Consider the following 57,671-nt stretch of genomic DNA (forward strand, 5'->3'; position numbering starts at 1 on the left):
CACCTGCGCGATGTGCTGCGGCTTTCCGAAGATCCGAAGCGGCCCGAGCGAAAAATCCAGTTCTATATCGCCGTTTACCAGCATCTGCGTGAACGTATCCGTCAGGATATTATCCGCACCGATGATCCAGTTGAAGCCATTGAGCAGATGGAGATCGAGCTTAACCGTCTGACGGAAGAGCTGACGGCGCGTGAGCAGATGCTGGCCATCAGTTCTCGCAGCGTGGCAAACATCATTCGTAAAACGATCCAGCGCGAGCAGAACCGCATTCGGATGCTGAACCAGGGGCTGCAAGCGGTCGCATTTGGTCAGGTGAAGAGCGTTCGCCTCAACGTCAACGTGCGCGAAGCGCATACCACGCTGCTCAACGTGTTGTCCGAACAGCAGGAAATGCATCAGGATCTGTTTAACAGCAACCGTCTGACCTTCTCGGAAGCGTTGGCAAAACTGTATCAGCGCCTGAATCCTGAAATTGACATGGGGCAGCGCACGCCGCAAACCATCGGTGAAGAGCTGCTGGATTACCGAAACTACCTTGAAATGGAAGTTGAAGTTAACCGTGGCGCGGATGGTTGGCTAAGGGCGGAAAGTGGGGCGCTGTCGACTGGGGAAGCCATCGGTACTGGGATGTCGATTCTGGTTATGGTGGTACAGAGCTGGGAGGAAGAGTCTAAGCGTTTACGCGGTAAAGATATTATTCCATGTCGTCTGCTCTTCCTCGATGAGGCGGCGCGTCTGGATGCCAAATCGATCGCGACGCTGTTCGAGCTCTGCGATCGGCTGGAAATGCAGTTGGTCATCGCGGCACCGGAAAACATCAGCCCCGAGAAGGGAACCACCTATAAGCTGGTGCGTAAAGTCTACCAGAACAACGAGCACGTCCATGTGGTCGGGCTGCGCGGTTTCGGAACGGAAGCGCCAGAGACGCAAGAGCAAGCCTCATAGTGGGGAAGCGGTAAAGGTGATCGTTGTAAACCTTGCCGCTATGTTCTTCTATAATGATAAAGCCGCTTTTTAAGCGGCTTTATTTTTTTCGTAAAGTGTTGCGTAAAGGGAATGTTGAATGCGAATAGCTTCATCAAACGCGTAAGATAATAACCAGAAGAAGAAGCAAAAATATTTTTCTCTTTATATACTGACGATAAAACGATGCAGACCGTAGAAGGATTTGCGGTTTTATGTTGCAAGGTGGCGTACCGTAATAACGGGCGCGATATAAAAATGATCCTATTTCATTCTTTCTCGTTTTCTACACAAAAAAACTAAAGAATGTGCTTAAGCCAGTATGACCGTATACGAGCGAATTCGGTTTGTTATTTCCATATCCAACGTGGATTGTCGTGAAAGCATAGTGATTAATGAGTACAGGGGATAAATGGATGTTGTTGTTACATAAACGAAAAATGGTCAGGCTGCTGTTACGCGTGGGTTGTATTTGGGTCGGAAGCCTGTCTCCTTCGTTTTCGGTGCTGGCAGCATCTCCGACGGTGGTATCCGGCTTATCGCAACGCGCGGGCGTGGTGTCTGTAGAAAAGGGTCGTGCAGGGCTTCTAGCCGCGCTGCCGCACGGTATGACGTTACATTATCTCTCTGATTTATCATCGCTTTATGCTCAACATCAGATGCAACCCATGTGGGCAGATAACCGTGCGGTTCAACAGTTTCAACAACAGTTGGCCGAATTGGCGATAGCGGGCGTACAGCCGCAGTTCACCACGTGGGTAACCTGGCTGACCGATCCGCAATTGACTGGATTTGCGCGCGATGCCGTGCTCTCGGATGCGATGCTGGGCTATTTGCAGTTCGTCTCGGGTGTAGAACGCAGCGGTAATGACTGGTTGTACAGCAGCGTGCCTTACCGTCTGCAATCGCCGGCGCTCAATATCGTTGTGCAATGGCAACAGGCCGTGAAATCCGGCACTAGCGCGGCTTATGTCGTTTCGCTGGCACCCCAGCATTCGCAATACGCCAAAATGCATGCAGCGCTGAAGACGATGCTGACGGACAATCGCCCGTGGCCGAACCTGAATCTGGCGGAGTCTCTGCGCCCGGAACAGCAGAGTCGGGAACTGGCGGTACTGCGTGAAATTCTGCAACGTACTGGCATGCTGTCTTCAACGGAGAGCATTACGCTATTTAACGAAAATACCGCCGCGACGACAGTGTCGACAGGGCAGGCTCCGCTGGTCGAGGGCGGTGCTATTGACGATCGTTATACGGGCGAACTGGTTGACGCGGTTAAACGTTTCCAACATTGGCAAGGGCTGGAGGATGACGGCGTTATTGGTAAACGTACCCGCGACTGGCTCAATGTGTCCCCGCAAATGCGCGCGACGCTGCTGGCGCTGAATATCCAGCGTCTGCGCCTGTTACCAGACAATGTTCACACTGGTATCATGGTGAACATCCCCAATTATTCATTGATCTATTATCAGGATGGCGCTGAACGCTTATCATCGCGCGTCATTGTGGGGCAGCCTAAACGCAAAACGCCATTGATGAGCAGTTCACTGTATAACGTCGTGGTTAATCCGCCGTGGAATGTTCCGACGACCCTTATTCGACAGGATATCATTCCTAAAGTCGTGCGTGACCCCGGTTATCTAGAGCGTCATGGCTACACGGTGTTGTCCGGTTGGAGTCAGGATGCTGAAGCGATCGATCCTTCTGTGATCGATTGGCCGATGGTTTCAGCAGAACGCTTCCCCTATCGCCTGCGTCAGGCCCCAGGTGCGAATAACTCGCTAGGACGCTATAAATTTAATATGCCGAATTCAGAAGCGATTTATCTGCACGACACGCCTAATCACAACCTGTTCCAGCGCGATATTCGAGCGCTGAGCTCCGGCTGCGTGCGGGTTAATAAGGCATCGGAACTGGCTAGCATGTTATTGCAGGATGCGGGCTGGAATAATAGTCGTATTTCTTCCACGCTGGATCAGGGCAATACCACCTTTGTGTCAATGAAACATCGGATTCCGGTCAACCTTTATTATCTGACCGCATGGGTGGCTGAAGATGGTAGACCGCAGTTCCGAACAGATATTTACAATTATGATGACACCGCTCGCGCTGGGGCGAAAGTACTGCCAAGAGCAGGACTGTTGCTTCAGTAAGTATTGAAATTACGGGCATTAGCGGCATGGATATTTTATCGTTTTTGCGGGGGATCGATGCGATCTCCCGCAAACCCGTAAGCAAAGCGGGTTGACTCACTTTTCTCTGGCAGTTAAGGTTCAAGGCGGCACGTTTTGTGCCTCCTTTTATACCGTTCTTTAGCCAGGGTACTTGTTCTATGGATCACATTGACAATCATCGCCGTAAGTGGCTTGCACTGGGTGGTGCCGCGTTGGGTATCGCACTGCTTCCCGGTCAGGCATTTGCAACGTTATCGACACCCCGACCACGAATTTTGACGCTGAACAATCTGAATACCGGAGAGCTGCTGAAAACGGAATTCTTTGATGGCAAACGGTATAACAAGTCAGAACTTTCCCGCCTGAATCACTTTTTCCGCGACTATCGCGCCAATAAAGTCAAAACGATTGATCCTCAACTTTTCGATCAGCTCTATCGCTTACAGGTGATGTTGGGCACCAACAAGCCCATACAGCTGATTTCTGGTTATCGCGCGATAGATACGAATAACGAATTACGTGCGCATAGCCGAGGTGTAGCAAAGCAGAGCTACCACACGAAAGGGCAGGCGATGGATTTCCATATTGAAGGCGTTCAACTGGCTAACATTCGCAAAGCCGCGATGAAAATGCGAGCCGGCGGCGTTGGCTACTACCCACGCAGCGATTTTGTTCACATCGATACCGGCCCCGTTCGCACTTGGTAATTCGCTACCGCAGCCAACGCACATGCAACTTGAAGTATGACGGTATATATTTTCTGATACGGTTCGCGAATGCGGAACGAACCGCTCAGTTTATTCAACATGGAGTGATATGAAATATCAAATTGTCCCGGTGACGGCATTTAGCCAGAACTGCACGTTGTTATGGTGCGAAAAAACCAATGAAGCGGCGATTGTCGACCCCGGTGGTGATGCAGAAAAAATCAAACGCGCCGTTGCGGATGCAGGGATTTCGGTTAAACAGATTCTGTTAACGCACGGTCATCTTGATCATGTGGGGGCGGCTGCCGAGTTGGCCGAGCACTATCAGGTCGCAATTATTGGCCCGCAGATTGAAGATGCCTTCTGGCTGGAAGGGCTGCCAGCACAGAGCCGGATGTTTGGTCTGGAAGAATGCGCGCCGCTGACGCCATCACGTTGGTTACAGGAAGGTGATGAGGTTAGTGTGGGTGAGACGACGCTGGCGGTTTTCCACTGCCCAGGCCATACTCCGGGCCACATTGTTTTTTTTGATGCGGAATCGCGGCTGGCACAGGTAGGCGATGTGATTTTCAACGGTGGCGTAGGGCGTACCGATTTCCCACAGGGCGATCATCAGGCGTTGATCGCGTCCATCAAAAACAAGCTGCTGCCGCTGGGTGACGATGTGACGTTTATTCCGGGACACGGCCCGATGTCGACCTTAGGGCATGAACGCAAGACCAACCCTTTCCTGCGTGAAGATGCCGCGATTTGGTAGTTTCTGTTCTTTTTATCAGTAAAGGGCAGACATTTATCAATAAAAGACAGAAATGAAAAAGCCGACACAGGGTGTCGGCTTTTTTAATTGCAGAACGATCAGAGTACGGCAACAATCGCTTCGCAGAGCGGTGCCATATTTTCTGGCGTCATTCCTGCAACGTTGATACGGCCGGAATTCACCGCGTAAACGCCGAATTCGTCACGCAGACGCAGAACCTGCTCTTTGGTCAAGCCGCTGAATGAGAACATCCCATTCTGGTCGATGATGAAGGAGAAATCCTGCTGCGCGCCTTTTTCCTGCAAGGTATTCACGAACAACTGACGCATACGTTGAATGCGCTCACGCATCGCCGTCAATTCCTGCTCCCAAATGGCCTTCAGCGCATCGTTGCCTAGAATGGTCGCAACAACGGTCGCGCCGTGTGACGGTGGGTTAGAGTAGTTTGCGCGAATAGCGGCTTTCACCTGGCTGAATGCGGTGTCTGCCGTGGCGGCATCGGCGGCAACCAGCGTACAGGCACCGACGCGCTCATTGTACAAACCGAAGTTTTTAGAGTACGAGCTGCATACGATCAGTTCATCATGCTTCGCGGCGAAGAGTCGCAGGCCTTCCGCATCTTCTTCGAGCCCACGAGCAAAGCCCTGATAGGCGAAGTCAAACAGTGGCAGCCAGCCTTTTGCTACTGACAGCTCGGCCAACGTAGCCCACTGCTCGGCGGTAGGATCGATACCGGTTGGGTTGTGGCAACAGCCGTGGAACAGCACCACGTCACCCGCTTGTGCGGCATTCAGGCTGTTCAGCAGGCCATCAAAATCCAGCGCGTGGTTTGCAGCATCGTAGTAGTCGTACTGGCACACTTCCAAACCGACAGCAGAGAAGACGTTATTGTGATTTGGCCAGGTTGGGTTGCTGATCCAAATGCGTTTCGCAGACGTTTGATTGGCAATGAAATCAGCGGCTACACGCAACGCACCGGTTCCGCCTGGCGTTTGCGCCGTACGGGCACGTTTGCCGGCAATGATGGCATTCTGCTTGCCAAACAACAGCTCCTGCGTGCACTGACCGAATGCTGGCAGACCGTCAATGCCCAGATAGTTTTTGGTGGTTTCATTTTCCAGCAGATAGTGTTCTGCTTTTTTTACGCTGGTCAGAACCGGGGTTTTACCGGTTTCATCTTTATAGACACCAATACCCAGATTGATTTTATTCGCGCGGTCATCGGCGCGGAAAAGATCGGTCAGCCCGAGAATAGGATCGGCCGGTGCGGCAGAGATATTTTCAAACATTGCCAGAATGTTCCATAACTGAGATGAAATAAGAATTCTCAGAGTACCGTCAGTAAAAGGCTTTGCCAACCGTTGATGTCAAAAAGAAAGGGAAATAACAGGGAGAAGGAGAGAGACGAAATAAAAGACTGGTTAGACGAGAATAATTGGCGCAGCGTGGCGTAAAACAGAAACAAAAAAATACGGGGAGCATTTTTCAACGTGGCTGGCGACGGCTCGTAAAAGTGGGGAGCTATCGCTACCCAGCACGCAATAAAAAAGACAGAGCTGAGGCTCTGTCTTTTTGTGCAATACGAACGATTAACTCGTTACGTTATGCGATGCCAACTTAGAACTGGTAGATTACACCGACGTCTACACGGTCGCTGTTTTCGAGACTATAAGCGTTGTCTTTGTTCAGCAGACTGATGTCGTACTCAACATAGGTAGAGAAGTTTTTGTTGAATGCGTAATTTGCACCGATGCTGGCGTATTTAACTGCGTAATCATTTTTAGCAGTTGCTGCAGTGGTATCAATTTTGTCTTTACGAGAAACGTAAGCCAGAGTCGGAGTCAGGCCAAAATCGAAGTTGTATTGTGCAACTACTTCAAAGATTTTGCTTTCATCTGCAATCGCAGAAGCTGCTGTGGAACCCGTGTTGTAGAAATTGCGTGCTTCACCGTAGGTAGCTGCAACATAGATGTTGTTCGCGTCATATTTCAGACCGGTTGCCCATACGTCAGCTCTTGCACCTTGAGCGCTTGAAGCACGTTGGTTCGCAGTACGCTCGTAAGCACCGTAAGACGCTACCACACCTACGCCGAAATCAGTGTCATAAGACAGTGAGGTCGCCCATGCATCACCGTGGTTACGTTCGACATTCTTGCCAGTCAGTACTGCTGGTGTGCCGCTGGTAGGTTCATTGGATGATTTATCATCTTTAGCAACGTATTGCAGACCGAAGCCTAAATTATCAACCAGACCGAAGAAATTGGTGGTGTTAAAGGTTGCGGCGTTGCCGATACGACCAGTCAGGGTATCAGTGACGCTGCTGTCACCGCCGTTTTCTGGCAGAACGTCGGTATAAGCCATACCGTTGTAAGCTACACCTACGTTACGACCGTAGTCAAAAGAACCGAAGTCAGCAAATTTCAGACCCGCAAACGCTTTACGGGTTTTCCCAGCAGTTGCGTTGTTGTCTTCGGCTTTATTAGCATCAAACTGGTATTCAAATGTGCCGTATCCAGTCAGATCGCTAGTGATCTGCGTCTGGCCTTTAAAGCCCAGACGTGCATTAGTGTTGTCTTCATTTTCGGCGCTTTGGTTTTGGAATGCATAGCCTGCGTGTACACGACCAGTCAGATCCAGCTTGTTCGCATCTTTATTATAGATTTCTGCTGCGTTGGCTGCGCCTGCGACTAACAGAGCTGGGATTACTACTGCAAGAATGTTGCGTTTCATCATTATTACCCTCATTGGTGTTATTTGGACACCTGCCACTGCCATAAATAATTCTTTACGGAACTATTCCTGAAAGTTTGGTGTCTTCCTGTGTCTGAACGCAGTTTTCCATTCACTCGCCAGTTAATCCACCCTAAAGATGCTACAAAGTTCGCAATCGGGTAACAAATGGAAATTATGTATGTCTAAATGTAAAATTCAGGGAACTTTATGAGACAGAATAAAAAATAAAAAAAAAGAGCCGGAAAACCCGACTCTTCTTTTCTACCTATTTGTTTTACTTATATTAAATTTTTATTTAGAAACTGGCGTTCCGTGGTGTGCGTGGGAAAGGAATAACATCGCGCACATTTTGTACACCGGTCACATAAGCAATCAATCGTTCAAAACCTAAACCAAAACCGGAATGGGGAATGGTGCCGTAGCGACGCAAATCACGATACCACCAGTAGTCTTCTTTATTCAGTCCCATCTCTTCCAGACGGCTATCCAGTTGAGCCAGACGCTCTTCACGCTGAGAACCACCGATGATTTCACCGATTCCTGGTGCCAGAACATCCATCGCGGCAACGGTTTTACCGTCTTCATTCATACGCATGTAGAAGGCTTTGATGTCTTTCGGGTAGTTTTTAACGACAACCGGTGCTTTGAAGTGCTGCTCCGCCAGATAACGCTCGTGCTCGGAGGAGAGGTCAACGCCCCAGTAAACCGGGTTCTCGAACTGCTTCCCGCAGTTCAGCAGGATCTCGACGGCATCGGTGTAATCTACCTGTGCAAAATCAGAGCTGACGAATTTTTCCAGTCGAGTGATGGCTTCTTTATCTACACGTTCAGCGAAGAACGCCATATCATCGGCACGTTCGTTCAGTACGGCCTGGAAAACATATTTCAGCAGGTTTTCAGCCAGACCGGCTACGTCATCCAACGTGGCGAAAGCGACTTCCGGTTCGATCATCCAAAACTCGGCCAGATGGCGGCTGGTGTTGGAGTTTTCCGCGCGGAAGGTTGGGCCAAAGGTATAGACGTTGGACAGTGCACAGGCGTAAGTTTCGCCATTCAACTGACCAGATACGGTCAGGAACGCTTCTTTACCGAAGAAATCTTCACTGAAATCCACTTTACCTTGTTCGGTACGCGGCAGGTTTTCCAGATCGAGAGTAGAAACGCGGAACATTTCACCCGCGCCTTCGGTATCGGATGCGGTAATCAGCGGGGTAGATACCCAGAAGTAGCCGTTCTCATGGAAGAAACGGTGAATGGCCTGTGCCAGCGTATGGCGAACACGCGCCACGGCACCGATCAGATTGGTACGCGGACGCAAATGCGCCACTTCACGCAGGTATTCGATGCTGTGGCGCTTTGCCGCCATCGGGTAGGTATCGGGATCGTCAACCCAGCCGACAACATTGACGTTGGTGGCTTGCAACTCGAAGCTCTGGCCTTCACCCGGAGAAGCGACGACATTACCGGTGATTTCTACGGAACAGCCGGTAGTCAGGCGCAGCACGTCATCCTGATAATTGGAGAGATTATTATTAACGACAGCCTGTAATGGATTAAAGCAGGAGCCGTCATAAACGGCGATAAAGGAGATACCGGCTTTAGAATCTCTCCGGGTACGTACCCAGCCGCGCACGGTGACTTCGCTGTCAACGGCGACACGGCCTTGCAGTACATCGACTACAGGCACTACGCTCATAAAATTCTCTCTTTAATTAATCGTGTTTAAGAAATATATCGTGGTTAAAACGTCAAATGGCCCAATCCGAGCCATTTGCTATGTTACTTGCGATGCAACAGGACACAAGCAGAAATCACCGGAATGGCGCGAAGTTTTCGCTCATTCTGGTGAATCTGCTGCAAAGTTGGTCAACATCTATAGGGGAAAGCCTCAACTGGCCTTTTTCACGCGGGGTAAGTCAAACGCTTTGCGCAACTCACACACGAAGTTCTGATCCTGACAGATGGTTTTACCTGGACTATCGGAGAGCTTTGCCACCGGCTTGCCGTTGCATTCCACCAGCTTGATGACGATATTCAGCGGTTTCACGCCGGGGATATCACACGTCAGGCGCGTGCCGATACCAAATACCAGATTCACGCGTTGCCAGAAGTGACGATACAGCGTCAGCGCTTTATCCAGATTCAGATTGTCGGAGAAGACCAGCGTTTTGCTCATTGGGTCGATGTTCAGGCGCTGATAATGTGCAATGGCTTTCTCTCCCCAATCGACCGGATCGCCAGAGTCGTGACGCAGCCCCTGATAGGCTTCGGCAAACGGCAAATCGAAATCGCGCAGGAAGGCATCCATAGTGATGCAATCGGTCAACGCAATGCCCAAATGTGTGGGATATTCACACAACCACATTTGTAGCGCGGCGCGCTGGCTGTTTGCCAGCGTCGGACTAATTTGCTGATGGGCCTGAAACCACTCGTGCGCCTGCGTACCGACAGGCGTGATAGCCAAACGGCGCGCCAGATCGTAATTGCTGGTGCCGATGAGGTAAGGGAAATCGGCTCGCAGCGTCGTCACAATAGTCTGCTGGACATCACGAGAGAAACGCCGACGCGTGCCGAAATCCATTAACTTGAACCGACTGAGATCCACATCCGCGCTGTTCTGGCGGAAGCTCTCCAGTGAGGCCGACAGTTGGACGAGCGCCTGCTCCGTCGTGATGTGAGGTGAACGATCGCGATGCACGACTTCACTGATCACGGCCAGCAAGGGAACTTCCCACAAAATCACTTCACGCCATGGCCCGGTGATGCGGATATCCAGCTTGCCAGCATGATTCTTGATCGACACCTGCTGCGGATTAAAACGGAAATCTCGCAGCCAGTGGAGATAATCCTGCTTAAAGAACGGCAGAGAAGAAAGATAGGTGAACTCATCGTCACTCAATGACAAGAAACGCATCAGATCGACCTGATGGGCTATTTCGTCGGCGTAAACGCCTAATAACTCATCACCGCGACAGCGAAATTCAGCCGCAACGTCGACATCATAATAGTGATGATACACCGCCTGTTGCATGTGCAGCTTGTAGGCATCGGTATCCAGCAATGAGTGCAGAATCGGGGAAGTGTGCAAAGTCATAATGCGTTACAGCATCCTTGTAAGATGCCTATCCACCATCGGGACAATTAGCAATGTTCGGTCAGTATACCTTGATTATCCGTTTATTACATTACGACAACATAGCGAGACGTGCGGGAATGAACCGCGGTACGATGATTATCCTCATTATTTTGTCGTGGTAACATTAAGATAACAGGCTTAGACTTGATCTTTGATGCTTATGACGAGGTGGAAAATTTATATGAATCAACAGCCGCAAATAAAATATCGCCATGACTACCGTGCACCGGATTACACCATTACCGACATTGCACTGGATTTCGATCTCCATGCTGAAAAAACTCACGTAAAAGCCGTTAGTCAGGTGGTGTTGCAGGGGGACGCTGGCGCGCCGTTGAAGCTGAATGGAGAAGGGCTGAAACTGATTAGCCTGAGTGTTGATGGCCAGCCGTGGACACATTACCAGCAGCAGGACGATGGCCTGATTCTGACGCAATTACCCGCGCGTTTCACGCTCAGCATCGAAACGGAAATCAATCCTGCCGCCAATAGCGCGCTGGAAGGGCTATACCTCTCTGGCGATGCGCTCTGTACACAGTGTGAGGCCGAAGGATTCCGCCACATTACCTATTATCTCGACCGACCAGATGTGCTGGCGAAATTCACGACGCGCATCACAGCCGATAAAGCTCGCTATCCTTATTTACTCTCGAACGGTAATCGTATCGCACAAGGAGAGCTGGAGGGCGGTCGCCACTGGATTGAATGGCAGGATCCGTTCCCTAAACCGGCTTATCTGTTCGCGCTGGTTGCCGGCGATTTTGATGTGCTTCAGGATCGCTTTACGACACGTTCTGGCCGCGATGTTGCGTTGGAGTTGTACGTTGACCGTGGCAACCTCGATCGTGCTGGCTGGGCGATGACCTCGCTGAAGAATTCGATGAAGTGGGACGAAGAGCGTTTCGGTCTGGAATACGATCTCGACATCTATATGATCGTCGCCGTTGATTTCTTCAACATGGGGGCGATGGAAAACAAAGGGCTGAACGTATTCAACTCTAAATACGTGCTGGCCAAGGCAGAAACCGCGACGGATAAAGACTATCTGAATATTGAAGCGGTGATCGGCCATGAATATTTCCACAACTGGACGGGCAACCGCGTCACCTGTCGCGACTGGTTCCAGCTTAGCCTGAAAGAAGGGCTGACGGTGTTTCGCGATCAGGAGTTCAGCTCCGATCTGGGGTCGCGTCCGGTGAACCGTATTGATAACGTGCGTGTGATGCGCGGTGCCCAGTTTGCCGAAGATGCCAGCCCGATGTCGCATCCTATTCGTCCCGATCAGGTGATCGAGATGAATAACTTCTACACGCTGACGGTCTATGAAAAGGGATCGGAAGTGATCCGCATGATGCACACCTTATTAGGTGAGGAAAAATTCCAAGCCGGTATTCGTTTGTATTTTGAGCGTCACGACGGCAGCGCAGCGACCTGTGATGATTTCGTACTGGCGATGGAAGATGCCTCCGGTGTCGATCTCACACAGTTCCGCCGCTGGTATAGCCAGTCAGGCACGCCAGTGCTGACCGTACGTGATGATTACGATCCACAGACGCAACAATATCTGCTGAGCGTGAGCCAAAAGACGCCGATCGGTGCCGACAAGCAGCCTAAGTTGCCGCTGCATATTCCGTTGGATATCGAACTGTACGACCCACAAGGGCAGGTCATTCCGCTACAGAAAGACGGTCAACTGCTGGCGTCGGTGCTTAATGTGACCGAATCCGAACAGACGTTCATTTTCGATCAGGTGCCTTGCCGTCCGATTCCTTCTTTATTACGTGAGTTCTCCGCGCCGGTAAAACTGAACTATGCCTGGAGCGATGAACAGCTGACGTTCCTGATGCGCCACGCGAGCAATGCTTTTTCGCGTTGGGATGCGGCACAGAGCCTGCTGGCTAACTATATCCGTCTGAACGTTTCTCGCTATCAGCAGAAACAACCGCTTTCTGTACCGATGCATGTTGTCGATGCTTTCCGTGGCGTGTTGCTGGATGAGAAACTGGATCCGATGCTGGCTTCTCAGATTCTGACATTGCCGAGCGAAAACGAGATTGCCGAGTTGTTTGACATCATCGATCCTACGGCTATCGCTGCCGTACGTGAAAGCATGACGCGTACGATGGCAAAAGAGATGGCGGATGAGTGGCTGGCGGTATACCACGCGAATCACGCGCCGCAATATCGTATCGAACATGCGGATATGGGCAAACGCGCGCTGCGCAACGTCTGCCTGCATTATCTGGCATTCAGCGATGCGGATCAGGCGGATAAATTGGTGCAGGCGCAGTTCCGTCAAGCGGATAACATGACGGATTCTCTGGCGGCGCTGTCGGCGGCGGTCGAGGCTCAGTTGCCCGTTCGTGATGAGCTGCTGACGCAGTTTGATAACCGCTGGCATCAGGATGGCTTGGTCATGGATAAATGGTTTGTGCTGCAAGCGACCAGCCCGGCAGCCGATGTGCTGACACGCGTGCGTGAGCTGCTGCAACACCGTTCATTCAGCCTGAACAACCCTAATCGCCTGCGTTCACTGGTGGGGGCATTTGCCGCGTCAAACCCGTCGGCTTTCCATGCTGAAGACGGGAGCGGCTATCGTTTCCTGACGGAGATTCTGACCGATCTGAATACCCGCAATCCTCAGGTCGCGGCACGGGTGATCGAACCGTTGATCCGCCTGAAACGTTATGATGCTAAACGTCAGTCGCAAATGCGTCAGGCGCTGGAACAGTTGAAGACGTTGGAAAATCTGTCTGGCGATCTGTTCGAGAAGATCAGCAAGGCACTGCAAGACTAATCCTGCCACAGTGATTCTTCTGTCACACGCGGTAGCTTGCCGCGTGTGACATTCTCCCTCGCGCTAATTTCTTACTTCCGCAAACGTTTTACTTTCCGCAGAGATGGCACTACCATCACCGACCGTGAATTCATAATCTTAGATTGTGACGATTATTTTTTGCGGAATGATAACGGTGGTAGGGGATAGAAGAGTAAAGCGTCCGCGCCAGGGACAAAAGCGTCAGGAACGCTTTTGAACGTCGCTAGCGACGGCCCTGAAAGGGTGAATCTCAGGGATGAGATTCATATCTGCGCGGCTCGAGCTTACAGGGATGTACTTGCAGCGTCTTTACGATCTATCCCTTACCACAGCGTGACTGACGTTATTATCAAGCGCTAATCCACTATTGCTTACTTCCAGCGTAGGCAAGATACCTTTGCGATAGGGATCTCAGGAGACAATATGTTCTATCCCGTTATCAAAAAAGCCCTGTTTCAGCTCGATCCAGAGCGTGCACATGAGCTGACCTTCCAACAATTACGCCGTATTACCAACACGCCTTTTGAATTTCTCGTCCGCCAATCTGTTCCTACTAAACCGGTTACCTGCATGGGGTTATCTTTTAAAAACCCACTTGGTCTAGCGGCGGGATTAGATAAAGACGGCGAATGTATCGATGCGTTAGGCGCAATGGGATTTGGTTTTATTGAAGTGGGGACGGTAACGCCGCGTCCACAATCCGGTAATGATAAACCGAGATTATTCCGTGTAGTGGAAGCGGAAGGATTGATCAACCGGATGGGTTTCAATAATAAAGGCGTGGATTATCTGGTCGAGAATGTAAAGAAAACACGCTTTGGCGGCGTATTAGGGATCAACATCGGCAAGAATAAAGATACGCCGGTTGAGCAAGGTAAAGACGATTATTTGATCTGCATTGATAAGGTTTATCCTCATGCAGGCTATATCGCTATCAACATTTCGTCACCCAATACGCCGGGATTACGCAGCCTGCAATATGGTGAAGCGCTGGACGATCTTTTGCTGGCGATAAAGAACAAGCAGACGGAATTAAAAGATAAGCATCAGAAATATGTTCCCGTGGCGGTGAAGATCGCGCCGGATCTTTCTGAAGAAGAATTGATCCAAATTGCCGACAGTTTGGTTCGCCATAACATCGACGGGGTGATTGCCACCAATACGACGCTCGACAGAAAACTGATTCAGGGATTAAACCACTGCGGGCAAACCGGAGGATTAAGTGGGCGTCCTTTGCAGACAAGCAGCACGGAAATTATCCGCCGTTTGTCACAGGAATTAGCAGGGCGTTTACCAATTATTGGCGTTGGCGGAATTGATTCTTTGGTTGCCGCACGCGAAAAAATGGCGGCTGGTGCGTCGCTGGTACAGATATATTCAGGCTTTATTTTCCACGGTCCTCGCTTGATTAAAGATATCGTTACACATATTTAATCCGAAATGCCTTTCATTTTTAGCTGGGGGTTTATTTATCCCCCCAGCTAGTCTATATTTTATCCGTTTGCGTAAATAATCTATCAACCGATGTCTGATCGTCTTACCGCAACGTTTATGACGATGAACGATTATTGCAATGTGAGAAAACACAATCAGCCATTTCTGATATTTCTACTGTGAAGGCGAAGGGTAAATAATATGAAGTTAAAACCTGACGATAACTGGCGCTGGTATTTTGATACCGAACACGATCGCCTGATGTTGGATTTGGCTAACGGCATGTTATTTCGTTCTCGTTTTCCGTCTAAAATGCTAACCTCGGATGCATTCAATGAATGTGCATTCTGTGTTGACGATGCCGCGTTATTTTTTACCTATAACGATAAATGTCAGAAAGCGGCACTGCATCGAGACCTCCAAGGCGAATTAGTTTTGAATGCGTTGGTCGCAAGCCGGTTCCTAAAACCGCTTATGCCAAAAAGCTGGCACTTCATCCAACAGCCGGATGCCGTAACGTATTCGCCGCAGGCGGGGGATGTTGTACAGGTACAGCTCACGGAAACCCATGAAACGGCCTGTTTTCTGGTGGCGGAAGCAGGGGATAAAGCCTGCCTTTGCTTGCTGGCGCAAGAACAGCTGTCATTAAATGGAAAAAACATGGGGCTGGGCGATGCCATAAAAATCATGCACGACAGACTCATGCCTGCCGTCGTGCAGAATAGGGCTGAGTGGGAAACCTCGTTGGGCGAAGGCACGTCAGCATTTGAATATGCCAAGGTGGTCTAAACCCTCGGCTATACTCGTAAGACTTCAAACTGCATGTACGCTGGCTTTTCTTCGACTATTGCAGATGCTTTTTTATTGCAGATGAACGTCACTCTGCGGGATGCAGCTACAGGTAAGAATCTCGCCGTTTTCTCTAATGGCACTTTGCTTCAGTGCGGAAACCTCTCCGCTGACTAACGTCAACTTACAGCACCCGCACAATCCTGCCCGACAAGAATAGGGGATTCGAATACCCTGTTGCTCCAACTGTTCCAGTAAAATCTGCTGATTGTTCCCTTGTAATGATTGTCCCTGATAGTGGATGGTGACGGCCTGTTCGCTTTTTTCGGGAACGACAAGGCTTTCGACCGCCTGACCAGAACCATAAGGTCGCGGCGGCTTGGTCGCTAAGACTTCTAGCGTATCACCCACGCGAATGATGCCCGTATTTCTGGCGATCAGGTTTTGCCCGAAATCCACGTCGCCGTTCTCGGCAGTACGGAAAGATTGCAGCGTTGCCAGCGGTTCTCCTGACGGATGCTTACGGCCACGTTCGATGCTAACGGTGGTGAAAATGCAGCGGCTACAGGGTTTGACGACGTCAAAAATAACTTCGCCAATCCGAATGGTCTTCCAACTGTCTTCGGCAAAGGCTTCCGCGCCCGTCACGACCAAATTGGGGCGAAACTGTTCGATTTTAATGCCAGCGGAACAGCGCTGGCGTAGCGCCTGAAATGAGGCATCATTAATTAACAGAAACGGATATCCGTCGGCAAACGCCAGAGGAACGTCAGGATGATGCTTCACTCGCCGCGATGGCGCATTGCCCGCCCAGCGAAGCTGGACGGTACGCTGAAAATAGTGGCTTAACCAGACATTGATAGCATCGGGGGCGACGAGCGCCGTAAAGTGCGTTCCCCAGACTTCTGTCGGCTGAGGTGCTTCGGTGAAGTCGGCAAAACGTATCGTGGCCGTTTGACCATCCGGCGCGGCAATAAACAGTCCATCGGGTAACAAGGCGGGGGTAAATAACACCATTTGCGGATACTGGCGGGCAGTAATAAAAGTGCCATCCGATTCGGTAATCATGAAGGCACGATCGTTCGCCAAACCGCTGACAGACGCCATTGCGTGGGACAGCTGTAGCCCCCGCATCGATTTTACCGGATGAATATAAAGCCGCGTTACGCCAATCACTGACCTGTTCCTTGCCAAAGTAAAACGGCAACTTTATGACAAGCGTCTGGGATTAGCTATAATGCGCCTCAATTTCTTTTTCTATACCCGTCATACTTCAAGCTGCTTGTGCGTTGACCGCCCTTACTCACCCCAGTCACTTACTTATGTAAGCTCCTGGGGATTCATGCGGTTGTCGCCTTCACGCAACGTGAATTATTTAGGGTATAGTTCGTTTTTTTACATTTTTTGGTGATAGTGACGACATGAATGCTTTGTTTGCCAGTACGGCGCGGGGATTGGAAGAGTTATTAAAAAGCGAACTCGAATCATTGGGTGCGCAGTCCTGTGCGGTTGTGCAGGGCGGTGTCCATTTTGAGGGTGACAATCGCCTGCTGTACCAGAGCCTGCTGTGGAGCCGTCTGGCATCGCGCATTCTGCTGCCGCTGAATGAATTCAAGGTGCACAGCGATCTGGATTTGTATCTGGGCGTGCAGGCGATTGACTGGTCAACGATCTTCAGCATCGATAAAACCTTTGCCGTGCATTTTACCGGTACCAATGAAGATATCCGCAACAGCCAGTACGGTGCGTTAAAAGTCAAAGATGCGATTGTGGATAGCTTCACACGCAAAACCGGGCAGCGCCCAGACGTAGCGAAACAGCAGCCGGATATTCGCGTTAACGTCTTTTTACAGCGTGATATGGCCAGCGTGTCGCTGGATTTAAGCGGCGATGGTTTACATCAGCGTGGCTACCGCGATCTGGCCGGACTGGCGCCGCTAAAAGAGAATCTGGCGGCGGCGATTGTGTTGCGTTCCGGCTGGCAGAGCGGCACGCCGCTGGTCGATCCGATGTGTGGTTCCGGTACCTTGCTGATCGAAGCGGCGATGATCGCGTCCGATCGCGCGCCCGGCTTGCATCGTACGCACTGGGGATTTAACGCCTGGTTAAAGCACGATGCCGAACTATGGCGCGAAGTGACCGCAGAAGCTCAGGTGCGTGCTCGTCAGGGTTTGCAGGCGACAACGTCGCGCTTCTTCGGATCGGATAACGACCGTCGAGTTATTGAGATCGCCAAAGCTAATGCGCGTCGTGCAGGCGTTGCCGAACTGATTTCTTTCGACGTGAGGGATGCCGCACAGCTAAAAAATCCACTGCCGGAAGGCCCGAAAGGTACGGTTGTCAGCAACCCGCCTTACGGTGAGCGTCTGGAAAGTGAGCCCGCGTTGATCGCCCTGCATAATATGCTGGGCCGTAAGATGAAAAGCGACTTTGGTGGCTGGCAACTCTCGCTGTTCAGCGCATCGCCAGAACTGCTGAGCTGTCTGCAACTGCGTGCTGAGCGCCAATTCAAGGCGAAAAACGGCCCGCTGGACTGCGTACAGAAAAATTATCAACTGGCGGATACACCGAGTGGATCTGCGGGGCAAATCGCAGAAGACTTTGCCAACCGTCTACGCAAGAACCTGCGCAAGCTGGAAAAATGGGCGAAGCAGCAGGGGGTTGAGTGCTATCGCCTCTACGATGCCGATCTGCCTGAATATAATGTGGCGGTTGACCGCTACGGCAGTTGGGTCGTCGTACAAGAGTATGCGCCGCCGAAAACTATTGATGCGCAAAAGGCTCGTCAGCGCCTGTTTGATGTGATCAACGCGACGCTGAGCGTGCTGGAATTACCGTCGAACCGTTTGGTGCTGAAAACGCGTGAACGTCAGAAAGGTAAAAACCAGTACGAGAAACTGGCGCAGAAAGGTGACTTCCTGTTGATGGAAGAGTTTGGCGCCAAGCTGTGGGTCAACCTGACCGACTACCTCGATACTGGCCTATTCCTCGACCACCGTATCGCCCGCAAAATGCTGGGTGAGATGAGCCGTGGCAAAGATTTTCTTAACCTGTTTGCCTACACCGGCACGGCGAGTGTGCATGCCGGACTGGGCGGCGCGCGTTCAACGACTACCGTCGATATGTCACGTACCTATCTGGAATGGGCCGAGAAAAACCTGCGGGTGAATGGCCTGACTGGGCGTCAGCATCGTCTGATCCAGGCAGATTGCCTGTCATGGTTACATAACGGCCATGAGCAGTTTGATGTGATCTTCATTGACCCGCCGACCTTCTCTAACTCAAAACGTATGGAAGAGTCGTTTGATGTCCAGCGCGATCATCTGGCGCTGATGAAAGATCTCAAACGCCTGTTACGCCGTGGCGGCACCATCATGTTCTCGAACAATAAACGCGGCTTCCAGATGGATACCGTTGGTCTGACTGCGCTGGGGCTGAACGCCAAAGAAATTACCGCACAGACTCAATCGCAGGATTTTGCTCGTAATCGTCAAATTCATAACTGCTGGCTGCTGACGCATGCCGGTGAGGAAAAGTAACCGATGTCTTTAATCAGTGTTTCAGGTGCGTGGCTGTCGTTCAGCGACGCGCCGCTGTTGGATAACACCGAACTCCATATCGAAGAGAATGAGCGTGTGTGTCTGGTTGGCCGCAACGGTGCGGGTAAATCGACCCTGCTGAAAATTCTGGCCAAAGAGATCCCGCTGGATGATGGTCGTATCACCTATGAGCAGGATCTGATTGTCGCGCGCCTGCAACAGGATCCTCCGCGTGATGTGGCTGGTAGCGTATTTGATTTTGTTGCTGAAGGGGTTGCCGCACAGGCGGATCACCTGAAAAACTATCACGCCATGCTGCGTCTGGTAGAAAGCGATCCGAGTGAAAAGAACCTGAATCAACTGGCTAAGTTGCAGGACGTTTTGGAGCATCAGGGCCTGTGGCAACTGGAAAGCCGCATTCATGAAGTGCTGGAACAGCTTGGCCTGTCTGCCGATGCGCCGCTGGCGTCACTCTCCGGTGGTTGGCTGCGTAAAGCCGCGCTCGGCAGAGCGCTGGTGAGTTCGCCTCGTGTGCTGCTGCTGGATGAACCGACTAATCACTTGGATATCGAAACAATTGACTGGCTGGAAACTTTCCTGAAAACGTTCCAGGGCAGCATTATCTTTATCTCCCATGATCGCTCGTTTATTCGCAATATGGCGACCCGCATTGTCGACCTCGATCGCGGAAAGCTGGTTTCCTGGCCGGGTAACTACGAAAAATATCTGGAAGGGAAAGAAGAAGCACTGCGGGTGGAAGATCTGCAAAATGCAGAGTTCGATCGCAAGCTGGCGCAGGAAGAAGTGTGGATCCGTCAGGGCATTAAAGCGCGTCGTACCCGTAATGAAGGGCGCGTACGAGCGCTGAAAGCCATGCGTCAGGATCGCGCGCAGCGCCGTGAAGTGATGGGCTCGGCGAAAATGCAGGTTGAAGAAGCCGCCCGCTCCGGCAAGATTGTGTTTGAGCTGGAAGACGTGAACTATCTGGTTGATCAGGGCCCTCAGGGTGAAAGGAAAGTCTTGGCGCGCAATTTCTCTGCTCAGGTACAGCGCGGCGACAAGATTGCGCTGGTGGGGCCGAATGGCTGCGGTAAAACCACGCTGCTAAAATTGATGCTGGGTGACTTGGAACCGATCAGCGGTCGTGTGCACTGTGGCACGAAGCTGGAAGTGGCCTATTTCGATCAGCACCGCGCTGAACTCGATCCAGAACGCACGGTGATGGACAACCTAGCGGAAGGCAAGCAGGAAGTGATGGTCAACGGTCGCTCACGCCATGTGCTGGGCTACTTGCAGGACTTCCTGTTCCATCCGAAACGTGCCATGACGCCGGTAAAAGCGCTATCGGGCGGGGAACGTAACCGCCTGCTGTTGGCGCGTTTGTTCCTCAAACCCAGTAACCTGTTGATTCTCGATGAACCGACCAACGATCTGGATGTGGAAACGCTGGAATTGCTGGAAGAGTTAATCGAAAGTTATCAGGGAACGGTTCTGCTGGTCAGCCACGATCGTCAGTTCGTTGATAATTCGGTTACCGAATGCTGGATCTTTGAAGGCGAGGGCCAGATTTCTCGCTTTGTCGGCGGGTATTTTGATGCGCAACAGCAGCGCGCAACGGCCACGCCACTGCGAACGACGGCTGCGCCAGCTGTAACTGCACCAGCGCCAACTGCGAGCACCGCACCGTCCGCTAAACGAAGCGCGGGGAAATTGAGTTATAACCAGCAACGCGAATTAGACCAATTGCCGCTGCGTCTTGAGCAACTGGAGCAGGAAATTGCGTCGCTGCAAGCACAGATGAATGACGCCAGTTTCTTTAACCGCCCACGCGAAGAGACGCAGCAGGTCTTAAGTGCTCTGGCGGAGGCGGAAAGCGCGTTGGAAACCTGTTTCGAACGTTGGGAAGAGCTGGAAGCACAGAAAAACGGCTAATTCACGTAGTTGTATGACGCCATCAATATGGGGGTAATATCCCGTATTGATGGGGTTTTCAGTCAGAAGCTGACGAATTTTGAAGGAGAGAACGTGTGTGTTCCCATCACGATCGGCATGACTGTAATCTTCAACACGAGCATCGCCATGATGACTATATGCTTTGCCCGCAGTGCGACTTGCTGGTTGAGTTACCTGAGTTGTCACGCGGCCAGAAAGCGACCTGCCCACGCTGTAAAACCACGCTAACCAACCACCAGACTGAACCGCGTAAACGGCCAGTTGGCTACGCGGTGAGTGCACTGTTCATGCTATTGCTGGCAAACCTCTTCCCCTTCGTTTCTATGCGCGTGGCGGGTATCACCAGCGAAATTACCCTGATACAAATTCCCAAAGTGATGGTGGCGGAAAACTACGCCAGCGTCGCGACGCTGTTTATGCTTTTTGTCCAACTGGTTCCGGCTTTCAGTATGGCGACCCTCATTCTGCTTTGCCTGCACGCCTCTTTGCCGCTGGCGTTGAAAAAAAGCCTGGGCAAGATGCTGTTTCATCTCAAAAGCTGGGGGATGGCGGAGATTTTCCTGGCCGGTGTGCTGGTCAGCTTTGTCAAACTGATGGCCTATGGTGATATCGGCATCGGCACCAGCTTTATGCCTTTTGTCCTGTTCTGTCTGTTACAACTACTGGCCTTCCAAAGCCTCGATCGCCGCTGGTTGTGGAATGACATCGTGCCGCCTCCCGCGCTGCCTGCGCCACCGGTTCTGGGACAAAGCGGGTTATCGCAAGGGCTGCGTTCATGCACATGCTGCACCGCCATTCTGCCCGCTAGCCAGTTAATCTGCCCGCGCTGCCACTCACGCGGACATGCCCGTAAGAAGCACAGCCTGCAATGGACATTGGCCCTACTGATGACCTCCATCATGCTCTATATCCCTTCGAATTTGATGCCGATCATGATCACCGAAGCCTTCGGTGATCGCATGGGTTCGACAATCATGTCGGGCGTCATCCTGTTGTGGGGGATGGGGTCTTATCCTGTCGCGCTGGTGATTTTTGTCGCCAGCGTCATGGTGCCATCGCTAAAAATGCTGGCGTTAGGCTGGCTTTGCTGGCAGGCCAATCGCAAAACCAAGAAAACGGAAGATAGCGAGCGAATGCATGTCATCTATGAGATGGTTGAGTTTGTTGGGCGCTGGTCGATGATTGATGTGTTCGTGATTGCCGTCCTATCGGCGATGGTGCGTATCGGTCGCTTGATGAGTATTTATCCCGCCGTTGGGGCGGTGTTGTTCGCGGCGGTGGTGATTCTGACCATGTTTGCCGCGATGATGTTTGATCCCCGCTTGTTGTGGGATCGTCGCGATGATGTTCTTCATAAGGAGCCTGCCGTTGGCGAAAGATAACCCTGCCATTGCGGATGTAGAAACGATTAAACGCTGGTCGCCGGTCTGGATTGTACCGATTGTCACGGTGCTGATCGGTGCCTGGATACTATTTTACCATTTCAGCCATCAAGGGCCGCAAATTACGCTGATTACCAGCAACGCAGAAGGGATTGAAGCGGGAAAAACGGCCATCAAAAGCCGTAGCGTAGACGTTGGAGTGATAGAGAGCGTCGTACTGAGTGACGATCTCCATCGAGTGGAGATCAAAGCACGCCTGCATGACGGTATGGAGAAACTCCTAAAGCAGGACTCCGCTTTCTGGGTGGTGAAGCCGCAAATTGGTCGCGAAGGCGTTTCCGGTCTGGGGACGCTCTTATCCGGTGCTTACATTGAGCTACAGCCCGGAGCCAGTAAAGAGGGTAAAAGCGAGTTTACCCTGCTGGATGCGCCGCCGCTGGCCTCACCGGATGCGAAAGGCATCAGGGTAATACTGGACAGTGAGCAATCCGGGCAGTTGAATGCGGGCGATCCGGTCCTGTTCCGCGGCTATCGGGTGGGGTCGGTGGAAACCAGCGAGTTCGACCCGAAAGCACGCAAGATGCGCTATCAGCTGTTTATTTCTGCGCCGTATGACGGTCTGGTCACCAGCAATGTTCGTTTCTGGAAAGATAGCGGCGTGGCGTTCGATATGTCGGCGCAGGGTATGCGTGTCGAAATGGGCTCGTTGACGACGTTATTCAGCGGTGGCGTCAGCTTTGATGTTCCCGCTGGATGGGAGCTGGGCGATGCGGCCAAGACCATGGCGCAGTATCGACTGTTTGATAGCCAGCGCAGCATTCAGGACTCGCTATACACTGAATATAAAGAGTACCTGCTGTTTTTCAGCGAATCGATCCGTGGCCTACAGGCGGGCGCGCCGGTTGAGTTCCGCGGCATTCGACTGGGCACGGTTGCCGAAGCGCCATTTTTCCCAAAAAATATGAAGCAGGATCTGGATGATGATTATCGCATTCCGGTGCTTATCCGTATTGAACCCGATCGGTTCGAGAAGAAGATTGGTGGCTCGTTCGACTTTGAACAGCATCTGAAGCAAGCCCAGTCGCTGGGGCTGCGTGCGTCGATGAAGTCGGCTAACCTCCTGACGGGCGCGCTCTATATCGATCTCGATTTTTATCCAAAAGAGAAAGTGGATAAACAGCTGTTCGTTCTGGACGGCTACCCAGTCCTGCCAACTATTGACGGTGGCCTGTCACAGATTCAGCAGAAGCTGATGGCCGTGCTGGATAAGGTCAATAACCTGCCGCTGAATCCGATGGTCAATGAAGCAACGAAGACGCTGACGGAAAGTCAGGCAACGCTGCGCGAAATGCAAAAAACGCTGGCGACGTTGAACAAGCTGACATCCAGCAAAGCGATGCAGGATCTGCCAGAAGACATGCAAAAAACGCTGCTTGAGCTGAATCGCAGTATGAAAGGTTTCCAGCCCGGCTCACCGGCGTATAACAAGATGGTGGCGGATATGCAGCGGTTGGATCAGGTATTGAGGGAGCTACAGCCTGTGCTGCGTACCCTGAATGAGAAAAGTAATGCGTTGGTGTTTGAGGCGTCGGGTAGTGAGGATCCTCAGCCGAAGAGGGCAAAATAATGATGAAAGCATGGACACTGGTTCTGGCGCTGCTATTGAGCGCGTGCAGCAGCAGTAATACGCAGAAAACGTACTATCAGTTGCCGACAATCGCGGATGCCACTACGACGCAGGCTGCGGTGACTCAGGGGTATCCGCTATGGGTTGAACATGTCAGCGTGGCGGATTACCTCGTCAATGCTGGCTTGGTTTATCAAACTAGCGATGTGCAGTATGTCATTGCCAGCAACAACCTGTGGGCCAGTCCGTTGGATCAGCAATTACAGCAAGCGCTGGTGACTAATCTGGGGAATAAACTGCCCGGTTGGGTCGTGACCACGCAGCCACAGGGAAGTGAACCGGCTGTGCTGAACGTGGCGGTTACGGGTTTTCACGGCCGCTATGATGGCAATGTTATCGTCCGTGGCGAATGGATGCTGACCTATCAGGGAAAAGTGATTAAACGCCCCTTTAGCGTGGTGCTGCCACAAACGGAAGATGGCTATGACGCGCTGGTAAGAACACTGGCGCAAGGCTGGCAGCAGGTTTCCCAGTCGATTGCCCAGCAGGCGGGGACGCTGAAATAACGGTTACGGGTGCTCGGTATTATCCGATCACGTTTTGACATAACTAACGTTCTAAAAAAATCAGGCCTCTAGAGATGTAATGCTATGATTGCATTGCGTTTTTATGGTTTTTTATTGTTTTCAATCAGTTAGGTTTTTCGATTCTTTAACGGGGAAAATTCCTATTTTGGATCACAAATATGACACTGGCGTGAATTTTGCGCCTTGACCTTTGGCGACAGAATCGGTATTGATAGTCTGTGATTGCTTACAAAGTAATCATTGTTTTCTTTCCACCAGATAAATGATGAGGGAAATAAGGCATGAAGAGACAGAAACGCGATCGCCTAGAACGGGCTCATTCACGTGGTTATCAAGCAGGTATTGTCGGTAGACCAAAGGAATTTTGTCCTTATCAATCAATTAATGCCCGGTCTTACTGGTTGGGAGGCTGGCGAAAAGCCATGGAGGACAGGGCTGTTACCGCTTAGCGCGCCTTGTCATTAGAGGGAACGCCTCCGCTTCTGCGGAGGCTTTTGTTTTTTAGGGGCTAAATACCCTGGTTCTGCATCTCTCTCTGTTCAATCGACACAGAGTTCAACCAACAGACACGAACGATACATTCAATCGATACACGTCCTTAACAAATAGATGGCCTCGCACAGCGATCCAGAGCGTTGTTACTTCTGTAACGTTATTTACCTATTAGTTTCGATTTCGATCATTTTAGTCATTTTTTATTCGTTATTGTTCGATATTGACTTAAAATTGAGTGATTTAGGTGATTGGTCATTATTTTTTTGTTAAAAAATCTATCGTTACTACCTGAATGGTATGGCTCAAGGCGGCAATGTAGTGTAGTTTTTTGTTCAGAATTTTCTTAAAAGCGTTGAGAGAGAAGAATATCGTGAAATTGCGAACCAGAATTGCACTGCTGTGCAGTACGACTTTGTTAGGGATGTTAATTTTATCTGCGGTGGCGCTGAATACGCTCTATAACACGATGATGAGCGAACGCACTGGCCAACTTTCTACGCTGGTTCAACTGGCTCACGCCGCGGCACAAAAGGCATATGACCTTGAGAAAAGCGGTCAGCTGTCACGTGAGGATGCAGAGAAAGAGGCCAAACGGGCAATTAGCAGTTTCCATAAGGACGATCGTTATTTCTTCGTACGCGGTTATACGAATGATGTGAACTACGTTCACCCGAATCCTAAGCGTATTGGCATTGTCGATGCCAATGGCGGTAAAGAGGCGGGAGAACGCTACCGTGCGTCGCTTCAAGGCAATACGATTGGCACGGTGATCGCAGAAGGGACGCGTCCAGGTCAGCAGAATAAGGTTGAGAAGCTTTATGCTGTCATTAAATTCGAGCCTTGGGACTGGACGATTGGCTACGGTGACTACATTGACGATATCCAACAAACGTTCTGGCACAACGCGCTGATCCTGCTGTCTTTAGGGTTGGTTCTGCTGTTAATCATTTCTACATTTGCATGGAATATGTTGCGTACGCTGATGCGCCAGCTTGGCGGTGAGCCGCAATATGCGGTGGAGGTTGTGCGCGAAATTGCGGAAGGCAATTTGCGTGTTGATGTTGAAACGAAGCCTGGCGATCAAACCAGTATTCTCTATGCTATTCGCGCGATGCGCGACAACCTGTCGCATCTGGTTAATCAGGTTCGTAGCAGCACCAACTCGATTGCTACCGCTTCAACGCAGATAGCATCGGGTAACGGTGATTTGTCTGCTCGTACCGAATCGCAGGCCAGCGCTCTAGAACAAACGGCTGCGGCAATGGAACAGTTGACCGCGACGGTGACACAGAATGCAGATAACGCGCGCTACGCGAATGAACTTGCGGTGTCGGCATCGGATGTCGCGGTGCGCGGTGGGGATGTTGTCAGCCGAGTCGTGGTGACGATGGACTCCATCAGTACATCATCGCGTAAGATTGTGGATATCATCGGCGTTATTGACAGCATCGCTTTCCAGACGAATATTCTGGCGCTGAATGCGGCGGTAGAAGCGGCACGGGCCGGTGAACAAGGCCGTGGCTTCGCTGTGGTCGCAAGTGAAGTCCGCACGCTGGCGCAGCGCTCTGCATCCGCCGCGCGGGAAATTAAAGGCTTGATTGATGATTCTGTTGCCAAGGTGGGGGAAGGCACAGATTTCGTGAAGCAGGCGGGCGATACCATGAGTGAAGTGGTTGAAAGCGTACACCGCGTCACGTCCATGATGGGCGAGATTAGCGCGGCGAGTGCAGAGCAGCGTTCCGGTATTGAACAGGTCAATCTCGCGATATCGCAGATGGATCAGAGTACCGAACAGAATGCGGCGTTGGTTGAAGAAGCATTGGCTGCGGCACACTCGCTGAGCGAGCAGGCACAAGAGCTGTCACGCACCGTTGAACAATTCCGCGTTGATGAATCTGCGGGCAGCTATCTGGCGCTGGGGGCAAGATAGCTACAACGAAACGGCAGCGTTCAGGTAGTATCGAACTTTGCCGACGTTTTTATCCGTCATGACATCAGATTGAACCCGACACATACGTGTCGGGTTGTTCGTAAAACCAGCAAGCAGCTTAAGCGTTTCACTCGTTGCCGGAGGGGAAATCTTCAGAAAGACTCCCAGTCTTCTTTATTATTCGCTGGCGGCAGTGCTACGGGTTTCAGCCTGCCAGATAATTGTGTGCCGGATGATGAACGATGTTGCGTCGTGGACTCTGTTCCCAGCTTGAATACCGAGACCAGTTGTGACAACTGATCGGCCTGTTGCTCCAGGGAAGACGCCGCAGAAGAGGATTCCTGCACGAGAGCGGCATTCTGCTGAGTGGTGGAATCCAGTTCTGTTACCGCTTTACCTATTTGATCAATACCTCGACTCTGCTCTTCAGATGCATTCGAAATTTCATTCATGATCCCACTGACATTGGTGACTGAAGAAATGATCTGTTCCATTGTGCCCCCCGCTTTATTCGCCATTTCTGACCCAGCGTGCACGCGTTGGACGGATTCTTGTATGAGACTCTCTATTTCTTTAGCTGCCTGCGCACTACGTTGTGCAAGGTTTCTTACCTCACCGGCGACGACAGCGAAGCCCCGACCTTGTTCACCGGCCCGTGCCGCTTCTACCGCCGCATTCAGCGCCAGAATATTCGTCTGGAATGAGATACCATTAATCACGCTGATTATTTCAGTAATTTTCTTTGAACTTTCAGTGATCACACCCATAGTATCGATCACATCCCAAACAATTTTGCCACCTGAACGGGCGTGGTTTGCGGCCACTTCAGCAAGATGACTGGCTTCACGGGCATTATCTGCATTACGTTTTACGGTTGAGGTTAATTCTTCCATGCTGGCTGCGGTTTCCACAACGGCGGATGATTGCTCCTCAGTGCGTGATGCTAGATCTGTGTTACCTGCAGAAATTTCTGATGATGCCGTAGCGACATGCATGACAGATTCTTTTATCTGAGAAATCATATCGCGTAGCCGCTGATTCATTGTCGCTAGAGCGGTAGTCAGGCGACCCAATTCGTCGGAGGACTGGGGTTCAATTACGGCAGTCAAGTCACCACTGGCAATATACTCGGCAAGGGTCAAACTATTCCTTATTTGGCGAGTCATCTGGTGCGTGATTAACCATGCGACCAATAGGCCGACTACCACTGCGCACACTGCAACCAGTGCTGTTATTGTGATCACTTGCTGCGTGATATCCAGGTTTTTTTGAGTTTGTAATGTCACCAAATTTTGTATCGTGTTAGCGATTTTTTCGGCAAAGCCCGTTAATGTGTTGGCGACATCTCGTGACTGCTGAAGTGCCGCTGAATAGTTATTGACATTGCTTTTAAGCGTATTAAGGAATAGTTGTACAGTCTTTTTATCTGCATCGGTTAGCTGTAGGCCTTCTGCCGCTAACAGATTCAGAGCAGAACGGTAATCGGTCTCAAAAACATCCTGTCCGTTTTTTCCGTCAGATGACTGGATCTGAAGCACGTCGATCCACAAACGATTGAGTACATTCAGTAGTATCAGGTCCTGCTTTGTGGATTGTTCATGAGTGACTAACATCTGATTCAATTTGTCCAGTACAGACTTCTGTTCTGGTGCCGTCAACGATTTAGATGCATCCACTGATTGGCGTTCAAATTTGACGAAATTATCCCGTGCATCGGCATAGGCAGGGATGGTATTCCTTAAGTCATTAAATAATACGCGAGCCTCCGATCCCCAAACGAAACTTTCCCCTTGCACCACCTTGCTATACATTTTATCAATAGCAACCTTATTTGCCTGAATAGCACTTTCATCGTGATTAATTTGATAGGCAAGACGGTTTCGCCGTGCGATGTTTAATTCATCATTGATTTCACCGACCAACGCACCCTTTAGCGCATAGTCTCGGATGCTAGCTGACTGCTGTATACTAAAAATTGATGAGATAATTATTATTATTATCAATATAGCAAATCCGCCGAACAGCTTTGTTCCAACAGAACGGTTTCTGAACCATGAAAAAAGGTATGTCATAGAGGTATCCTCAAAAATATTTTCAATTTAAAACATGCCAATGACTCGAATTGTTAACCACTTACGTAATTTGTTGGTTTTTTGTGCGTGTAACCCGACTGTCAGGTTCATTGTTCATTATTGCGATGCATGAGATAAAATAGATATTTTATTATATTTTCGGATACATAAAACTAATCTTTAGTGCTCGTTTTAAATAAATTTAATGTTTAATTAAATGGCTGATTGTGTATTTCTAATGAATGGATTTTCATCATGATTCAATAAAACCATGATGTGGTATTTTAATTTAAAGATATAAGAAGCTCGATGGTTAATTTATTTTTGTTAATGTAATGTTACTTTGCTTGCAATAGAAATATTGATTCCTGATGTTGGCGTAATGTGATCATAGTATGGGAACGATATTCTATCCACTTGATACCTATAATTTATTTTTAATTGATAATTTATCCTTTTTATTCAATGGTATAACGCATATCTCAAAACTGAATAAGAAATACTCTCTTATTTATAAAAATACTTAAAGCAAGGCGCGAAGTATGCATCACTGAATAGTGAGGATTTCAGGAAGATAACTTTACTTGGTAAAATGGAGGTGGGACTAAGTAAAATTCTGACTTCAACAGTTCCTGGCGGGATGCCCCAGTGGTATTATGTTAAGAAAATTTGAATTGCTGTTTGGTTTATGAATTATAGTGTTATAACTTATAAAGGCTGAGTTCGCAGGCGCAGGTATCAGAAAACGTCTTGTAGGAACTTAGGTGAATGCTGTTTATGGGGTTTCCATGATGGTATTTATACTTATTTTCAGCATTCGTTGTGCACATCTTATCCCAGAGTTATTTATTGCTATGTTAACAATGGTTTCTTTTCCTGGTTTATACTCGTCAGTTAGTTAATGAAGGCAGGAAAAAACCCGCTTAATGAGAGGTATGTAGGGGGATTGACTCGTAGCCTCCCGCCGTTGGCGGTTCAAAACGCAATCCTATCGTTTTTTCGAACGCTGCCAACACTTCTCATCCGTTCCAACGATACAAAAGAAAACGTAAGAGAAATAATACCCCTGCGTTTCCTCCGTGTTAATTTCAGTGCCATCCCTCTACACTTTCTGTTTACCCATGAGTCGTTGTGTGATGAGCGCGTGGCTCTCTTCACTTGAACAGAGTGGTATTAGGGAGACAGGATGCAGCAAACACCGTTATTCAATAATCACTATTTTCACCAGTTGCCGGGGTTCTACACCGCGCTACAGCCTACGCCGCTGCATGGTGCTCGCCTGCTTTATCATAGCGAGGGATTGGCCGCGGAGCTTGGGCTGTCTTCCGACTGGTTTACGCCAGAACAGAATGCCGTCTGGAGCGGCGAACGTTTGCTGCCGGGAATGGCGCCGCTGGCGCAGGTTTATAGCGGCCATCAGTTTGGCATGTGGGCTGGTCAACTGGGGGACGGGCGCGGCATCCTGCTGGGAGAACAACAGCTGCCGGATGGCCGCAGTATGGACTGGCACCTGAAAGGTGCGGGGCTGACGCCGTATTCACGTATGGGAGACGGTCGCGCGGTGCTGCGCTCGGCGATACGCGAATTTCTGGCCTCGGAAGCGATGCATCATCTGGGGATTCCCACCACGCGGGCGCTGACGATTGTCACCAGCACACATCCGGTGCAGCGTGAGCAGGAAGAAAAGGGCGCAATGCTGCTGCGCGTGGCGGAAAGCCATGTGCGCTTCGGTCATTTTGAGCACTTCTACTATCGCCGTGAGCCAGAAAAGGTGCGTCAACTGGTGGAGTATGTGATCGCCCGCCACTGGCCGCAGTGGGAAAACGACGAGCGGCGTTATGAGTTATGGTTCGGTGATGTGGTAGAGCGTACTGCCCGTCTGATTACACATTGGCAGGCCGTCGGTTTTGCGCACGGCGTAATGAATACGGACAACATGTCGATTTTAGGGCTGACCATCGACTACGGCCCTTATGGCTTTTTAGATGCCTATCAGCCCGGTTTCATTTGCAATCACTCCGACCATCGCGGGCGCTACGCGTTTGACAATCAGCCCGCTGTGGGGTTGTGGAATTTGCATCGGCTGGCGCAGGCGCTGTCGGGGTTGATGGACACTGAAACGTTGGAACGTGCGCTTGCACGCTACGAACCGGCACTGATGCAGCACTATGGCACGCTGATGCGCGCTAAGCTGGGCTTATTTACCGCGAGTCCCGAGGATAATGACGTGCTGGTCGGGCTGTTGCGTTTGATGCAGCAAGAAGGCAGCGATTACACCCGCACGTTCCGCCTGCTGGCAGACAGCGAAAAGCAGGCATCACGCTCGCCGCTCCGTGATGAATTTATCGATAGGGCCGCGTTCGATAGCTGGTTTGCGACCTACCGCCAGAGGCTGAGGCAGGAAGAACAGGGCGATGAGGAACGTCGCCGCCTGATGAATGCGACGAACCCGAAATATATTCTGCGTAATTATCTGGCGCAAATGGCGATTGAACGGGCGGAAAACGGCGACATCAGCGTGTTGGCGCGTCTGCATCAGGCGCTGTGCCAACCGTTTGATGAACAGCCGGAGAAGAACGATTTAGCGGCGTTACCGCCAGAATGGGGTAAGCATCTGGAGATTTCCTGCTCCAGTTGAACCGGAGCAGGGGGGACTTGGCTATTGCCGCAGATAAACCTGCGGAATGGTGTAGTCAGGGTGTGAACCGACGCTGAGATCGGCGCGATACCAGTGGGTCAACGTCTCGGCCTGTAGCACTTGCGCAGGCGTGCCTTGTGCGACCAGCTTCCCTTCATGCAGCAGCAGAATGCGGTCGGCATACAGCGCGGCCAGATTCAGATCGTGCAGGACGCAGCATACGGATAACGGCTGTTCGCGTGTAAGCTGCTTGAGCAGCCGTAAGAGGTGCTGCTGGTGGTAGAGATCCAGCGCCGAAGTCGGTTCATCGAGAAATAACCAACCCAGCGTTGGTTCTGGATGCCACAGCTGCGCCAGCACGCGAGCCAGTTGCACGCGCTGCTGTTCCCCACCGGAAAGCTGACGATAGTCGCGCGTAGCCAGTTCCAGACAGCCCGTTTGCGCCATGACCTGCTGAATCACATCATCATTTTTCGGGTAGCGCCCATGCGGGGATCGCCCCATCGCAACGACATCCCGCACGCTAAACGCAAACGCCATGCCGCTATGCTGGCGCATCACCGCCCGCGTTTTGGCGAGCGCGCTGGGCTGCCAGTGTGAGAAAGGTTGCCCGGCTAACAGGCACTCGCCTTCATCTGGCGTCAAATAACCGGTCAGTAAACGGAGCAGGGTAGATTTCCCCGCACCGTTGGGGCCGATGATTGCGACGATTTCCCCACTGTGAAGCTCCAGAGAAACGTCGTCCGTCAGATAACGGCCGTTGGCCTGAAAGCGCAGATGGCGTGCGACTAACGTCCGGTCGAGCGCTGAATTAGTCATTTCCCCGTCCTTTATGCTGAACGATCAGCCATAAGAAATACGGCCCGCCAATCAGGCTGCTTAATAACCCAACGGGCATTTCTGCCGGAGAAAGCAGCGTGCGTGCCAACGTATCGGCAAACAGCAGCAGACAGGCACCGCCGAGGATAGAGCCGGGAAGGAGCCAGCGATGGTCGGCACCCAGATGCATGCGCATCAGGTGTGGAATGATAAGCCCGATAAACCCGATCACGCCGCTGACCGCCACTGCTACGCCAACCAACAGCGAACTCAGCAGCAGTAGCGTGTACTTGGTGTGTTTCACATTAACGCCCAGGTAGTGCGCCTCTTCGTCACCTAATTGCAACACGTTCAGACGGTGCGCGTAGTATAACGTGGCGATCGTGGCAGGGATGACCAACGTGCTGGCAACCAGCAGCATGGGCCACTGTGCCTGTCCAAGGCTCCCCATTCCCCACAGTGAGAACTGGCGCAGTTGCTGATCGGTGCTGATGTAGGTCAACACGCCGATGAGGGCAAGGCACAGTGCATTGAGCGCGATGCCTGCCAGCAATAATCGCGTTAATCCACCCTGTTCGGAGCGGCTGAGGATGAAAATAATCGCCGTAATTGCCAGACTACCCGCGAAAGCGGCAAACATCGGGCCGTAAAGCGCCAGCAGCGGGGGAAGGCCAAGCGGCAGCACAATGGTTAGCGCGACGCAGAGTGCGGCACCGCTGCTGATACCCAGCAGGCCAGGATCGGCGAGCGGATTGCGAAATAACCCCTGCATAATCGCGCCAGAGCAAGCCAACGCGCCGCCGACGAGGATCGCCAGCAGCACACGGGGTACGCGGATATTCAACCAGATATGCCAGATTGGATCGTCAAGCTGCGTTTGCCATAACATCTTGAGCGATAGGGTCAGCGCGCCCATGTTGGCGGCACCGACCATCAGTGCCACCATCAGTAACAGCAGTGCGATCAACCACGTGCGCGGGTGAAAGCGTGACGTCATTTGATCGCTTCAGCTGTCTGACGCAGCGTCGCCATCAGCGCTGGCGTTTCGAGCGTGAAGCCCAGCATTGCCATGTCATCGACCACTAACAGGCGCTTGTTCTTACCCGCAGGCGTCAATTTCAGGCCAGGTAATGTCCAGACCTGTGCTTCACCCCCCAACGTTTTCAGCCCTTGACTGGAGATCAGAATCAGATCCGGCGCACTGGCGATCACACCTTCCTGCGACAATGGCTGGTAGCGCTCAACGTTTTGCATGGCATTTTTTAATCCGGCGCTGCGGATAATGGTGTCTGGCGGGCTATTTTTGCCCGCAGCCAGCGCGGTCATGCCGCCGTGGCTGAGAATGAACAGCACATTAACCGGCAGCGGCGACGTTTTTACTGCCGCCAGCTGTTGCTGATAAGTTTCCGTCAGTTTTTTACCTTCTGCGTCCTTTCCTAGCGTTTGAGCGATGGCACCGATTTTCTTCGGTACCGCATCCAGTGATGGCTCGGCGGTTACATGAACCACTTTTGTGCCGCTGTCCGCCACTTGCTGCAGGATGAGCGATGGCTGAGACAGATCGCTGGCGAGAACCAGAGACGGTTTCATTGCCAGAATCCCTTCCGCATTGAGGTGACGCATGTAGCCTACATCAGGCAGTTTTTTCACCGCTTCCGGGTGCAGACTGGTGCTGTCGCGTGCAACCAGATCTTTCTCCGCGCCCAGCGCATAGATGATTTCCGTGACGTCGCCGCCGATAGAAACGATACGTTCGGCAGCAGACACCCCCAGCGGGAGTGTCAATAGCAGGGGGAATAGCCAGTTTTTCATGCGGCGAGATCCTTGTACGGTTTCAGGGCATTGATCTGGTCGCGCCACTGCTGTTGTTCCGGCGTGCCTTCGGTACGCTGCCCAAAGAGTTGTGCAATTTGAGAGCCGTCTGCGGCATAGAGTTCGAGGCTGGTCACAATGCCGTCGGCCGTCGGTTTACGCGTGATCCAGCTTTCAGCGATCGCGCCTTCGATCAGGTGCAGGGTGAAATCTTTATTAAAGATGTTAATCCACTCCGCATGTTGCTCCATACGCTCTACACGCTCAAGCGTACCGGTGAAGATTTGCACACAGCCACGGTTACCGACAAATACCATGATCTCGTTCTGATCTTCACGCGCGGCAAATAGAATCTGCGACAGCGCATCGTTTTCTACGCGGTAGGCCAGATCGTCGGCGACCGAGTTAAACGCCTGCTGACGCGTCAGGTTATGGCGCTTGAGCAGAATGAAGAAATCATGCACGTCCGTCATCGCACGCCATTCCGCTTCAAGCTGAGGATTATGGGCAACGATCGGCTCGGCGGCTGCGCTGTTTGCTGGACGAACTGCCAAGGCTGGATTTTCGCTGCTGGTAAATTTCTCAACCAATAATTGCCAAGCGGCCATATCCGTAGTGTCGGTCGTGTAGACTTTCAGGATGGCATCACCCTGATGATCGAAAAATTGAATGCTCTGGCGCTCACCGCGTGCGGTATTTTCACGCAGCGCAAAGGCGGAAGCCCATTGAGAAAGAAACAAACGCAGATCCAGCTCGCGCGGGTTGAGGATAAGACCGGCATGCCCATCAAGCGTCTGGTTTTGATAGTAGCCGGTATGCTCATGCACGGCGTATTCGTTGCGCGTGATCGACTTGGTATTACCAACCTGCTCCAGTGCGCTTAACCAAACTTTGGCATCACCCTGCAGGCGCTGTGCATCGTGTCCGACGCGGGCGTGAGTCAGTTCCGCTTCGCTGATGCCGAGTTGCGCAGCCAAATCGCGGGCGTATTTACGCGGATGTTCTACTTTAGCCTGGAGGTATTGTTGGTAAATGGACGTCTGCATCTCGTTCGTTCCCTTAATCGTTGTCGTATTAATTATAGCAATGAATGAGAATCATTTTCATGTAACAAAAACGCAACCTCAAGTGAAGTTTTCTTAATAAGTGGAATAAGAGGAATCGTAAGAGGGAGTTACGTTACGTACTGCGGTTACATACGACGAGATAGCGAGATGGGCGGCGGGAAAGCAGGGAAATGGCTGACACACGATCAGGGAAGAGGAGTGTGCCAGCGTATATCGGATTAAAAACGGTCGTCGACGGCGTCTGCCAGACGTGCCAGCAGCGTTTCGGTATCCTGCCAGCTCAGGCACGGATCGGTAATGGATTGCCCATACGTCAATGCCAGAGGATTGATCGCCGGCTGGTTGCCTTCAATTAAGAAACTTTCCGCCATGATGCCTGCAATGGCGCGTGAACCCGCGCGAATTTGCTGGCAGATGTCATCGGCAACGTCGAGCTGACGGCGATGCTGTTTCTGACAGTTGGCATGACTAAAATCGATCACCAGATGTTCGGGCAACGAGAATTCACGCAGGTGATCGCAGGCGGCAGCGATATCTTCCGCGTGGTAGTTCGGTTTTTTCCCACCACGCATAATAATGTGGCCGAACGGGTTGCCCTGCGTTTTGTAGACCGACATAAAGCCCTGCTTATCCGGCGAGAGGAACATGTGCTGGGCGCGAGCGGCACGAATGGCATCGACGGCGATACGTGTATTACCGTCCGTCCCGTTCTTGAAGCCGACAGGGCAGGACAGCGCAGAAGCCATTTCCCGGTGGATCTGGCTTTCGGTAGTTCTCGCGCCAATCGCGCCCCAGCTAATCAGGTCGGCGATATATTGGCCGGTAACCATATCGAGGAATTCTGTCGCGGTCGGCAAGCCAAGCTGATTGACGTCCAGCAGCAGGCGGCGCGCAATTTCCAACCCTTCATTCACCTGAAACGTTCCATTGAGCGCGGGATCGGAAATGAGTCCCTTCCAGCCCACCACTGTGCGCGGTTTTTCAAAATAGGTGCGCATGACGATTTCCAGTCGATCCTGATACTGCGTGCGTAGCGCAGCTAGACGGCGTGCATAATCTAACGCGCTGTCGGTGTCATGGATCGAACAAGGGCCAACCACGACGAGCAGGCGGGGATCGTGACCGGTTAGAATGGCTTCAATTTTCTTACGTGACGAGGTGACATTTTCGGCAACGGCAGGGGTAATTGGGAGTCTGGCGAGTAACGTTTGAGGCGTAACCAGACTCTCGATGCGCGCGCTCCGCAGTTCATCTGTTTGCAGCATGTTTTATCTCTGAATACGGTCAAGCCGAAAACCTGCCGTCACCGAGATGTATGGACATAACAGTGTGTTCAGGCAGCGTTTTCAGGCTATGTTTCCGACTAAAAGGTTGCTTCGCAGCGGCGAAATGCCGGGAAGTGATGGAGCACACAATAAACGAACTGGTGCACATTACAACCGCATCAGGATAAAAAATCTATCATGTACTAGTACATTCTTCGACTCATGCCGAGGATGTCGATGATTTTTGCGGAAATTTCCTCAACGGAATAATTGGTGGTATTGAGATACTTAATCTGATGTTTGCGAAATAGTGCTTCCACTTCACTGAGTTCCATACGGCACTGGCGCAACGACGCATAGCGACTGTTGCCCCGACGCTCTTCCCGAATCGCTGCCAGCCGTTCGGCATCAATGGTGAGCCCGAATAGCTTGTGCTGGAAAGGTTTTAGGGCGTCAGGCAGGCGCAGGTTATCCATATCATCGGCAATAAAAGGATAGTTGGCGGCGCGAATGCCGAACTGCATCGCCAGATACAGGCTGGTCGGCGTTTTACCGCAGCGCGATACGCCCAGTAAAATAACCTGTGCCTGATCAAGATTACGCAGCGAGATGCCGTCATCGTGCGCCAGCGTATAGTCGATGGCGGCGATACGGGCGTCGTATTTGCTCAGGTTATTGGCCGTCAAACCGTGAGTGCGGTTGGCAATCGGTGTCGGCGGCGTGTTCAATTCTTCCTGCAAGGGGGCAACCAGCGCCTGTACGATATCCTGGCAAAACCCGTCGCTGCTGGTAATAATGTTACGTACGGTCGGTGTGACGATGGAGTAAAACACCAGCGGACGCACACCGGTTTGCTGATATAACGTATTGATTTGCTCGCACACGGCTTTAGCGCGCGCTTCACTTTCCACGAAAGGTAAGGTATAGCTAACCGTGTTCACGGGGAACTGAGACAGCACCGCATGGCCCAGTACTTCTGCCGTAATGGCCGTACCGTCCGAGACATAAAATACGCTTCTTTCCACATAACCTCCTGTTGATATTTCCGACAACTCGAACACGTTAACCTCGTCAAAAATTGCGTTTCAAGAATACTTTTATTAAAACACCATTTCATTATCTTCATGATAAAGAATACTAATCTTCTACGATATTGGATTTTTACCGCGTTAAGCAATCATTCGCCATGAAATCAGTTTTTTTTCATAGGTTGATCGATTCACCTGTCCATGTTCATCAAAACGCTATGCTAACCTGATTGCGTTGAGGCGATTCTCAACCGAACTCTTCCATACCCTAATTGTATGCAGAAAGGATTATTTTCGATGTCCAATAACGGCCCTGATTTGCGTAATGTCCTTTGGTATAACCAGCTCGGTATGCACGACGTTGAAAGGGTGGGAGGCAAGAATGCCTCTCTGGGTGAAATGATCACCAACCTTTCAGAATTGGGCGTAGCCGTTCCCAACGGCTTTGCGACAACGGCGCAGGCGTTTAATGATTTTCTTAATCAAAGCGGGATCAACCAGCGCATTTATGAGCTGCTCGATCGCACCGACATTGACGATCTGAGTCAACTGGCGAGCGCCGGTACGCAGATTCGCCAGTGGATTATTGATACGCCATTCCAGCCGGAGCTGGAAAAGGCAATCAGTGACGCCTACCAGCAACTGGCCGACGGTGAGAAAGACGCCTCGTTTGCCGTGCGCTCTTCCGCTACGGCAGAAGATATGCCGGATGCGTCCTTTGCCGGTCAGCAGGAAACCTTCCTGAACGTGCAGGGCATTGATGCGGTGATGGTGGCCGTGAAGCACGTGTTTGCGTCGCTGTTTAACGATCGTGCGATCTCCTATCGTGTACATCAGGGGTATGACCACCGTGGCGTGGCGCTGTCGGCGGGTGTGCAGCGTATGGTGCGTTCCGATCTGGCCTCTGCGGGCGTGATGTTCACCATCGATACCGAGTCCGGTTTTGATCAGGTGGTGTTCATTACCTCGGCTTACGGTTTGGGTGAAATGGTGGTGCAGGGTGCGGTGAACCCAGACGAGTTCTATGTTCACAAGCCAACGTTGCAGAACAACAAACCGGCGATTGTGCGCCGTAATATGGGATCGAAAAAAATCCGTATGGTGTATGCCGCGAGTCAGGAACATGGCAAGCAGGTGCGGATTGAAGATGTGCCGACAGAACAAACGACGCGTTTCAGCCTGACGGATGATGAAGTGCAGGCACTGGCGCGTCAGGCGCTGTTGATTGAGAAACACTACGGTCGTCCGATGGACATCGAGTGGGCGAAAGATGGTCACACCGGCAAGCTTTATATTGTGCAGGCGCGCCCGGAAACGGTTCGCTCTAACGGTCAGGTGATGGAGCGTTACCACCTGCCGGCCAGCGGTACGGTGCTGGTGGAAGGCCGCGCGATCGGCCACCGCATTGGTGCGGGCGAAGTGAAAGTGATTCAGGACATCAGCGAGATGCACCTGATCAACGCAGGCGATGTGCTGGTAACCGACATGACCGATCCGGACTGGGAACCGATCATGAAGAAAGCGGCGGCGATTGTTACCAATCGCGGCGGGCGTACCTGCCACGCGGCGATTATCGCACGCGAGCTGGGCATTCCTGCCGTCGTGGGCTGCGGCGATGCGACCGAGCGTTTGCGCAAGGGGCAGAAAGTGACCGTCTCCTGCGCGGAAGGCGACACGGGCTATGTGTATCAGGATCTGCTGGACTTCTCCGTGAAGAGTTCACAGATTGATGAAATGCCCGCATTGCCGCTGAAAATCATGATGAACGTGGGTAACCCTGACCGCGCATTTGATTTTGCCTGCCTGCCAAACGATGGCGTCGGTCTGGCGCGTCTGGAATTCATCATCAACCGCATGATTGGCGTGCATCCGCGTGCGCTGCTGGAATTCGACCAGCAAGCCCCTGAGCTGCAACGCGAAATCAAAACACTGATGCAGGGCTACGACGATCCGGTGGAATTCTACGTAGGTCGTCTGGTGGAAGGGATCGCGACGCTGGCAGCGGCATTCTCGCCGAAGCGCGTTATTGTCCGCCTGTCCGATTTTAAATCCAACGAGTATGCCAATCTGGTCGGTGGCGAGCGTTATGAGCCGGAAGAAGAAAACCCGATGCTGGGATTCCGCGGTGCAGGCCGCTACGTATCGCCGGACTTCAAAGCCTGTTTTGCGCTGGAATGTGAAGCGGTCAAACGCGTGCGTAACGTGATGGGCCTGAAGAACGTCGAGATCATGATCCCGTTCGTTCGTACCGTGGCACAAGCTGAAGCGGTGGTGGCTGAACTGGCGAATCAAGGTCTGCGCCGTGGCGAAGACGGCCTGAAAATCATCATGATGTGCGAAATTCCGTCCAACGCGCTGTTGGCTGATGAATTCCTGCAACACTTTGATGGCTTCTCTATCGGCTCAAACGACATGACGCAGCTGGCGCTGGGTCTGGATCGCGACTCCGGCGTAGTATCGTCACTGTTTGATGAACGTAACGATGCGGTGAAGGCGCTGCTGTCGATGGCGATTAAAGCTGCCAAGAAACAGGGAAAATACGTCGGTATTTGCGGTCAAGGCCCGTCAGATCACGAAGATTTCGCGATTTGGCTGATGGAGCAGGGCATCGATAGCCTGTCGCTCAACCCGGACACCGTGGTGCAAACCTGGCTGAATCTGGCCGAGCACAAGTAATTAGTACGGTGAATGCCTGATGTGTAGTCATCAGGCATTTAGACTGTTAAAACCGTATTTACGAAATGAGAACGGTGGTAATGGATAGATCGTAAAGACGCTGTGAATACATCCCTGTACGCTCGGATTGCGCCATCCTTGGCGCAAACGCTTTACTCTTCTATTCCATTACCACCGCTCGGCAGCAGTTGATCGCAATCGGTACTAAAACATATTTTTCATATTACGGTGCTGCAATCAGGAAGGATTTGAACTGTGGCGTCATCACTGCGCTAAAGCCCTTATCCGTTTTGGTAATCAGATAAACCGCCAACCCCTGCTGTTCCGCCAGCTTCAACGCCTTCTCTGTTCCCAACACCATCAAACCGGTATCCCAGCCATCCGCTTCCAGCGCGGTTGGCGCAATCACGGTCGCAGAAACCAACTGATGAGTAATGGGTCTGCCCGTCTCGGGATCGATAACGTGAGAATAGCGCTTGCTGTCCTCTTCAAAATAATTCCGATAGCTGCCGGAAGTGCTGATCGCATACCCCTGCAAATTCACCGCCGCCTGTGCTGCATTTTCCTGGTCGGTTGGCTTCTGAATCGCCACACGCCACGGCGTCCCCTCGGCGTTCACCCCACGGCTGGAAATCGCACCGCCGACGGAAACCAGATAATTGGTGATCCCTTTACGCGTCATTAACTGCGCGAGAACGTCTGCGCCGTAGCCTTCGCCCAGCGTGGAGAGATCGACAGATAAATCCGGGAGATCTTTCTGAATCCATTCTCCTTTTTCGTCACCGATCAGCTTCAGGTGACGCAGCCCGACATGTTGCCGCGCTACCTCGATCTGCTGCTGGCTGGGAATTCGCGTCGGCTGCTTCTGCGGGCCGAATCCCCAGAGATTCACCAACGGGCCGACGGTGATATCCATCGCACCGTGCGTGGCTTTACCGATACGCAGCGCGGCCAGAATGATATCCGCCATGCCATTGCTGATGGGCTGGGGATCCGTTCCTCGGTACTGATTAAAACGCGACAGGACTGAATCGTCACGGTAGGTGGAAATCTCGTCATTGGCCTGTTCGAGTAGAACATCGATTTCCCGTTGCAGCTGTGTTTTGTCTTCGGTGATGTCACCGCTAATTTTTACGCTGTAAAACGTCCCCATGGTCTTGCCTTCAATGGTCAACAAGGGGCGCTGTGCCGTCGGCGCTGGATTATCGCAGGCGGTCAGAAGGCTGAATAGGCCACAGAGTAGTAGCCTCTTCGAGGCGAGAGGTGTCATGAAAAACTCCTGAAAAACTGAACTGAGAGTAGGCAGACAGGAGAGTAACAAAAAAGGGAGGAAGCGTAATTGAATGGAAGGCAAATGAAAGGAAAAAAAAGGCCCATCTCAGGGGATGGGCAAAGACTACACACAGCAATTCGTTACTCACTCTGACGAGGAGGAAACCTCATTGACAAACAGTAGGTTAATACTAGCTCCGGTATTTATCCTATGGATTATGCCCTACTCAGTCATTAAGAATCATCCTAATGGTTAATTATTTTTTAAGGATTAGCCTCTGGGTGTTTTTGCACTGTCAATAATATTGATGAATTAGAGAAATGATATCAAAATTTTTAGGACTAATCCCTAGGAATAAAGGGTTAATCATTAGCTATTTTTACTTATTGAAAAAAGGGGATGATAGCGCCGAAAAATAGTGTCAAAACCGTGCACGAAAAAAATAGTACCGAAGAAGCGATGCCGAGAGAGGGAATGCGTGGGCGGCGTACCGCCCACGGGAAGCGAAACCGGTGACTGTCGGTCTTACTCTTTATCTGGCGTGTTAGACGTATTAACGGAAAGGATGTGTTGCGGTTCGGGGATTTCACGCATCCAGGCAAACAGTAGACGATAGGAAACGGCGAGGACGACCGGGCCAATAAATATCCCTATCATGCCAAACGCCAGTAAGCCGCCAATCACGCCGGAAAGAATCAGCAACATAGGAAGATCGGCACCCATTCTGATTAATACTGGGCGGATAACGTTATCGATGGTGCCAACGACGCAGCTCCAGACCAGCAGGATAGTGCCCCAGGTGGTATCGCCCGTCCAATACAGCCAGATAATCGCAGGAATCAATACTGGAAGCGGCCCTAATTGCGCCAGGCAACACAGAAACATCAGCACGGTTAATAGCGTAGTGTAAGGAATCCCAGACAGCCCCAGACCGATTCCGCCTAACACCGACTGCACGATGGCTGTTACCACCACGCCCAGGGCGACGGCGCGAATTGACTGTGCTGCCAGAATCACGGCGGCATCGCCGCGCTCTTGCCCCAGCCGAATGGCGAAGTGTCGCACAGCCTTCGCAACGGCTTCCCCCTTGTAATAGAGCAGTGCGCTGAAGATCAGCATCAGGGAGCAGTGCATCAGAAAGCGCCCGACATGCGCCGCCTGTTCCACCAGCCAGGTCGCGGTTTTACCAAAATAGGGTTGCACCTTGGCGAATAGACCGCTGCCGCCGCTTTGCAACAGCGCCTGCCAACTGTTGAATAATTTCTCTCCCACTAAAGGAATGGATGTCAACCACTCCAGTGTCGGCGGCGAAAAGTTTTCCTGTCTGGCTCCCCAACTCATTAGCACCGAGCTGTTATCCACCACGCTACTGACAAGAACGGCAATCGGGACAATAAATAACAGGATAAGTAGCAGCGTCATCACGAGCACGGCGAGAGAACGTCTCCCCCATAATAGCGCCTGAAATCTAATCAGCATCGGCCAGGTGGCAATGACCACCATACATGCCCAGGCGAATCCTAGGATAAAAGGCTGTACCACCCAAAAACAGGCAATGATCATGATGGTAATAAACACCAGACTGAACAGGATTCTGGCCAGATCAAGTCGTGGTGGCTGGGAATATTTGCTCAATGAATGGTTCCTCAATAGCAAAGAAAGGGCTTAGGCGAGGTCGCTTTGGTTAATCACGAATCATCATGAGATATTTCTGGGTGTTTTGACAGCGTGTTGAACATTTTGTTGGTCAAACGGCCATTAGCCAACACGCTGTATGTTTTTGCCGATCCGAGAGCGCACACGATTGCGAAATGTGATAAAACGTGATGTTCCCAGTGACAGCGCGGCTATATCGGGCTCTTCACAGGCATATCACGACATATTGGCAAACTCATCATGTACGGACAGGGTCAAAAAATAATGATCCCACAGATCACGCAATCCCCCGGGCTGGTCCAGCCGGTGCTTAATTTTCTGGAAGCATTGAAGAAAAATGGATTCACAGGTGATACGGCGACCAATTATGCCGATCGTCTGACGATGGCAACGGATAACAGTATCTACCAACTTTTGCCGGATGCGGTGGTTTTCCCCCGCTCAACCGCCGATGTGGCGATCCTCTCGCGGCTGGCGGGTGATACGCGTTTTTCAGGGCTGACCTTTACGCCACGCGGTGGCGGGACAGGAACGAACGGGCAGGCGCTGAATCGCGGCATCGTGGTCGATATGTCGCGTTATATGAACCGTATTCTGGAGATCAACCCTGAGAAAGGCTGGGTGCGCGTCGAAGCTGGCGTGATTAAAGATCAGCTTAATCAGTACTTGAAGCCTTATGGCTATTTCTTCGCACCTGAACTGTCGACCAGTAACCGGGCGACGCTGGGCGGCATGATCAATACCGATGCCTCAGGGCAAGGTTCGCTGGTGTACGGTAAAACCTCAGACCATGTGCTGGGGCTGCGTGCGGTCTTGCTGGGCGGCGAAATGCTGGATACGCAGGCGATGCCGGTAGAGCTGGCAGAGAAGCTGGCGTTAGAAGATTCCGCCATCGGCCGCATTTATCACACGGTGCTGCACCGCTGTCGGGAACAGCGCGCGTTGATTATCGATAAGTTCCCTAAGCTGAATCGTTTTCTGACGGGTTATGACCTGCGTCATGTGTTCAGCGACGATCTCCGTACCTTTGACCTGACGCGTATTCTGACTGGGGCGGAAGGGACGCTGGCGTTTATCACCGAAGCGAAGCTCGATATCACGCCGCTGCCTAAGATCCGTCGTCTGGTCAATATCAAATACGACTCCTTCAACTCCGCGTTGCGCAATGCGCCGTTCATGGTGGAAGCGAAGGCGTTATCTGTTGAAACCGTGGATTCTAAAGTCTTAAACCTTGCCCGCGAAGATATCGTCTGGCATTCCGTTAGCGAACTGATTACCGATGTGCCTAATCAGGAAATGCTCGGCCTGAATATCGTTGAATTCGCGGGGGATGATGAAGCACTGATTAACGGGCAGGTCGACTCACTCTGTCAAGGGCTGGATACGCTGCTGGCAAGCGGAGAAGGCGGGGTGATTGGTTACCAAACCTGTAACGATCTGGCTGGCATCGAACGTATTTACGCGATGCGAAAAAAAGCCGTCGGGCTGCTGGGCAACAGCAAAGGGCAGGCGAAGCCGATTCCGTTTGCGGAAGATACCTGCGTGCCACCACAGCATCTGGCCGATTACATAGAAGAATTCCGTGCGCTGTTAGACAGCCATAATCTGACGTATGGCATGTTCGGCCACGTCGACGCTGGGGTGCTGCACGTTCGTCCGGCGCTGGATATGTGCGACCCGCAACAGGAAATGCTGATGAAACAGCTTTCCGACCAGATTGTTGCGCTGACCGCCAAATATGGCGGTCTGCTGTGGGGAGAGCACGGGAAGGGCTTCCGCGCCGAATACAGCCCTGAATTCTTTGGGCCGGAGCTGTATGCCGAACTGCGCCGTATCAAGGCCGCATTCGACCCTGATAACCGACTTAATCCCGGGAAGATTTGTGCGCCGCTGGACGTGGATGCGCCGATGATGAAAGTCGATGCGGTCAAGCGCGGCACGTTTGATCGCACGATCCCGCTGACGGTGCGTACGGCGTTCCGTGGTGCAATGGAATGTAACGGTAATGGTCTGTGCTTTAACTTTGATGCCCGTAGCCCAATGTGCCCGTCGATGAAAATCAGCGGCAACCGTATTCATTCCCCGAAAGGCCGTGCGACGCTGGTGCGTGAATGGTTACGCCTGCTGGCGGAGCAGGGCGTCGATCCTGTAGCGCTGGAGAAAGCGCTGCCGCAGCAGAAACTGAGCCTGCGCGCCTTTATCCAGAAGACCCGCAATACCTGGCAGGCGAAGCAAGGCGATTACGATTTCTCGCACGAAGTCAAAGACGCAATGTCGGGCTGTCTGGCGTGTAAAGCGTGCTCAACGCAGTGTCCTATCAAGATTGACGTGCCCGGTTTCCGCTCTCGCTTCCTGCAACTTTATCACACGCGCTACCTGCGTCCGGTGCGTGACTATCTGGTCGCCGGTGTCGAAAGCTATGCGCCGCTGATGGCGCGCAGCCCGAAGACGTTTAACTTCTTCCTGAAAATGCCGCTGCTGAATAACCTGAGCCGCAGCCAGATTGGTATGGTCGATTTACCGCTGTTGTCATCGCCGTCGCTGCGCCAGCAGTTTGCCGGGCATAGCGGCGTCAACACCACGCTTGAACAGCTGGAACAGTTGCCGGAAGCGGCGCGCCAGCAGTACGTGTTAATCGTGCAGGATCCGTTTACCAGCTATTACGATGCGCAGGTGGTGGCTGATTTCGTCCACCTGATCGAAAAACTGAAGTTAAAACCGGTGTTGTTGCCGTTCTCGCCGAACGGAAAAGCGCAGCACATTAAAGGCTTCTTGCAGCGTTTTGCCAAAACGGCCTCGAAGACGGCAGATTTCCTGAACCGCGTAGCCAAACTGGGGATGCCGATGGTGGGTGTCGATCCCGCGCTGGTGCTGTGCTATCGCGACGAATACCGTGAAATTCTGGGTGAGAAACGTGGCGATTTTCAGGTGCAACTGGTGCATGAATGGTTGGTGGCGGCTTTGGCAGACAGCACGCCGCAGCCTGCCACTGGCGAATCCTGGTATCTGCTGGGGCACTGTACGGAAACCACGGCGCTGCCGATCAGCACGAAACAGTGGTCCGACATTTTCTCGCGCTTTGGTGCCAAACTGGAGAATGTCAGCGTCGGATGTTGCGGCATGGCGGGAACCTACGGGCATGAAACTAAGAACCTCGCTAACTCGCAGGGAATCTATGCGCTGTCCTGGCAGCAGGTATTGCAGAAGTTACCGCAGAAACGCTGCCTGACCACCGGCTATTCGTGCCGCAGCCAGGTGAAACGCATGGAAGGCAGCGCACTGCGCCATCCGCTACAGGCCTTGCTGGAGATTATCTGATGCTATGGAAACGACAGGTTACGCTTGAGCAGCTTAACGAACCGAGCCAAACGTGTATGGTGGGTCATATCGGTATCCGCTATACCCATATCGCGGAAGATTATCTGGAAGCGGTGATGCCGGTGGATGCACGCACGCGCCAGCCATTTGGCTTATTGCACGGCGGTGCCTCCGTTGTGCTGGCGGAATCGCTGGGCTCTGTCGCGGGCTATCTGTGTTCTGAGGGCGATCAGCAGGTGGTGGGGCTTGAAATCAATGCCAACCATCTGCGAGCTGTGCGCGAAGGGGAAGTGCGTGGCGTATGCCGAGCGCTTCACGTTGGCCGCCGTAGCCAGGTGTGGCAGATTGAGATTTTTGATAATCAGAATCGCCTGTGCTGCATTTCACGTCTGACGACGTCGGTCATTACGCCGTAAAACTGTAAACATGAAGCACTGAACCAGACTGCTGGCGGGTCTGGTTCGGTTGTTCTGAGAAAATATTGCTCTTCAGGGGAGAAACGGCACGCGCTTAACGAAGTCTGTCTGAAATTCAGTGGCTTTATCCCATGAGCCTTGCATGCTTAACTGATGGCAAATCGACTTCAGCGTGTTACGGGCAAAGTAGTAGCTTTGCACTCGAAAGAGGTGGCAACGCCCTTCATTATTAATCTCTTTAATCAACCGATTGTGCAGTTTGACCAGCGCATGCAGATAGCTGTCGTCATCGCCATTTCTCAGACAGAGTTCAACCATGTCCATGCAGGCGTTATGATAGCGACGTAAATGGTCAATATTGCTTCCTGGACGGTTAAGGCGAGCTTCCGCCATATAGAAATCAACGGTGGCATCGCGAATCTGAAATTTATATTCGTCAATTTGGTGGTGCAGCCAGGCATTCACGGAAAGCATGGTTATCGATCCTGAATATGAAATGATAATCATTATCATATTGATAAAAAAGGCCATGATCAATGGGCAAAATGTGCTTTAACGTCAAAAGTCCGATCGGAAATCACATAAATCTTCATATACCTTCCCTCTTTTACAAATAGGTATCACCGATAAATGTTATAATAATGATAACGAGATGATAATTTTTATTTGACCATATGGGGCGTGAGTGGTGACGATAATTCTTTTTTTATCAATTACTTAATTGAATTGTTGCCGCGTTGTTTGGTGCGCCAGAGACGTGTAAAATAGCGCTATTGGCTCGCTAAAAACCGAAATGTTACGAATAGCCCTGCGAAACAAGAGGTTGAAGCTAGTTTCATTATCACTAACATTAGGGGAAACCAGCCTAAAACTGGTACCACACGCAATGAGGTATTCCATATGCAAGCGGAAAATGTAGGGACGTTTTCACTGGATGAAAATGTCTGGCAAGGACTGACGCTGACCGACAGCGCCGTGAAGCAGATTAAGAATCTGATGACGCAGGATGAAACTGTGCAAGGACTGCGGCTCAGCGTTAAACAATCAGGGTGTGCAGGGTTTGGCTATGTGCTGGATCTGGTAAAGGCGTTCGAGACCGACGATCTGGTCTTCGAACGTGACGGCGCAAAACTGTATGTCCCACTGAAAGCGATGCCTTTCATTGACGGCACAGAACTTGATTTCGTCCGTGAAGGGCTGAATCAGATATTCAAGTTTAATAATCCCAGAGCGCAGCATGCTTGTGGATGTGGCGAAAGCTTTGGCATTTAAGTGATGAAAAATTATGGCACGTAGCACGGTAGATGTACCTGATGATGTCCAGATCTGGATGGGTGATGGACGCTATAAAGAAGGTTTCTTCACGCAGTTGGAAACCGATGAGCTGGCGCATGGCATCAACGAAGATGTCGTACGGGCGATCTCGGCGAAGCGTAATGAACCTGAGTGGATGCTGGAATTCCGTCTCAATGCCTTCAACGCATGGCTGGAGATGGAAGAACCGCATTGGCTGAAAGCCCATTACGAGAAACTGGACTATCAGGACTATAGCTATTATTCCGCGCCTTCCTGCGGTAACTGCGATGACAGCTGCGGCTCTGAGCCCGGCGCCAAGCAGCAATCCGGGATTACGGACGTGAATAATTACCTGACCAGCGAAGTAGAGAATGCGTTTAATCAGCTGGGTGTTCCTGTCCGTGAAGGCAAGAAAGTTGCGGTTGATGCGATTTTTGACTCCGTATCTGTTGCGACCACGTATCGGCATGAGCTGGCTGAAAAAGGCATTATCTTCTGCTCATTCAGCGAGGCGATTCAGGATCATCCCGAACTGGTGCGTCAGTATCTCGGTACGGTCGTACCGGCGAACGACAACTTTTTTGCGGCGCTGAACTCGGCAGTTGCCTCTGACGGCACGTTTGTGTACATCCCGAAAGGCGTGCGCTGCCCGATGGAACTGTCGACGTATTTCCGCATCAACGCGGCGAAAACCGGTCAGTTCGAGCGTACGATCCTGATCGCCGATGACGACAGTTACGTCAGCTACATCGAAGGCTGCTCCGCGCCGGTTCGTGACACCTACCAGCTGCACGCCGCCGTGGTGGAAGTCATCATCAACAAGAATGCCGAAGTGAAATACTCCACGGTGCAGAACTGGTTCTCCGGTAAAGATGACGCAGAAGGCGGAATTCTGAACTTCGTGACCAAGCGCGCGCTGTGTGCTGGTGAGCATTCAAAAATGTCATGGACGCAGTCAGAAACCGGCTCAGCGATCACCTGGAAATACCCGAGCGTTATTCTGCGCGGTGACTACTCCGTCGGCGAATTCTTCTCTGTCGCGTTGACCAATGGTCGTCAGCAGGCCGATACCGGCACCAAGATGATTCACATCGGTAAAAACACCCGTTCGACCATCATCTCCAAAGGGATTTCCGCCGGACGCAGTGAGAACACCTACCGCGGTCTGGTGAAGATCATGCCGAGCGCGACCAACGCCCGTAACTTCACCCAGTGTGACTCTATGCTGATCGGCAGCGAGTGCGGCGCGCACACCTTCCCCTACGTGGAAGTGCGCAACAATACCGCGCAGTTGGAGCACGAAGCGACGACCTCAAAAATTGGTGAAGACCAACTGTTCTACTGTCTGCAACGCGGTATCAGCGAAGATGACGCCATCTCGATGATCGTGAACGGATTCTGTAAGGACGTCTTCTCTGAATTGCCGTTGGAATTTGCGGTAGAAGCACAAAAGTTACTGGCGATTAGCCTGGAACACAGCGTCGGTTAATTCGGCGGTTACCGGGATTTTCACAGACGAATAATGAGAATCATCGGTCCCGGAATTCATTAAGCGCTCGCCACATTGGGCGTTGGAAGGAATAAGCATGTTAAGCATCGAAAATTTAAAAGTCAGCGTAGAAGGTAAAGCGATCATCAAAGGGCTTAATCTCACCATTAAGCCGGGTGAAGTCCACGCGATTATGGGCCCGAATGGCTCAGGAAAGAGTACGCTCTCCGCAACGCTGGCTGGACGTGAAGAATATGAAGTGACCGACGGTTCGGTCAGCTTCAAAGGGAAGGATCTGCTGGAATTGTCTCCAGAAGATCGCGCGGGCGAAGGCGTCTTTATGGCGTTTCAGTACCCTGTCGAAATCCCCGGCGTCAGCAACCAGTTCTTCCTGCAAACCTCCGTTAACGCGGTGCGTAAATACCGCGAGCAGGAACCGCTGGATCGCTTTGACTTCGCCGACTTCATTGAAGAGAAGATCGCGCTGTTGAATATGCCAGAAGATTTGCTGACCCGTTCGGTCAACGTAGGCTTCTCCGGCGGCGAGAAGAAGCGTAACGATATTTTGCAGATGGCGGCGCTGGAGCCGGATCTGTGCATTCTGGATGAAACCGACTCCGGTCTGGACATCGATGCACTGAAAATCGTCTCTAACGGCGTCAACTCCCTGCGCGACGGCAAACGTTCGTTCATCATCGTCACGCACTACCAGCGTATTCTTGATTACATCAAACCGGACCATGTCCACGTTCTGTATCAAGGGCGCATTGTGAAATCCGGTGATTTTTCGCTGGTGAAACAGTTGGAGGAGCAAGGCTATGGCTGGCTTACCGACGAGCAATAAGGTGACGAGCGATAACGCGACGGGTAAAACCAGCATCGCCCAGAAGCAAGAGCAGGCGCTGCAACAATGGCAGGGCCTGTTTGAGCGTGATGCGTCGCGCCGTTCTGAAGAGGCGAACCAGCACTGGCAGGACGTGGTGCGCCTTGGCTTACCGCACCGTAAGCATGAGCACTGGAAATACACGCCGCTGGATGGCTTGCTGAGCAACGAATTTGTCGCACCGCAGGCACTGTCTCTCGATCGTGCAGCGGTAGATGCCGTGGCATTAGCCGTGGATAGCTGGCGTCTGGTGTTTGTCGATGGTGTATTTCATGCCGAACTCAGCGACAGCGCCTGGGGCCCTTATCAGGTTGACGTACAGGCGTCGCGTGCACGTGGCGCGCTGCCTGCGGCCATCCAGTCCGAGGTGTTCCTGCACCTGACCGAAAGTCTGGCTAGCACCAGTACGCTGATTCGTCTGGCTGCCGGACAGCAGGCGGAAAAACCGCTTTACCTGTTGCACATCAGCAGCTGTCAGGAAGCCGCGTTGAACACGGTTCACCATCGTCATCATTTGAACGTTGAACGTGGTGCGAGTGCGGAAATTATCGAGCACTACGTCAGTCTGGATGAGCATGCGCACTTTACTGGCGCACGCCTGACGGTGAATGCGGCAGAAAATAGCCAAGTTAGCCATTATAAGCTGGCGTTTGAAGCGGCGGCGGGCTACCACTTCGCCCACAACGATCTGGTTCTGGCGCGTGATGCTCGGGTTCGTAGCCACAGTTTCTTGCTGGGGGCGGGTTTGACGCGTCATAACACCAGCGCCCAGTTGAATGGCGAAGGCACCAATCTGTCTATGAACAGCCTGATCCTGCCGGTTGGCAGCGAAGTGTGCGATACGCGAACGTATCTGGAGCATAATCAGGGCTATGGCGAAAGCCGCCAGTTGCATAAGGTTATCGTCAACGATCGCGCCAGAGCGGTGTTTAACGGCATGATCAAAGTTGCACCGCATGCGCTGAAAACTGACGGGCAGATGACTAACAACAACCTGCTGCTGGGTCGATTGGCAGAGGTCGATACCAAACCGCAGTTGGAAATCTACGCAGACGACGTGAAATGCAGTCACGGCGCCACCATTGGCCGTATGGACGAAGAACAGCTGTTCTATCTGCGTTCCCGCGGTATTACGCAGCAGGATGCGCAACAGATGATCATCTTCGCCTTTGCGGCGGAAGTCACAGAAGCGATTGAAAACGAGTCTCTGCGAGATGTGGTTCTGGAACGTATCGCGCAGCGTTTGCCCAACGCGCTGGCGAATGCCAGCAAGGCGGTATGATGAGTTATCCTATTGAACGGGTTCGCGCCGATTTCCCGTTGCTGGCAAGTGAGGTTAACGGCCAGCCGTTAGCCTATCTTGATAGCGCCGCGAGTGCGCAAAAACCGCACGCGGTAATCGATCGCGAAGCCGAATTCTATCGCCATGAATATGCTGCGGTGCATCGCGGTATTCACACGCTGAGCGCACAGGCGACCAGCACGATGGAAGCGGTGCGCGAAAAGGTGGCATCCTTTATCAATGCCGCCTCAGCAGAAGAAATTGTCTTTGTTCGCGGGACAACGGAGGCCATCAATCTGGTGGCTAACAGCTATGGCCGCACCTTTATCCAGCCGGGCGACAACCTGATCATCACTGAGATGGAACACCACGCGAATATCGTTCCCTGGCAAATGCTTGCGGAAGCGCGTGGTGTTGAAGTTCGCGTATTGCCGCTGGCCGAAGATGGTTCACTGGATGTTGCGCAGCTTCCCAGCTTGCTGGACGAACGTACTCGTCTGCTGGCGGTGACGCAGATCTCTAATGTGTTGGGTACGCTGAACCCAGTGAAGGCCATGATCGCGCAGGCAAAAGCGGCGGGCGCGGTCGTGTTGATCGATGGCGCGCAGTCGATTATGCATCAGCCTGTCGATGTGCAGGATCTGGACTGCGATTTCTTTGTCTTTTCAGGACATAAGATCTACGGCCCTTCGGGTATTGGCGTGCTGTATGGCAAACGTGACCTGCTTCAGGCCATGCCGCCGTGGGAAGGCGGCGGGGCGATGATTCGTCAGGTGAGCCTGCGTACGGGCACCACCTATGCCGATTCACCGTGGCGCTTTGAAGCGGGATCGCCCAACACGGGCGGTATCATAGGCTTAGGTGCTGCGCTGGACTACGTGACGGCGCTGGGGCGTGAAAACATTCAACGTTATGAATCCTCGCTGATGCAGTATGCGCTGGAAGCGCTCACTCAGGTGCCCGATCTGACGCTGTACGGGCCCACTGAACGCCACGGCGTTATCGCGTTTAATCTTGGGCAGCATCATGCCTATGATGTCGGAAGTTTCCTCGATCGGTACGGCATTGCGATTCGCACCGGCCACCATTGCGCGATGCCGCTGATGGAACACTATGGTGTTCCCAGTATGTGCCGCGCCTCGCTGGCCGTTTATACTACACGCGAAGAAATTGACCGGCTGGTTGCCGGATTGCAACGTATCCATCGATTGCTGGGCAGTTAAGCGCCGCGCGCGGACCTGTTCGGGGAGGAAAACATGGCGAGTCTGCCAGAACCGCAGAAACTGGCGCGCAACTTTGCGCGCTGTAATGACTGGGAAGAAAAATATCTTTATGTCATCGAGTTAGGGGAGCGTCTTGCTCCTCTGCCTGACGAATGGCGTAATCCAGACAACCTGATTTCAGGGTGCCAAAGTCAGGTTTGGATTGTGACACAGCCCGATGAACAGGGCGTGCTCACCCTGCACGGCGACAGCGATGCCGCGATTGTGAAGGGGCTGATTGCGGTGGTGTTCAGCCTCTATCAGGGGCTGACAGCGCAGGAGATTGTTGAGTTGGATGTGCGGCCATTCTTCGAATCGCTGGCGTTGAATCAACACCTGACGCCATCCCGCTCTCAAGGGCTTGAGGCGATGCTGCGCGCGATTCGTGCGCATGCTGCCGCACTGCTTTAATTTTCTTCCCTATTTTCTGCTTTCCTGAAGTATAAAAAAGCGCTGTGACGGAAAAAAACGTCCAGCGCTTTTTTGTTTTTTCACTTACTGATTTTTACCAACGGCACGTTATTGTTTTTGGTTGATTTATTAACTCGCTGATATTTCAGAATTCGTCCCGTATATTTATTTTCCATTAAAATTTATGCTGACTCTGTTTTGTAAAGAATTGAATATCAATGCTTTGATTTTTAAATAAAATATTCTTTTGTTACAACAATGCTAATATATACCCACGCTCGGTGGAAAGGGGCAAAATAGCCGCATTGACACCAGATATCCCCTGAAAAATTCAGGTTGCAGCAGGGCGAACGCACTGGCAACTTGAAGTATGTCGGGGGTAAACAGGGTATAGCCAGCCAGATACCGCATTCTGGGTACAGAACCGGATGTTGTTGATAATTAATATATTAGCTGTGATGTAGGGAACCTAATATGAAACGCGCGTTAACTTTACTTGGTATGGCCTTCGCGGCATATCTGACCAGCACCGCTGCTAAAGCGACGGAATACCCGCTACCGCCACCCAATAGCCGACTTATTGGCGAAAACATCGCTTATACGGTCCCCAATGATGGTCGTCCGCTGGAAGCTATCGCGGCGGATTTCAAGATTGGTCTGTTGGGCATGATGGAAGCGAATCCTGGTGTGGATCCTTACCTGCCGACTGCGGGTTCCACGATCACGATCCCCACGCAAATGCTGCTGCCGGATACCCCACGTGAAGGTATTGTGGTCAATCTGGCGGAGCTGCGGCTCTACTACTACCCGAAAGGGAAGAATACCGTCATCGTTTACCCAATCGGCATCGGTCAACTGGGGCGTAATACGCCACTGATGACGACCAGCGTAAGGGAAAAGCGTGAAAATCCGACCTGGACGCCAACGGCGAACATCCGTAAGCATTATCTTGAAGAGCAGGGCATTAAACTGCCCGCAGTCGTTCCAGCGGGTCCAGATAACCCGATGGGGTTACACGCGCTGCGTCTGTCAGCACACGGCGGCGTTTATCTGCTGCACGGTACGAACGCGGATTTCGGCATCGGTATGCGCGTAAGTTCCGGCTGTATCCGCCTGCGCCCAGATGACATCAAGGCGTTATTCGACAATGTGCCAGTCGGTACGCGAGTGCAGATTGTTAACGATGCGATTAAAACTTCCGTTGAACCCGACGGTAAACGCTACGTTGAAGTACATCAGCCTCTGTCGAAAACTGATAAGGACGATCCACAAACCATGCCGATTCCGCTGACGGCGAAGGCGCAGAAGTTTGTTAAGGATGCGGAGACGGACAGTAAAGCGGTTGCTGATGCAATTGTGCGTCGTTCAGGCATGCCAATTGTGGTGAGCGTAGGGCAAGACATCAATACCTACCAGTCACCGGTAGAGTCGGCTCCAGAAGCGCCTAAGACGCATCAGGTTGCGCCGATCACGGCGATCAGTACCACAGCTCGGTAATACTGAAATAAATCGGCCAGATGCGTTTAGGCGCATCTGTGCTGGCCCAGGGATAGGACAGAAGGATGAAGATACCTGACAAAGCGAAAAAGGGATTGAAAGAGAGCGCTGGAAAGGGAAAACACAGGCAAAAAAATGGCGCACAATGTGCGCCATTTTCACTACTTAACCAGCTCGATTACTTTTTGTAAGTACGAACTTGGTTGTCCAGACGCTGGTTAGCACGAGCTGCGTCATCTTTAGCAGCTTGTACGTCAGAGCGGATTGCGTTCACGTCGTTGCTCAGTTGGTCAACTTTAGCGTTCAGAGTCTGAACGTCAGAAGACAGCTGATCAATTTTAGCATTGCTTGAACAACCAGCAAGCAGAGTAGAACCCAGAATTACCGCGCCCAGTACCAGTTTAGTACGATTCATTATTAATACCCTCTAGATTGAGTTAATCTCCATGTAGCGTGACAAGTATTACACAAACTTTTTTCTAATGAGAATAAATTTTTGATGAGAACATGCTTAATTTTGATCGTTCGCTCAAAGAAACAGCGAGTTTTACCTATTCATTAAAAAAGTAAGGAAAACAGTGCTATTTTTATCGGATAACTCTGAGGCTTTAGGCTATTAAATGACATGTTACACAGACGCATTAATTAGGTTATCGCACTGTAGAAAGTCGTTTCAGAATATAAAAAAAGCGCCATCAAGGCGCTTTTTACCGATCTGAGAGTGGGGATCAGAGACGGTGTACGGAAGCGGTGTTGGTTGTGCCGCTGGAAACCAGTGCGCCAGAGACCATAACCACAACATCGCCAGCTTGCGCATGACCGCCGTTCAGTGCGGCTTCTTTACCGATGCGGTAGAAATCATCAGTAGAGGCAATTTCCTTCACCAGCAGCGTATCAATGCCTTTGCTCAGCAGGAGCTGACGCGCAGTGACGTCGTTAGTCGTCAGCGCCAGAATGCGGGCATTCGGGAAGTATTTACGGATAGATTTGGCAGACTTACCGCCGCTGGTCGCAACCACAATCAGTGGCGCATCCAGTTTCTCTGCCGTTTCTACCGCACCACGGCAGACGGCTTCAGTGATACGCAGAACCGGAGGAGTCTTGATGGTATCCAGACGGCTTTTCATCACGGAATCGGTACGCTGACAGATCGTCGCCATGATGGTAACGGATTCCAGCGGGTATTTACCTTTCGCACTTTCGCCAGACAGCATAACGGCATCGGTGCCATCGATGATGGCGTTTGCCACGTCGCCAGCTTCAGCGCGGGTAGGGCGTGGGTTTTTGATCATGGAATCCAGCATTTGCGTAGCGGTGATAACCACTTTGCGTGCCAGGTTACATTTTTCAATCATCATCTTCTGCGCGAAGATCACTTCTTCAACCGGGATTTCAACGCCCAGATCGCCACGAGCAACCATGATACCGTCGGACGCTTCCAGGATTTCGTCGAAATTGTTCAGACCTTCCTGGTTTTCGATCTTGGAGATGATCTGGATGTGCTCGCCACCGTGTGCTTTCAGGTGAGCGCGAATCTCTTCAACGTCAGAACGTTTACGGATAAAAGATGCGGCAACGAAATCGACGCCTTGTTCGCAACCGAAAATCAGGTCGCGTTTGTCTTTTTCAGCCAGAGCAGGTAACTGGATGGAAACGCCTGGCAGGTTGACACCTTTATTCTCGCCCAGATCGCCATTGTTCAGCACTTTACAAACGACGTCGTTACCGCTGATCGCTGTAACCTGCATGCCGATCAAGCCGTCATCGACCAGAACAGTGTTACCGACGCTGAGGTCTTCGGTAAATCCTGCGTAGGTTACGGCGACGCGATCTTTGTTACCCACGATGCTTTGATCGGTGGTGAACGTGAACGTTTGACCTGCGGTCAGCGTTACGTCAGCGCCGTTTTCCAGCTTCATAGTGCGGATTTCCGGGCCTTTGGTGTCAAGGAGGATAGCCGCTTGCTGGCCGGTTTTTTCCATAACGGCACGCAGGTTCTTGATGCGTTGACCGTGTTCTGCGTAATCCCCGTGAGAGAAGTTCAGGCGCATAACATTCATGCCGGCAGACAGCAGGTTGCCAAGCATTTCTTCTGACTCTGTTTTCGGCCCGATGGTACAAACAATTTTTGTCTTTTTCATACGATAGTTTCTACAAGTTGTGATGGATAAAAAAACGAGTGAACCAGTGGCAGTGTGAGACAAGCCGCTGGAAAGAATGTATGAGGAAACAGTGTAAAAGAGGTAAATATAGAAGGTCGTAACAAATGGGGGATGAGGTGCGTAGCCGCTCGCCGCATGGGATTAGCGGGGTTCGCGTTGGCGATGCCGTTGATAATAATGTTATTGATAGTGGCACGTTGTTTAGCTGAAACCATTCAATTGAAACGACGTTCCGTATTATAGTTATTAAGCGACGAGAAACAAGGTGGTAAAAGGGATGAAGTTGAATATTTTGTCGCGTTTACGCAAAAAACTGGGCGATTTG

At 51.7% G+C, this 57,671-nt stretch carries 43 protein-coding genes and 1 other RNA gene (1 of these 44 running past the window's edge); 25 read left to right on the plus strand and 19 right to left on the minus strand.

Annotated elements, in window-relative coordinates:
• The 4 genes from mukB to DMB82_RS09140 form a co-directional block, all read left to right on the plus strand.
• On the plus strand, positions 1-945 hold the 3' end of the coding sequence (gene mukB, locus DMB82_RS09125) for a chromosome partition protein MukB (RefSeq protein WP_116155623.1). The gene continues 3,495 nt to the left of window position 1, outside the view; the window shows 945 of its 4,440 coding nt (coding positions 3,496-4,440); the start codon falls outside the window, past its left edge; its stop codon occupies positions 943-945.
• A gap of 434 nt (positions 946-1,379) precedes the next feature.
• Positions 1,380-3,116, plus strand: a complete 1,737-nt coding sequence (ldtD, locus tag DMB82_RS09130) for a L,D-transpeptidase (protein ID WP_116163426.1) — start codon at positions 1,380-1,382, stop codon at positions 3,114-3,116.
• Positions 3,117-3,295: 179 nt separating this feature from the next.
• Positions 3,296-3,844 carry a peptidoglycan L,D-endopeptidase MepK gene (gene mepK / locus DMB82_RS09135; RefSeq protein WP_116163424.1) on the plus strand — a complete coding sequence of 183 codons (549 nt, stop codon included), beginning with the start codon at positions 3,296-3,298 and terminating at the stop codon, positions 3,842-3,844.
• 109 nt (positions 3,845-3,953) lie between these two features.
• A complete protein-coding gene (locus DMB82_RS09140) occupies positions 3,954-4,601 on the plus strand; it encodes an MBL fold metallo-hydrolase (RefSeq protein ID WP_014915118.1) in 648 nt (215 codons plus the stop codon).
• Between the two features lie 98 nt (positions 4,602-4,699).
• Here the strand turns inward: DMB82_RS09140 and DMB82_RS09145 are convergent, their stop codons facing one another.
• From DMB82_RS09145 to pncB, 4 genes are all read right to left on the minus strand, one after another.
• Positions 4,700-5,890 carry an amino acid aminotransferase gene (locus tag DMB82_RS09145; protein ID WP_116163422.1) on the minus strand — a complete coding sequence of 397 codons (1,191 nt, stop codon included), beginning with the start codon at positions 5,888-5,890 and terminating at the stop codon, positions 4,700-4,702.
• Positions 5,891-6,218: 328 nt separating this feature from the next.
• The gene (locus DMB82_RS09150) at positions 6,219-7,334 is read right to left on the minus strand and encodes a porin (RefSeq protein WP_102116305.1); all 1,116 of its coding nucleotides are present in this window, start codon (positions 7,332-7,334) and stop codon (positions 6,219-6,221) included.
• 295 nt (positions 7,335-7,629) lie between these two features.
• On the minus strand, positions 7,630-9,030 hold the full coding sequence (asnS, locus tag DMB82_RS09155) for an asparagine--tRNA ligase (RefSeq protein ID WP_010307810.1): 1,401 nt from the start codon (positions 9,028-9,030) through the stop codon (positions 7,630-7,632).
• Between the two features lie 192 nt (positions 9,031-9,222).
• Entirely contained in the window at positions 9,223-10,428 is a 1,206-nt protein-coding gene (gene pncB / locus DMB82_RS09160; RefSeq protein ID WP_116163420.1) for a nicotinate phosphoribosyltransferase, read from the minus strand.
• Between the two features lie 223 nt (positions 10,429-10,651).
• Here pncB and pepN point away from each other — a divergent pair, with 223 nt between their 5' ends.
• The 3 genes from pepN (at position 10,652) to DMB82_RS09175 (ending at position 15,511) form a co-directional block, all read left to right on the plus strand.
• The gene (pepN, locus tag DMB82_RS09165; protein WP_103970950.1) at positions 10,652-13,267 is read left to right on the plus strand and encodes an aminopeptidase N; all 2,616 of its coding nucleotides are present in this window, start codon (positions 10,652-10,654) and stop codon (positions 13,265-13,267) included.
• A gap of 444 nt (positions 13,268-13,711) precedes the next feature.
• Positions 13,712-14,722, plus strand: a complete 1,011-nt coding sequence (gene pyrD, locus DMB82_RS09170) for a quinone-dependent dihydroorotate dehydrogenase (protein WP_116163418.1) — start codon at positions 13,712-13,714, stop codon at positions 14,720-14,722.
• A 201-nt stretch (positions 14,723-14,923) separates the two neighbouring features.
• Positions 14,924-15,511: a cell division protein ZapC gene (locus tag DMB82_RS09175; protein ID WP_116155615.1), complete on the plus strand. Its 588-nt coding sequence runs from the start codon at positions 14,924-14,926 to the stop codon at positions 15,509-15,511.
• A gap of 72 nt (positions 15,512-15,583) precedes the next feature.
• Here the strand turns inward: DMB82_RS09175 and DMB82_RS09180 are convergent, their stop codons facing one another.
• Positions 15,584-16,687, minus strand: a complete 1,104-nt coding sequence (locus DMB82_RS09180; RefSeq protein ID WP_116163416.1) for a YcbX family protein — start codon at positions 16,685-16,687, stop codon at positions 15,584-15,586.
• Positions 16,688-16,932: 245 nt separating this feature from the next.
• Here DMB82_RS09180 and rlmKL point away from each other — a divergent pair, with 245 nt between their 5' ends.
• The 7 genes from rlmKL (at position 16,933) to DMB82_RS09215 (ending at position 27,024) form a co-directional block, all read left to right on the plus strand.
• On the plus strand, positions 16,933-19,050 hold the full coding sequence (gene rlmKL, locus DMB82_RS09185) for a bifunctional 23S rRNA (guanine(2069)-N(7))-methyltransferase RlmK/23S rRNA (guanine(2445)-N(2))-methyltransferase RlmL (protein WP_116163414.1): 2,118 nt from the start codon (positions 16,933-16,935) through the stop codon (positions 19,048-19,050).
• Between the two features lie 3 nt (positions 19,051-19,053).
• Positions 19,054-20,982, plus strand: coding sequence for an ABC transporter ATP-binding protein (locus DMB82_RS09190; RefSeq protein ID WP_102116314.1), 1,929 nt, complete (start codon positions 19,054-19,056; stop codon positions 20,980-20,982).
• A 95-nt stretch (positions 20,983-21,077) separates the two neighbouring features.
• Positions 21,078-22,385 carry a membrane integrity-associated transporter subunit PqiA gene (gene pqiA, locus DMB82_RS09195; RefSeq protein ID WP_102116315.1) on the plus strand — a complete coding sequence of 436 codons (1,308 nt, stop codon included), beginning with the start codon at positions 21,078-21,080 and terminating at the stop codon, positions 22,383-22,385.
• Positions 22,345-24,012 carry an intermembrane transport protein PqiB gene (gene pqiB, locus DMB82_RS09200; RefSeq protein ID WP_420892626.1) on the plus strand — a complete coding sequence of 556 codons (1,668 nt, stop codon included), beginning with the start codon at positions 22,345-22,347 and terminating at the stop codon, positions 24,010-24,012. The genes pqiA and pqiB overlap by 41 nt, the downstream gene beginning before the upstream one ends.
• Complete coding sequence (gene pqiC, locus DMB82_RS09205; protein ID WP_116163410.1) at positions 24,012-24,578, plus strand: membrane integrity-associated transporter subunit PqiC; 567 nt, start codon at positions 24,012-24,014, stop codon at positions 24,576-24,578. Before pqiB ends, pqiC begins: the two co-directional genes overlap by 1 nt.
• Positions 24,579-24,880: 302 nt before the next feature.
• Positions 24,881-25,048 (plus strand): ribosome modulation factor, encoded by a 168-nt coding sequence (gene rmf, locus DMB82_RS09210; protein WP_010276992.1) that lies wholly within the window; start codon positions 24,881-24,883, stop codon positions 25,046-25,048.
• A gap of 416 nt (positions 25,049-25,464) precedes the next feature.
• Positions 25,465-27,024, plus strand: a complete 1,560-nt coding sequence (locus tag DMB82_RS09215) for a methyl-accepting chemotaxis protein (protein WP_102116318.1) — start codon at positions 25,465-25,467, stop codon at positions 27,022-27,024.
• 152 nt (positions 27,025-27,176) lie between these two features.
• Here the strand turns inward: DMB82_RS09215 and DMB82_RS09220 are convergent, their stop codons facing one another.
• Together DMB82_RS09220 and DMB82_RS20785 are read right to left on the minus strand one after the other, a co-directional pair.
• Positions 27,177-29,096: a methyl-accepting chemotaxis protein gene (locus DMB82_RS09220; RefSeq protein ID WP_116155610.1), complete on the minus strand. Its 1,920-nt coding sequence runs from the start codon at positions 29,094-29,096 to the stop codon at positions 27,177-27,179.
• Positions 29,097-29,871: 775 nt separating this feature from the next.
• Entirely contained in the window at positions 29,872-29,961 is a 90-nt protein-coding gene (locus DMB82_RS20785) for a hypothetical protein (protein ID WP_102116530.1), read from the minus strand.
• Positions 29,962-30,282: 321 nt separating this feature from the next.
• Here DMB82_RS20785 and DMB82_RS09225 point away from each other — a divergent pair, with 321 nt between their 5' ends.
• On the plus strand, positions 30,283-31,734 hold the full coding sequence (locus tag DMB82_RS09225; RefSeq protein ID WP_116163408.1) for a protein adenylyltransferase SelO: 1,452 nt from the start codon (positions 30,283-30,285) through the stop codon (positions 31,732-31,734).
• Between the two features lie 21 nt (positions 31,735-31,755).
• Here DMB82_RS09225 and DMB82_RS09230 read toward each other — a convergent pair whose 3' ends face one another.
• The 6 genes from DMB82_RS09230 to ppsR all read right to left on the minus strand — a co-directional run bounded on the left by DMB82_RS09230 (position 31,756) and on the right by ppsR (position 37,722).
• A complete protein-coding gene (locus DMB82_RS09230; protein WP_116163407.1) occupies positions 31,756-32,553 on the minus strand; it encodes a heme ABC transporter ATP-binding protein in 798 nt (265 codons plus the stop codon).
• A complete protein-coding gene (locus DMB82_RS09235) occupies positions 32,546-33,550 on the minus strand; it encodes a FecCD family ABC transporter permease (RefSeq protein ID WP_116163405.1) in 1,005 nt (334 codons plus the stop codon). Before DMB82_RS09235 ends, DMB82_RS09230 begins: the two co-directional genes overlap by 8 nt.
• Complete coding sequence (locus DMB82_RS09240; protein WP_102116323.1) at positions 33,547-34,365, minus strand: heme/hemin ABC transporter substrate-binding protein; 819 nt, start codon at positions 34,363-34,365, stop codon at positions 33,547-33,549. The genes DMB82_RS09235 and DMB82_RS09240 overlap by 4 nt, the downstream gene beginning before the upstream one ends.
• Positions 34,362-35,411 carry a hemin-degrading factor gene (locus tag DMB82_RS09245; protein WP_102116324.1) on the minus strand — a complete coding sequence of 350 codons (1,050 nt, stop codon included), beginning with the start codon at positions 35,409-35,411 and terminating at the stop codon, positions 34,362-34,364. The genes DMB82_RS09240 and DMB82_RS09245 overlap by 4 nt, the downstream gene beginning before the upstream one ends.
• A 239-nt stretch (positions 35,412-35,650) precedes the next feature.
• The gene (locus tag DMB82_RS09250) at positions 35,651-36,697 is read right to left on the minus strand and encodes a 3-deoxy-7-phosphoheptulonate synthase (RefSeq protein WP_102116325.1); all 1,047 of its coding nucleotides are present in this window, start codon (positions 36,695-36,697) and stop codon (positions 35,651-35,653) included.
• A gap of 203 nt (positions 36,698-36,900) precedes the next feature.
• Entirely contained in the window at positions 36,901-37,722 is an 822-nt protein-coding gene (gene ppsR, locus DMB82_RS09255; protein WP_102116326.1) for a posphoenolpyruvate synthetase regulatory kinase/phosphorylase PpsR, read from the minus strand.
• A 300-nt stretch (positions 37,723-38,022) separates the two neighbouring features.
• On the opposite strand from ppsR, the gene ppsA reads away from it, so the two are divergent.
• A complete protein-coding gene (gene ppsA / locus DMB82_RS09260) occupies positions 38,023-40,401 on the plus strand; it encodes a phosphoenolpyruvate synthase (RefSeq protein WP_102116327.1) in 2,379 nt (792 codons plus the stop codon).
• A 223-nt stretch (positions 40,402-40,624) separates the two neighbouring features.
• On the opposite strand, the gene apbE is transcribed toward ppsA, so the two are convergent.
• The 3 genes from apbE to ydiK form a co-directional block, all read right to left on the minus strand.
• A complete protein-coding gene (gene apbE, locus DMB82_RS09265; RefSeq protein WP_102116328.1) occupies positions 40,625-41,671 on the minus strand; it encodes an FAD:protein FMN transferase ApbE in 1,047 nt (348 codons plus the stop codon).
• Positions 41,672-41,762: 91 nt separating this feature from the next.
• An RNA gene (gene rprA / locus DMB82_RS09270) (antisense sRNA RprA) lies at positions 41,763-41,874 on the minus strand.
• A gap of 325 nt (positions 41,875-42,199) precedes the next feature.
• Complete coding sequence (gene ydiK, locus DMB82_RS09275) at positions 42,200-43,309, minus strand: AI-2E family transporter YdiK (RefSeq protein WP_102116329.1); 1,110 nt, start codon at positions 43,307-43,309, stop codon at positions 42,200-42,202.
• Between the two features lie 285 nt (positions 43,310-43,594).
• Between ydiK and ydiJ the strand changes: the two genes are divergently transcribed.
• Together ydiJ and menI are read left to right on the plus strand one after the other, a co-directional pair.
• Entirely contained in the window at positions 43,595-46,648 is a 3,054-nt protein-coding gene (gene ydiJ, locus DMB82_RS09280) for a D-2-hydroxyglutarate dehydrogenase YdiJ (RefSeq protein WP_116155605.1), read from the plus strand.
• Positions 46,648-47,064: a 1,4-dihydroxy-2-naphthoyl-CoA hydrolase gene (menI, locus tag DMB82_RS09285; RefSeq protein WP_116155604.1), complete on the plus strand. Its 417-nt coding sequence runs from the start codon at positions 46,648-46,650 to the stop codon at positions 47,062-47,064. Before ydiJ ends, menI begins: the two co-directional genes overlap by 1 nt.
• A 72-nt stretch (positions 47,065-47,136) precedes the next feature.
• Here menI and DMB82_RS09290 read toward each other — a convergent pair whose 3' ends face one another.
• Positions 47,137-47,538: a hypothetical protein gene (locus DMB82_RS09290; RefSeq protein WP_102116332.1), complete on the minus strand. Its 402-nt coding sequence runs from the start codon at positions 47,536-47,538 to the stop codon at positions 47,137-47,139.
• Between the two features lie 426 nt (positions 47,539-47,964).
• Here DMB82_RS09290 and sufA point away from each other — a divergent pair, with 426 nt between their 5' ends.
• The 7 genes from sufA (at position 47,965) to DMB82_RS09325 (ending at position 55,184) form a co-directional block, all read left to right on the plus strand.
• Positions 47,965-48,336, plus strand: coding sequence for a Fe-S cluster assembly scaffold SufA (sufA, locus tag DMB82_RS09295; RefSeq protein WP_102116333.1), 372 nt, complete (start codon positions 47,965-47,967; stop codon positions 48,334-48,336).
• 13 nt (positions 48,337-48,349) lie between these two features.
• Positions 48,350-49,849, plus strand: a complete 1,500-nt coding sequence (gene sufB, locus DMB82_RS09300; RefSeq protein WP_116163403.1) for a Fe-S cluster assembly protein SufB — start codon at positions 48,350-48,352, stop codon at positions 49,847-49,849.
• A 97-nt stretch (positions 49,850-49,946) separates the two neighbouring features.
• Positions 49,947-50,693 (plus strand): Fe-S cluster assembly ATPase SufC, encoded by a 747-nt coding sequence (gene sufC / locus DMB82_RS09305; RefSeq protein ID WP_116163401.1) that lies wholly within the window; start codon positions 49,947-49,949, stop codon positions 50,691-50,693.
• Entirely contained in the window at positions 50,668-52,014 is a 1,347-nt protein-coding gene (sufD, locus tag DMB82_RS09310; RefSeq protein ID WP_116163399.1) for a Fe-S cluster assembly protein SufD, read from the plus strand. The genes sufC and sufD overlap by 26 nt, the downstream gene beginning before the upstream one ends.
• Positions 52,014-53,237 carry a cysteine desulfurase SufS gene (gene sufS, locus DMB82_RS09315; protein WP_116163397.1) on the plus strand — a complete coding sequence of 408 codons (1,224 nt, stop codon included), beginning with the start codon at positions 52,014-52,016 and terminating at the stop codon, positions 53,235-53,237. The genes sufD and sufS overlap by 1 nt, the downstream gene beginning before the upstream one ends.
• A gap of 33 nt (positions 53,238-53,270) precedes the next feature.
• The gene (gene sufE, locus DMB82_RS09320; RefSeq protein WP_102116338.1) at positions 53,271-53,687 is read left to right on the plus strand and encodes a cysteine desulfuration protein SufE; all 417 of its coding nucleotides are present in this window, start codon (positions 53,271-53,273) and stop codon (positions 53,685-53,687) included.
• A 474-nt stretch (positions 53,688-54,161) separates the two neighbouring features.
• Positions 54,162-55,184, plus strand: a complete 1,023-nt coding sequence (locus DMB82_RS09325; RefSeq protein ID WP_116155601.1) for a L,D-transpeptidase family protein — start codon at positions 54,162-54,164, stop codon at positions 55,182-55,184.
• 178 nt (positions 55,185-55,362) lie between these two features.
• On the opposite strand, the gene DMB82_RS09330 is transcribed toward DMB82_RS09325, so the two are convergent.
• Together DMB82_RS09330 and pykF are read right to left on the minus strand one after the other, a co-directional pair.
• Positions 55,363-55,599, minus strand: a complete 237-nt coding sequence (locus tag DMB82_RS09330; RefSeq protein ID WP_005970385.1) for a major outer membrane lipoprotein — start codon at positions 55,597-55,599, stop codon at positions 55,363-55,365.
• A 313-nt stretch (positions 55,600-55,912) separates the two neighbouring features.
• Positions 55,913-57,325 carry a pyruvate kinase PykF gene (gene pykF, locus DMB82_RS09335; RefSeq protein ID WP_102116340.1) on the minus strand — a complete coding sequence of 471 codons (1,413 nt, stop codon included), beginning with the start codon at positions 57,323-57,325 and terminating at the stop codon, positions 55,913-55,915.
• Positions 57,326-57,671: the final 346 nt, after the last annotated feature.

The organism is Pectobacterium aquaticum (assembly GCF_003382565.3).
In the GTDB taxonomy this organism is placed as follows: Bacteria; Pseudomonadota; Gammaproteobacteria; order Enterobacterales; family Enterobacteriaceae; genus Pectobacterium; species Pectobacterium aquaticum.

Coding starts and splice junctions, on each gene's coding strand:
- ldtD (WP_116163426.1), top strand. CDS start 1,380: ATGTTGTTGTTACATAAACGAAAAATGGTCAGGCTGCTGTTACGCGTG.
- mepK (WP_116163424.1), top strand. CDS start 3,296: ATGGATCACATTGACAATCATCGCCGTAAGTGGCTTGCACTGGGTGGT.
- DMB82_RS09140 (WP_014915118.1), top strand. CDS start 3,954: ATGAAATATCAAATTGTCCCGGTGACGGCATTTAGCCAGAACTGCACG.
- DMB82_RS09145 (WP_116163422.1), bottom strand. CDS start 5,890: ATGTTTGAAAATATCTCTGCCGCACCGGCCGATCCTATTCTCGGGCTG.
- DMB82_RS09150 (WP_102116305.1), bottom strand. CDS start 7,334: ATGATGAAACGCAACATTCTTGCAGTAGTAATCCCAGCTCTGTTAGTC.
- asnS (WP_010307810.1), bottom strand. CDS start 9,030: ATGAGCGTAGTGCCTGTAGTCGATGTACTGCAAGGCCGTGTCGCCGTT.
- pncB (WP_116163420.1), bottom strand. CDS start 10,428: ATGACTTTGCACACTTCCCCGATTCTGCACTCATTGCTGGATACCGAT.
- pepN (WP_103970950.1), top strand. CDS start 10,652: ATGAATCAACAGCCGCAAATAAAATATCGCCATGACTACCGTGCACCG.
- pyrD (WP_116163418.1), top strand. CDS start 13,712: ATGTTCTATCCCGTTATCAAAAAAGCCCTGTTTCAGCTCGATCCAGAG.
- DMB82_RS09175 (WP_116155615.1), top strand. CDS start 14,924: ATGAAGTTAAAACCTGACGATAACTGGCGCTGGTATTTTGATACCGAA.
- rlmKL (WP_116163414.1), top strand. CDS start 16,933: ATGAATGCTTTGTTTGCCAGTACGGCGCGGGGATTGGAAGAGTTATTA.
- DMB82_RS09190 (WP_102116314.1), top strand. CDS start 19,054: ATGTCTTTAATCAGTGTTTCAGGTGCGTGGCTGTCGTTCAGCGACGCG.
- pqiB (WP_420892626.1), top strand. CDS start 22,345: ATGATGTTCTTCATAAGGAGCCTGCCGTTGGCGAAAGATAACCCTGCC.
- pqiC (WP_116163410.1), top strand. CDS start 24,012: ATGATGAAAGCATGGACACTGGTTCTGGCGCTGCTATTGAGCGCGTGC.
- rmf (WP_010276992.1), top strand. CDS start 24,881: ATGAAGAGACAGAAACGCGATCGCCTAGAACGGGCTCATTCACGTGGT.
- DMB82_RS09220 (WP_116155610.1), bottom strand. CDS start 29,096: ATGACATACCTTTTTTCATGGTTCAGAAACCGTTCTGTTGGAACAAAG.
- DMB82_RS09225 (WP_116163408.1), top strand. CDS start 30,283: ATGCAGCAAACACCGTTATTCAATAATCACTATTTTCACCAGTTGCCG.
- DMB82_RS09230 (WP_116163407.1), bottom strand. CDS start 32,553: ATGACTAATTCAGCGCTCGACCGGACGTTAGTCGCACGCCATCTGCGC.
- DMB82_RS09235 (WP_116163405.1), bottom strand. CDS start 33,550: ATGACGTCACGCTTTCACCCGCGCACGTGGTTGATCGCACTGCTGTTA.
- DMB82_RS09240 (WP_102116323.1), bottom strand. CDS start 34,365: ATGAAAAACTGGCTATTCCCCCTGCTATTGACACTCCCGCTGGGGGTG.
- DMB82_RS09245 (WP_102116324.1), bottom strand. CDS start 35,411: ATGCAGACGTCCATTTACCAACAATACCTCCAGGCTAAAGTAGAACAT.
- DMB82_RS09250 (WP_102116325.1), bottom strand. CDS start 36,697: ATGCTGCAAACAGATGAACTGCGGAGCGCGCGCATCGAGAGTCTGGTT.
- ppsA (WP_102116327.1), top strand. CDS start 38,023: ATGTCCAATAACGGCCCTGATTTGCGTAATGTCCTTTGGTATAACCAG.
- apbE (WP_102116328.1), bottom strand. CDS start 41,671: ATGACACCTCTCGCCTCGAAGAGGCTACTACTCTGTGGCCTATTCAGC.
- ydiJ (WP_116155605.1), top strand. CDS start 43,595: ATGATCCCACAGATCACGCAATCCCCCGGGCTGGTCCAGCCGGTGCTT.
- menI (WP_116155604.1), top strand. CDS start 46,648: ATGCTATGGAAACGACAGGTTACGCTTGAGCAGCTTAACGAACCGAGC.
- DMB82_RS09290 (WP_102116332.1), bottom strand. CDS start 47,538: ATGCTTTCCGTGAATGCCTGGCTGCACCACCAAATTGACGAATATAAA.
- sufA (WP_102116333.1), top strand. CDS start 47,965: ATGCAAGCGGAAAATGTAGGGACGTTTTCACTGGATGAAAATGTCTGG.
- sufB (WP_116163403.1), top strand. CDS start 48,350: ATGGCACGTAGCACGGTAGATGTACCTGATGATGTCCAGATCTGGATG.
- sufC (WP_116163401.1), top strand. CDS start 49,947: ATGTTAAGCATCGAAAATTTAAAAGTCAGCGTAGAAGGTAAAGCGATC.
- sufD (WP_116163399.1), top strand. CDS start 50,668: ATGGCTGGCTTACCGACGAGCAATAAGGTGACGAGCGATAACGCGACG.
- sufS (WP_116163397.1), top strand. CDS start 52,014: ATGAGTTATCCTATTGAACGGGTTCGCGCCGATTTCCCGTTGCTGGCA.
- sufE (WP_102116338.1), top strand. CDS start 53,271: ATGGCGAGTCTGCCAGAACCGCAGAAACTGGCGCGCAACTTTGCGCGC.
- DMB82_RS09325 (WP_116155601.1), top strand. CDS start 54,162: ATGAAACGCGCGTTAACTTTACTTGGTATGGCCTTCGCGGCATATCTG.
- DMB82_RS09330 (WP_005970385.1), bottom strand. CDS start 55,599: ATGAATCGTACTAAACTGGTACTGGGCGCGGTAATTCTGGGTTCTACT.
- pykF (WP_102116340.1), bottom strand. CDS start 57,325: ATGAAAAAGACAAAAATTGTTTGTACCATCGGGCCGAAAACAGAGTCA.